A 56,518-nucleotide genomic window follows, 5' to 3' on the forward strand; every position below is an offset into this window, starting at 1 on the left:
TTGAAGATCCCGTAGTCGGCCGCGACGTAGAGGTCGGAGTAGCCCGCGCCGAGCGCGGTGTATCCGATCTTGACCGGGAGCAGGCCGTTGGCGTCCGCCTTGACCTTCTTCGTGCTTCCGGCGCAGGCGGAGAGGGTGAGCAGGAGGGCGGCGGCGGCCGCCATGCCCGGCAGGAGTCGCGTTCTCATCAGTGTGCACCAGCCCAGTGGGTGAAGCGCCGCTCGATCAGGCGGACGGTCCAGTTGAGGATGAGGGCGACGACGGCGAGGATCACGATCCCGGCCATGGCCGCGTCCATGTTGAAGTTGGACGTCTGGTTCTGGACGAAGAACCCGAGGCCCTTGCTCGCCAGGAACAGCTCCGCGACGATCGCGCCGACCAGCGCGCGGCCGACCGCGAGGCGGATGCCGGCGAGGATGTACGGGAGCGTCGCCGGCAGCGCGACGGTGCGGAAGAACGTCAGCCGCGGCGTGCAGAACACCGTCGCGACCCGGTTGTAGTCGTTGTCGAGATTGCGGACGCCGGTGGTCACGTTGATGATCAGCGGCAGGATGCCGGCCCAGACGATGATCAGTACGCGGGACGTGTTGCTGATGCCGAACCAGAAGATGATGATCGGGATGAAGATGACGTACGGGACCGAGTAGAGGATGTTGACCCACGGCTCGGTCATGTCGTGCAGCACCTTGCTGCGGCCGAGCACGAGCCCGAGCGGGATGCCCGCCACGAAGGTGATCAGCAGGCCCCACAGCAGCTCGTAGCCGGTGGCGCCGAGCACGGGGTAGATGTCGCCGGAGCGGAACAGCGTGACCTCGGCCTTGGCCGTACGCCACGGGCTGCTGCTGAAGGTCACGTCCACCAGCCCGGCCGAGGTGCTGATCTGCCAGGCGAGCAGGACGATGACGATGCCGGCGGTGCCGAGCAGGCCGCTACTGTGCCGCGCGGCCCAGCCGGAGCCCCTCTCCGCCGCCGGCGTGTTCTTCGGTGTGGTCGGCCGTGGCCGGGTCGCCGTTGACATGGTCCCTCGCTGGGGTCGTCGGTGCTTGCTGGTGGAGGGCGGCCAGGATCTCGTCGCCGTACGCGATGAACTCGGCGCTGCGGCGCCAGTCGACGCTCCGCGGCCGTGGCGTGTCGATGGTGACCACGTGCGCGACCGTCCCCGGCCCGGGGGAGAAGACGATGACACGGTCGGCGAGGAGCACGGCCTCGTTGACGTCGTGCGTCACGAACAGGGCGGTCTTGCGGCCGCCGACCGTGTCGGCCTGCCAGATCCGCAGCAGCTCCTCCTGGAGGACGTCGCGGGTCTGCGCATCCAGGGCGCCGAACGGCTCGTCGAGCAGGAGCAGCGTCGGGTCGGTGGCGAGGGCGCGGGCGAGGTTGACCCGCTGGCGCATGCCGCCGGAGAGCTCGTGCGGGTACTTGCCCGCGACGTGGCGCAGGCCGACCATGTCGAGCAGCTCCTCGGACCGCTGCCGGGTCTCGGCGTTCAGCCGGCCCTGGACCTGGAGCCCGAACCGTACGTTGGACAGCACGGTCCGCCAGGGGTACAGCGAGGCGTGCTGGAAGACCAGCGAGCGTTCGGGGCCGGGCCCGGTGATGGGCCGGCCGGCCAGCTCCAGGTCGCCGCCGGCCACCGGGACGAGCCCGGCGACCGACTCGAGGAAGGTGGTCTTCCCGCAGCCGCTCGGGCCGACGATCACCACGAACTCGTGCTCCATGACCTGGAGGTTCAGGTCGGAGACGGCGAGGGTGAGCGTCCCCTTGCGGCGGCTGCGGTGCCCGAGCCGCAGGCCCCGTGCCTCGAGCAGTGCGTCGGAGGGCATGGTCACGCGCCGTTCTCGAAGATGTCGATGTTGGACCGCTTGAGGTGCCCGGTGGAGACCAGCCGGTCGATCATGTCCCGGGCGTACGCGCGGGTCTCGGTGGTCGACTTCAGGAGCTTGTCGGACCACTCGTCGTTCGGCCACCGCTTGGCCTGGCGGTACACCTCGGCGAACAGGTCGGTGCGCAGCTCCACGAGCTGGTTCCACTCATGACCGCTGTCGCCCGGCTTGCGCGATCGGATCTCGCGGACGGCGTCGACGTCGATGGTGGCCACGCAGACCGCCTCGCCGGGACCGGCGGCGACGGACTGGACGTTGCCGAGGTGGTCGACGACCTGCGAGTGGCCTCGGTAGCCCGAGCGCGGCCGGTCCGAGCCGAGGAAGCCGCCGGCGCAGACCGACAGGAAGTACGCGAGGTTCTCGTACGCCCGCGAGCGCCGGAAGACGTCCCACTTGGCGTCGACGTCGGACCACGGCTCGGCGGTCGGGTGGATGAGGACCTCGGCGCCCTGCAGGGCGAGGGCGCGGGCCATCTCGGGGAAGATGATGTCGGTGCAGGTGAGAGTGCCGAGGACGCCGATCTCGGTGTCGACGACCGGGAACATGCTGAGGTCGCCGTACTTCTCGGTGTACTCCGTGAAGACGTCGCCCGGCCCGGTGTAGACGGTGTTGAGGTTGTTCGGGCCGTTGTTCTTGCGGTACTTCAGGATGATCTCGCCGTGCGGGTCGATGATGAAGTTGGTGTTCCACAGCCGGCCGGGCCACTCGTCGTCGCGCTCGTAGAGGTTGCCGACGAAGTAACAGCCCAGCTCACGGGTCTTGTCCGCGATCCGGTCCGTCACGGGGCCCGGGATGGTCTCGGCGAGCTCCAGCCACTCGTCCACACTCCGCGGACGGAACTGGCCGATGAGGCTGTACTCCGACACCGCGGCCAGGCGCATCTCACCGACCCGGTTGAACGTCCAGTGCAGCAGCTCGAAGATCCGGTTCAGGTTCTTCTCGATCATCTCGTCCCGGGTCCTGGGGTCGACGATGACGTGGGTCTCCTGCTGGATGAGCGCTGCCTTGTAGGGCTTGATCACTACTGCTCCTCGTACTGGCCGTAGAGGGTCGTCGGTGTTTCCCCGATGTAAAAGTGTCGACAAGTTACGTCCGGGTCTCCGGGGGTGTCAATAGCCTCGTACGGCCGGTTCTCGACCTCCGGTGAGGGTCCAGGTACGCTCTGAGCACAGGTAACAGAGGGTTTTCGTGGTGTTGGCGCGCCCTGTCGCGTCGCCGGTGGCGGGTGGTGTCGCCGTGTGGCCGTGCGGCGATCTGTGGACACTTGCGGCTTACTGTCGACACTTGAGCCGGCGTGCAGGCGCCCTGGTCCGCACCGCGCGCGGGGAACGGGAGGTCCCGGGACAACGTCGAAGTGGGTAAAGGGTGGTTTTCCGTTCGGCCGTCCAGGCCGAAATCACCTCCGGCCGGGTACGCGGTTGCGCCAATGCCGCGAACACGGGCACGATGCCGATTATTCGGTGGAACGAAAACAGCTAGAGGCGATTTCATGCACGATCTGCGCCGGCGGTCGGGGGCGACCGGCACGCCTCGTCGCATGCGCGGGTTCGCCGCGGTCCGGCTGGCCACCCCGCTGGCGGTCGCGGCCCTGACCGTACTGGTCACGGCCCTGACGACCACTCTCGACGCGTTCAAACTGCCCGTGGCCGCGCGCCTGGCGATCGTCGGTGGCGGGTCCGTGCTCGCCGGTCTGATCGCGCTGGTTTCACAGCGCGGCGTACGTCATTTCACGCCGCAGGGCGCGCCGCGGTCCGACGGCGTTGCCGCCCCCGCCCAGTTGCCTCCGGTAATCGCGCATTTCACCGGCCGCGCCGACTATTTGGCCAGGCTTCATCACGTGTTCACGGAGGAGGATAAGAGATCAGAAGAATGGAGCGGATCTCTCGTCGTCTCGGTGCACGGGCCGGGCGGCGTCGGCAAGTCCGCGCTCGTGACGCGCTTCGCGCATGAGGTGGCCGGGCACTACCCGGACGGGCAGCTCTACTGCGACCTCCGCGGCTCGGGCGACGTGCGCGTGCGGATGGAGGACGTGCTCACCGGCTTCCTGCTCGCCCTCGGCGTCCGGCTCACCACCGACCCGGGCGGCCTGCCGGACCTGCAGAAGCTGTGGTGGACCTGGCTCAAGGGCCGCCGCGTCCTGATCTTCCTCGACAACGCGCGGCACGCCGACCAGGTCCAGGCGGTCGTGCCGCCCGAGGCCGGCTGCGCCGTGCTCGTCACCTCCCGACAGCCGCTCTACCTGCGCAACACCCTGGACGTACGGCTGCAGGAGTTCACCGAGCTGCAGGCGGTCGAACTGCTGGCCCGCCTGGCCGGCGACGAGCGCGTCGCCGAGGACGACCGGTCGGCGGTGCGCATCGCGGAGCTGTGTGACCGCCTGCCGCTCGCGGTCAGCATCTGCGGCGGCCGGCTGGCCGCGCGCCGCACCTGGTCGCTGGAGGAGATGGCCGACCGGCTCGGCGACGAACGCCGCCGGCGGCTCGACGAGCTGGAGACCGACGACCAGATCGACAAGAGCGTGCGCGCGACGCTGTGGCTCAGCTACGAGGACTGCACCGATCTCCAGCGGCGCCTGCTGCGGTCGTTCGCGCTGCTGTCGGTGCCCGACCTGCCCGGGTGGGCGGCCGGGTCGCTGCTCGGCACGTCCAAGCCGGACGGGGGCGACCAGCTCGAGGCGCTCGTCGACGCCCAGCTCATGGAGTACTCCGGTAAGGACCCCACCGACACCGGCCGCTACCGCCTGCACGACCTCGTACGGCTCTACGCCCGCGAGCGCGCCGACCGCGAGGACACCGACGAGCAGCGCCGCGCCACGGTGGACCGGATCCTCGCCGGCTACCGCCGCCGGGCCGAGCTGGCCGCCGCCGTGCGCTGGCCGCAGGACTGGCGCCGCCACGCGCGGCGCGGCGAGCAGGACTCCGGTGAGATCGCCCCGGAGCCCTGGTTCTACGCCGAGCACCTCACGCTGCTCGCCTGCGTCGAGCAGGCCGCGAGCCTGGAGATGTGGGAGGAGGCGTGGCGGGTCGGCCGCGCTTTCTGCTCGCTGTCCCACTCGATGCGGCTGTTCTGGCAGGAGTGGCACGCGGTGGCCGAGACCACGCTGCGGGCCGCCTCCCGGCTGGAGGACCCGCGTTCGATCGGCATCGCCCTCATGGAGCGCGCCGCCGCCTCCGGCGGCCTCGGCAAGGGCGACCTGGCCCGTAGGAGCGCGGAGGAGGCGCTCGCGGTCTTCGAGGAGCTGCGCGAGCCCTGGTGGGCCGCGCGGGCCGAACGGACCGTCGGCGTCACCCTCCGCGACGCAGGCAACCTGGACGAGGCCCAGCGGCACCTGCTGGCCGCGATCGGGGGCTTCGCGGCGGTCGGCGATCGCTGGTGGCACGCCCGTACGCAGCGCAACCTCGCCGAACTCCGGCTCGCCCAGGGCCGTCACCAGGAGGCACGCGCGCTGCTCGACGAGGCCCTCGGCGTCTTCGAGAGCGACGGTAACCGCTACTCCGAGGCGCAGACCCTGCGCGTCCTCGGCGAGGTCAGCGCGGCCGAGGCCGCGGACCTGCGGGCGCGCGGCGACATTCTCGCCGGCGACGCCGGTTACAACCGGGCGGCGCAGGTGCTGGAGCGGGCCGCCGAAATGTTCCGGCTGCGGCACGAGCAGTGGGAGGAGGCGCGCTGCCTGCGCGCCGCGGGCGAGGTCGGCGACCCCAAGAACGGCCTGCGCGAGCTGACTTTCGTCCGCCGCGCGATGGGCACCCTCGAAGGCCTCGGCGACTCGTGGGGCGTCGCGCGCACGGAGCTGTCGGAGGGCCGCGCGCTGAACCGCCTCGGCCGGGTCGACGAGGCGGTCACCGCGCTCGGCCACGCCGCCGCGGTCTTCCACGAACTCGGCGACCGATGGCTCCAGGCCCGCTGCCTGCGCACACTCGCCGAGATCCTGGCCGACGCGGGCCGGCCCGCGGAGGCGCGCGGGCCGGCCGAGGAGGGCCTGCGGATCTACCGGAGCCTGGGCAATGAGGTCGGCGAGACACGAGCACGCAACATGCTGGCCCGCGTACTGGGCTCCGAGCAGAGCTGACGCCCACGTCGCGGCGGGACTGTGCCCAACAGAAGGTCGCGCCGTGGGCGAGGGCACGGAGGTCGTCGAGCGGCCCCCGGCGCGCGGGCTGCCTGGCCGGCGCGCCGGGGTCGGCGACATCCCTCCAGCCTGACGGCGGTGTCCGGTACGCGACGGCACCGCCGCAGCCTGAAAGCGATCCCGCCGACCCCGGCCCGTGCGGGGCGGAGCCCCCACACCGGGAGGTTCCGGAGGTCGCCCCCCGGGCCGGCACAGCGTCCGGTAGCTTGATGCCGGCCATGAGCGGGAGAACCACCTCGAACCTGGAGCGGCGGGTCGCCGCCGCGGCGGAGGCGGTGCTGGCCCGTTCCTCCTCGGTCTCCACCGTCGACGTCCTCACCGGCCTCGGCTGGCTGCGCGCCCGGCAGCTCGACGAGTGGCGCCAGGGCCGTCTCGGCCACCTCGAAGAGGCGCTCACCGCGCGCCCCGACCGGCTCGCCGCGGTCCGGACCGCCCTGCGCCGCTGGGCCGAGGACCTGAACCTGCTGGCGAGCGAGATGCCCTACGCGTCGGCGACCCGCGACCGCGCGCCGCTGCGGTTCACCGCCGGCGGCGACGAGGCCGCCGAGCGCGCCTACCGTACGCACTGGATCTCCCCGGATCTGTCCGAGGCACGGCGCGAGCGGCTGATCGAGCGGCAGAGCAAGGCCCCCGACCTGATCGTCTCGGTCCCGCTCAAGGACTGGACCTGCTCCTCCTGTCACGGCACCGGCGACCTGCTCATCCCCGAAGACGGCGTCTCGACCTGCCTGACCTGCGCCGACCTTGACCATCTGGTCTTCCTGGCGGCCGGCGACGCCGCCCTGACCCGCCGGGCCAAGAAGGCCAGCGGCCTGTCGGCCGTGGTGATGCGCCTCAACCGGCGGCGCAAGCGGTACGAGCGGCAGGGCCTGCTCGTCGAGGAGTCAGCGCTGGAGGAGGCCGAGGCCCAGTGCCTGGCCGACGAGGACGTACGCGAGCGGCGCCGGGAGCGCGACCGCGAACGGCGGGCCGATGAGGACCTGGAGCTCCAGGAGCGTACGGCGCGGGAGATCCAGAAGATGTTCCCCGGCTGCCCCGAGGAGCGGGCGGCGGCGATCGCCCGCCACACCGGCACGCGCGGCAGCGGCCGGGTCGGGCGGTCCGCCGCCGGGCGTGCCCTGGACGAGACCGCCGTACGCGCCGCCGTCGTGGCCTCCGTACGGCACGAGGACACCGACTACGACGCCCTGCTGATGTCCGGAGTGCCGCGAGCCGAGGCCCGCGAGCGGATCAGAGAAGACGTCGACCGCGTCCTCGGCCGGTGGCGTGACTCACCAGCGGGTGGCCGTGAAGTCGATCGGCCGGGGCCGTAGCGCCTGCGCACGCTCCGCGAGCGAACGCAGCCGCCGGGACATCTCGTCGGCCGGCAGGCACCGGCGGTCGCCGTGGCCCGGCAGGACCCACGAGAACCTCAGCCGCCCGGCCGTACGAGCCAGCGAGGCGGCCAGTTCCTCGATGGAGTACCAGGTGACGTTCTCCACGACCTCCAGGTCACCGGTCGTACGCGACCAGTAGAAGCTGTCCCCGCTGAAGCAGCACCGGTCGTCGGCGAGGTAGAGCACACTGCCGCGGGTGTGGCCGGGCAGGGGGTGGACGGTGACCCCCTCACCGACCTCCACGGGTTCGAGGCCCCGGATCACCTCGTCCGCGTCCGGCGCCGCGTCGAGGTCGCCCTCGTGGATCCACAGGCGGGCGCCGAAGTGGTCGGCGTACCGGCGGCCGTGCGCCGCGTGGTCCCGGTGCGTGAGCAGCACGTCGGTGACGGGCCCGTACCGCTCGGCGAGCTCGCGGCTCCAGCGCGGGGTGTCGATCATCATCGAGGCGCCGGACGGTCGCGGCAGCAGGTAGGAGTTGGCCCCGGCGGTGTCGCGGGAGTTGTGCCCGCACAGCAGTACGCCGTCGTCCAAGGGCATCGGGAAGGGGTCGAGCGCCCGGTCCAGGTGCCCGGACGCCGGGCGGATCGAGCGCGTGGGGCAGGCGAAGGCGGCAGCCCCGAGCCGCCTGGTCTCCGTCTCGCCGTCCGGCTGCCGCAGCATCCGCGACCGGCCGTCCCCCTCGCCGATCAGGCCGGGCGCGAGCTGCCGGGCGACGTCGCAGTCGAAGCAGCGGTCGTCCACGTACCAGCCGTCCATACCAGGACCCTCCCCGTTCACCTCGGATACGATACCTGCATCACAAAGTATCTTAATGATGAAGGTAAATCATGCTCGTCAAACCGCAGGACGACGCCGGACCGGCCGACCTGATCATCGCTGCCATGACCGACCTCGCCGGCGCCCTGGGGCGCCTGAACGACCTGATCGCCCAGCACCTCGGCATCGCGCAGACCGACCTGCTCTGCCTGCACGTGCTCAACCGCGCCGGAGCCTCCACCGCCGGCACGCTCGGCGCCCGGCTCGGCCGTACCACCGGCGCGGTCACGCACATGATCGACCGCCTGGAGAAGGCGGGATACGTCCGGCGCAAGCCGGACCCGCGCGACCGCCGGCGCGTACTCGTCGAGGCCTCGGCCCCGGCGCTCGAACGGATCGCCGCGTTCTACACGGGAATGGACGCCCGCTGCCGCCGGTCGGTGGCCGCCTTCTCCGACGATCAGCTGGCGGCGATCCACGGTTTTCTCCGGGACGGCTACGAGAGCGCCGCGGAAGAGTGCGACCACCTGATCCGAGAAGGCCAACGGCGGCCGGGACGGGATTAGAGTTCACCCCGACACCGAATGTGGGAGCGCCGATGACGACCGCATACCGGATCTGCCCCTTCTGCGAGGCCACCTGTGGCCTCGAGCTGACGATCACCGACGGCCGGGTCACCGGGGCCCGCGGTGACAAGGACGACGTCTTCAGCCGCGGTTTCATCTGCCCCAAGGGCGCGACCTTCGACGAGCTGGAGAACGACCCCGACCGCCTGCGCCGGCCCATGGTCCGTACGGGCGCCGACTGGCGCGAGGTCACCTGGGACGAGGCGTTCGCCGTCGTGGAGCGCGAGCTGACCGGCGTGGCCGAGCGGCACGGGCCGCAGTCGCGGGCGATCTACCTCGGCAACCCCAACGCGCACACGCTCGCCGGCGGGCTCTACGCGCGCGGGCTCGCCAAGGCGCTCGGCAGCACCAACGTCTACAGCGCGAGCACCGTCGACCAGATGCCCAAGCACGTCTCCAGTGGCCTGCTGTTCGGCGACTCGCTCGCCATTCCCGTCCCCGACCTGGACCGCACGTCCTATCTCCTGATCCTCGGCGCCAACCCGGTCGACTCCGGCGGCAGCCTCTGCACCGCCGCCGACTTCCCCGGCAAGCTGAAGGCCCTTCGCGCCCGCGGGGGCACGCTCGTCGTGGTCGACCCGCGCCGTACGCGCACCGCCCGCCTGGCCGACCGGCACTTCGGCATCAGGCCCGGCACCGACGCCTACCTCCTGTTCGGCATCGTGCACACCCTCTTCGAAGAGGGCCTGGCCGAGCGCCCCGAGGGCGCCGGCGACGTGGAGGGGCTGAGCGGCGGCTTCGCGCCCGAGGCGGTCGAGGACGTGTGCGGCGTGCCGGCGGCCGAGATCCGGCGGCTGGCGCGTGAGCTGGCCGCCGCGCCGAGCGCGGCCGTGTACGCGCGGATCGGCACGTCCACGGCGGAGTTCGGCACGATCACGAGCTGGCTGGTCGACGTCGTCAACATCCTCACCGGCAACCTCGACCGGCCCGGCGGCGCGATGTTCCCGCTCGCGCCGCACCGGCCCGCGGGCACCCGCTCCCGGCGCGGCTTCCGGCTCGGCCGCTGGCACAGCCGGGTCCGCAAGCTGCCCGAGATCCGCGGCGAGCTGCCCGCGGCGACGCTCGTGGACGAGATCGTCACGACCGGCGAGGGCCAGGTGCGCGCCCTGGTCACCGTGGCGGGCAACCCGGTGCTGTCCACGCCGGGCGGCGACCGGCTCGGCGAGGCGCTCGGCGACCTGGAGTTCATGGTCAGCGTCGACCCCTACCTCAACGAGACGACGCGGCACGCGCACGTCATCCTGCCGCCGCCCCCGCCCAGCCGGTCCGGCCACTACGACATCGCCTTCGGCGACCTCGCGGTGCGCAACACCGCGCGCTACTCCCCGCCCGTCCTGCCGCTCGCCGACGGGGAGCCGGACGAGTGCGCCATCCTCGCCCGGCTCACCCGCATCGCCTCCGGCAAGGACGCCGACGTGGACGAGGTGATCATGACGCGTCTCGTCCGCGCGGCCACCGCCGACCCGGCCTCGCCAGTGCACGGCGAGGACCCGGCGGACCTGCTCGGGCGGCTCACCGGCGACACCCCCGCGCTCAGGCGCCTCGACCTCATGCTCCGGCTCGGCGCGTACGGCGACGGGTTCGGCGCGGCGCCCGGCGGCCTGTCGCTGGAGGCGCTGCGGAACGCTCCGCACGGCATCGACCTCGGCCCGCTGCGGCCCCGGCTGGACGACGTGCTGCGGACCCCGTCCGGCCGGATCGAGCTGTGCCCGCCGGAGATCGCCGAGGACGTCACGCGCCTGCGGGAGGGCCTGGCCGGACGCCGCGCCGGGCTCGTCCTGATCGGCCGCCGCCACCTGCGCTCCAACAACAGCTGGATGCACAACCTGCCCGGCCTCGTACGCGGCTCGAACCGCTGCACGCTCCAGATCCACCCCGACGACGCGGAGCGGCTCGGCCTGACCGACGCCCGCCCGGCCGAGGTGACGAGCGGCACGGGCGCGGTGGAGGTCGAGGTGGAGATCACCGAGGAGGTCATGCCGGGCGTGGTCAGCCTCCCCCACGGCTGGGGGCACGGACGGCCGGGCACGCGCGGCACCGTGGCCGCGGCGCACGCCGGGGTGAGCGCCAACACCCTCACCGACCCGCTGGCCCTCGACCCGCTGTCGGGCAATGCCGTCCTCAACGGCATACCCGTACGGGTTCGTCCGGCCTGACTCCGGCGGGACCGTTACGGTTGTGGGCTAATTGACCAGTTTCGGCCGCGGCCGTACGACGGAGGTTCACAGGTGGCGGACGACGACTTCCAGAAGATCCTCGAGAATGCCTATCGGACCGGCGGAAAGCTGGACGATACGGTCCTCGACGACCTGGAGGCCCTGGCGACCGCCGAGCAGACCCTCGGACCGGATCATCCGGAGACCCTCACCTGCCGCATCAACCTCGCCCACGCCTACTACGAGGCCGGCCGCGTCGACGAGGCGATCGCCCTCGGCGAACAGGCCTTCGGCGAGTGCACGCGCCTGCTGGGTCCCGACGCCCACGACACGCTGATCGCCGGGAACAACCTCGCCTCCGCCTACCGCGAGGCGGGCCGCCTGGACGAGTCGATCGCGATCTGCATCCAGGCCCTCATCCAGGCCGAGCGCAGCCTGGGCCGCGACGACCCGATGTCGGTCACCCTCATCAACCACCTCGCCGACGCGTACTCGGCCGCCGAGCGGATCGAGGAGGCCATCGAGCTCCTCCTGGAGGTCCTCGCGACTCGCGAGCGCCTGTTCGGGCCGCAGGACCTGGAGACGCTCGGCGCCCGCAACAACCTGGCGCTGGCCTACCGCGACGCCGGGCGGCTCGACGAGGCGGTCGCGCTGCTCGAGGACACGCTCTCGGCCGCCGAGGGCCTGATGGGCGCCGACCACGAGGGCGTGCTCACCATGCGGTCCAACCTCGCGTCGCTCTATGACGACCTGGGCCGGACGATGGAGGCCGTCGACGCGTACGAGCGGGCGCTGAAGGACCGCACGCGCGTGCTGGGCGCCGACCACCCCGACACCCTGATGTCCGGGGCGACGCTCGCCGCGATGTACCGCGACACCGGGCGCATCGACGAGGCGGTCGAGCTGACCGAGGCGGCCCTGGCCGGGCTGCGGCGGCTGTTCGGCGCCGACCACCGCGACGTCCTGCGGGTCCGCATCCGCCTCGCGCTCGTCTACACCGCCGCGGAGCGCCGCGAGGAGGGCATCGCGCTGCTCGAGGACGCCCTCGCCGGCTGCGAGCGCCTCTTCGACGCCGACCATCCCGACACCGTCCGCTGCCGCCGCGACCTCGCCGACGCCTACCGCGAGGCCGGCCGCCCCGACGACGCCGTCCCGCTGTTCGAGCGCGTGCTGTCGGACTGGGAACGCATCCTCGGGCCGGACGACCGCGAGACGATGGCGGTCCGCAACCTGCTCGCGCTGGCCTACGACGACGCCGGCCGTACGAGCGAGGCCGTCGAGGCCTACGAGCGCACGCTCACCGACCGCGAGCGCGTGCTCGGCCCCGAGCATCCCGCGACGCTCCTCTCCCGCAGCAACGTCGCGCTGACCTACCGCGAGATGGGCCGCCTGGACGAGGCCGTACGCCTGCTGCGCGAGGTCGTGGAGGCCCGGCGGCGGGTGCTCGGCCCCGAGCACGTCGACAGCCTCCGCTCGCGCAACCACCTCGCCCTGGTGTGCGAGGAGTCGGGTGCGATGGACGAGGCCATCGCGCTGTACGAGGAGACGCTGGCCGACTGCGAGCGCGCCCTCGGCGCCGAGCACGAGCTGACCCGCAAGGTCCGCTTCAACCTCGACGACGCGCGCCCGCCGGCCTGGGAGCCGCGATACGCGGTGGAGGAACGCCTCGCCGAGGCCAAGGAGCGCGGCGACGCCGACGCGTACCTCCGGCTGCTCGCCGGCCTCGACCTGTTCGTCCTGGCGCCCAAGGGACGCGCCGACGACGTCGTCGGCGGGCGGCACGACGTCGTCCAGTGGCTGGTCCGCACGGTCGACGGCAGCGACCACGCCCAGGTCTTCACCCGCGGTGCGATCCCGCGCCAGCCCGACTCGGTGTACCTCATGAAGTCGATCGCCGCCCTCGCCGGCGACTGGCCCGACCCGGAGTGGCGGGTGCTGTTCAACCGGGGCGTGCCGGCCCTCGAATGGGCCTTCCCGTACGAGGCGATCACCCGGGCGGCACGCGACCTCGCGGCGGAGCCTCTCGCCGGGATCAGGCTCCTGACCAGGATCGACGGCCCCGACGACGAGGCGCTGGCCTTCGGGCTGGGGTGCGGGGCGATGCTCGCCGTCCAGAGCGGGGCGCCGTGGAACGACATCGGCGCCGTCTACGGCGACTACCTGGAGCGGATGCGATCCCTGCGCGACCGCTGGGGCGTCACGGACGCCGAACAGTGGCTCGTGACGATGAACCACCTGCTCGGCGAGGAGCGCAGCAACCCACGCGCCACGCTGGTCCTGGCGCTGCGGCACGAGGAGTCGCGCCGCACCGGGCGGCGGGTCGGGCAGGACGGCTGGCGGGCGACGGTCGAGGCCTGGTGCCGCGACAACGACGTGCCGGCGGCCCCGCTGCTCGACCTCGCCGGGACGATCTGCCGGTACGAGGAGCGGTTCCGCGCCGACGGCCTGCTGCCCGCCGACGGGGACGTGCACAGCGTGGCCGCCTACGACTTCGGCCGGGCGGTGAACATGGCACGCTGGGGCCGCGAGGCGCACTTCTGCGACCAGGCCACCGCCGAGCGCCTCGTCATCGGCGCCGGCGAGGCCTGCCGCCGCCACTACGACTCGTGGGCCGCGCTGTCGGCCGGGTACGCACTGGGCCGCGTGCTGCGCGCCGGCGGCGGGGCGTACGCCCAGGCGCTCGCCGCGCACCGGCTCCTCGCGGGGGCGGCGGACGGCCCGTGGCAGAGGGTGGAGTGGGACCCGGGCTGGTGAGCCGGCCCCGCACGTCGCGCGCCCGCGTCTCGTCGCCGGGCTCATGAGGCGTGACCACGGTGTGCGTGCCGGAGGCCGCTGCCATGCTGGAGGGATGTCTCCGTCCCCGGCGCGCTGGCGTGTGGCGCCCGCCCCAACGCTCCTGAAGTTCGCCGGAGCCCTTCTGCTCGCGGCGGTCGCAGCCCTTTCCGGCGCCGAGCGTGAGCGGCTCCTGCTCGCCGGCGTCGCGGCCCTGGCGCTCGGCGCGTACGGGCTGCGCGACCTCCTGGCGCCGGTGCGCGTCGCCGCCGACGCCGAGGGCGTGACCGTGGTGAGCGGGTACGCGGGGCATCGCCGCATCCCGTGGCGCGAGGTCGAGCACGTCGGCCTCGGCGAGCATCGCAGCCTCGGCCTGCGCTCGGAGGTGCTGGAGATCGACGCGGGGGAGTCGCTGCACCTGTTCAGCCGGTACGACCTCGGCGTGCCGTGCTCGGAGGTCGCGGAGACTCTGGAGGGCCTGCGGCGGTCAGCCGAAGAGGAGCATGCGGAGGCCGAGGGCGAGCAGGAGGAGCGCGGTGACGAGGGTGAGCACCCGCTGGACGCGCCACCCGCCGAGCAGGGCCGCGACCGAGTGCACGGCGAGCGCGACCACCGGGAACCAGACCAGCGCGCAGCCTACGACGATGAGCGAGAGCTGGAGTGAGCGGGTCACCGGGTCCGCGCCGGGCGGGATGAACTGGGGGAGCAGGCTCAGGAAGAGCACCGGCGCCTTCGGATTCGAGGCGTTGACGACGAACCCCTGCCGGAACGCTCGCAGAGAGCTTCGCGCGGGCGGCCTTTCCGGGTCCTCCGCCGTTTTTTCGCGCTGCAGCAGTGACCGTACGCCCAGGTAGACCAGGTAGCAGCCGCCCGCGAGCTGGAGAGCGGTGAACAGGCCCCGGTGGGCGACCAGGATGGTCGCGACGCCCGCCACCGCGGCCGCCGTGTGCACGAGGGACCCGGCGGCCACGCCCAGGCCCGTGCACACGCCCGCCCGGCGGTCGGCGATCGCGTTCCTCGCGACGGCCGCGAAGTCCACGCCCGGGGCGACGATCAGCCCGGCCGCCACGCCGGTGAACGTCAGGGTCGCGGTCACTCCGTCCGGCCCCGGCGGCGTGCCGGTACGTGCTGGTGCGCCGCCTCCGTCAGGTCGAGGAAGCCGCCGACGATCCGGCTGAGGCGGTCGCCCATTCCTTGGTCGGCCAGGTCGTCGCCCGCGGTGAGGGCGCTGGCGGCGTCGGCGAGGGGGAACATGTCCGGGTACACGTGCGTGCCGAGGCCCTCCAGCGGCACTCTCAGCGCCCACAGGCCGCGTACGCCGCCGACCGCCCCGGTCGAGGCGGACAGCAGGAGGGCGTGCCGCCCGATGAACGGCCAGGGGCGGATCCGCGAGGTCCAGTCGATGAGGTTCTTCAGCACGCCGGAGACCGAGTAGTTGTACTCCGGCGCGGCCAGGATGAACCCGTCCGTCTCGTTCAGCAGGGCCCCGAACCGGCGTGCGCCCTCCGGGACGCCGTCGGTCTCCAGCAGGTCGGTGTCGAGCGGGGGTACGGCGAGGCTCGCGTAGTCCACGGTCGTCACCGACGCGCCGTGCGCTGCGGCCGTACGCGCGGCCAGCCCCGCCAGCCGCACGTTGAACGACTCCTTGCGCAGGGACGCGCCGAGGACGAGGACGCGCACGGGGCGCGGGGTGCCGGTCATGATGTTCGCTCCATCTTGTTGACGTGTCACCTAAGTTAGGGCGCACCTAGATGACATGTCAACAAGTTGATAGGGTGGGCGTCGTGGACGAGAAGCGATGGCTGAACGACGCCGAGTACCGCGCCTGGATCGGCTACCGGCGCATGCGCGGCCGTCTCGACCTGCGCATCGCCCGCGATCTGCAGGAGGACTCCGGCCTGTCCGAGGCGGACTACGACGTACTGTCCAACCTCGGCGACGCCGAACGGCACCGCGCCCGCCTGAGCGACCTGGCCGCCCGCATGCTCTGGTCGAAGAGCCGGCTGTCCCACCACATCACGCGCATGCAGGCCCGGGGTCTGGTGGTCAAGGAGGAGTGCGCCGACGACGGCCGGGGGGCGGTCGTGGCGCTGACCGAGAAGGGCCTGAGAGCGATCGAGGAGGCCGCGCCCGCCCACGTGGAGTCGGTCCGCCGCAACTTCATCGACCTGCTCACCGAAGGCGAGATCGCCACGCTGAGCACCATCACCGAGCGTGTCTTGGCCCGCCTCGGGGGTGCCGGCTCGGAGGGGTGACTCTCCGGGCCCTCACGGGCCGACCCGTGGCAAAGATCCTGCTATGGGACGAGCAACGCGAGACCGGCTGGCAACGTGCTGGGACCAAATCTTGGTACGTGCATTTCCGGGTCGGCCGCGGCGAAGCCTCGTCGGGTAGGAGGAGGAAGTCCTTTTATTCGCCAAGCTCCGACAGAGGTTTCTTATGGTTCTCTCTCTTCCAAGAAAATAGAGGAGAGTCGCCATTCCGGCTTCTCGAGCAGTTTTGGACCTGAGGATCAGTGGTCGCCTATCCGGCGGGCGCTGGCGGTTGTAGCGGTAGTGGCGGGGCTGGTGACGATGCTGGCCTCGCCCGCTCCGGCTCAGCCCGGTTCCCAACCGTCGGCGGCGGGCTATGTCGCCAATGCCGTCTCGCGTACGGCACCCAAGATCGTGACCGCCGCGCGACAGCGGACACCGGCCTACGTCACCGACTTCAACGCGAACACGGTGTCGGTGATCGACACCGCGACCAACACGGTGATCGGTACCATCCCCGTCGGTGCCAATCCGCGTGGTGTGGCGATCAGTCCCGGCGGCACACGCGTCTATGTCGCCAACTTCGGCTCGACCACGGTGTCAGTGATCGACACCGCGACCAACGCCGTGATCGCCACCATCCCGGTCGGCGCCTTCCCGATTCGCGTGGCCGTCGGGCGCGTCGGTGCCACTCCCACGCCACGGCAGAGCCCAAGAGGGCCGGACCGGTCCGTGGCAAACGCGATCACCGGTCAGAACAACTCGATCGGCGTGAACATCGCCCAAAGGTCCCTCCAGACCGGAGATCACGGAGGCGCTGACCCGAGTGGAGCGAGGTGATCCTTCTCTGTCCGAGACGACCAAGTGGGGCCCAAGTGGTAGGGGGCGATTCCCGTCACCCGCTCAGCACGCGGGAGCTACGGCGAAAGGCGGAGTGGCCGCCGTAGGGAGATCGGTCGACCACGACCCGCTCTTGCGGCCTTGGGGCGGATCCGTGCAGGTCCTTTCGCGAATCGGCTCTGGACCTCATGAAACGCCGAGGATCTCTGCTAGATCGTGTTGGCCGTTCGCCCTGGCCATCTCGGCCGGCGTGAGCCCGTCGGATGTCCGGGCGGCCGGATCCGCACCCGTGTCCAGCAGCAACCTTGCGGAGCGGGCATAGCCGTAGGCGGCAGCAACGTGGAGGGCCGTCCAGCCATGCGAGTTCAAGGGCTGCTGCACTTCCGCGCCCAGCTCCAGAAAGACCGGCAACATTGCGGGGAGGTCGCAACCGGCGACAACGTGGTACAGCAACGGCGAACCACCGCTGGCCGCGCCGTCAAGGCGCCCCCCGTACGCGACCAGCACCCGCAGAGCATCGACGCTGCCGCGCGTCACCGCGGTGTCCATGAACGGGATGTCGAACTCGTCGACCCCGTTCGGGTCGGTACCAGCGGCAAGGAGTCTGCGCACAGTGACGACATCGTTGTGGTACACCGCATGGCCAAGCTGCTCAGCGACCTCTTCCACAGAAGGATTATCCGCAAGATCCGGAGAATGCGCGGAATACGTCGTCGGGGGACGAAGAGTGGTCACCGCCGCCGCGAACGTACGCCGTCGATTTCCCGCTTCGCGGGTGGCGTTCGTGAGGCGGTGGCGGGTCAGTTCGTCCGCTGCCAGGGCGGGGACGGTGCCGGCGGTCAGCAGATCGAAGACGGTGTCCTCGATGGCCCGGACGCGGGCCAGGGCGTCCTCGGCGGTGCCGTGGTGGAGTTCGACCGTGAGGGCGTGGATGACCCCGCCCGCGCTCACCACATAGTCCGGCACCCAGGCGATGTCGCGGTCGTGCAGCAGGGCTGCCACGGAAGGAGTGGCGAGCTGGTTGTTGGCGGGCCCGGCGATGGCGGCGCAGCGCAGCAACGGCACGGCCCGTTCGATGAGCACGCCGCCGAGGGCCGAAGGTATGACGATGTCGGCCTCGGCGGTCAGCGCCTCGTCCGGCGGGCTCCAGGTGGCGCCCAACGTGGTGGTCAGCGCCCGTTTCGCCGGGTCGATGTCGCTCAGCGTCAGAACGGTTCCTGAACGAGGCAGCAGACGGGCGATCCGGGCGCCGACGCTGCCCAGACCCACCACGGCCACGCGCCGGTCCCTCAGGTCGGGCGTGCCCCACAAGCGTCGGCCGACGGCGCGAAGAGCGGCAAGCGTCCCGACCGCGGTGTGCGGTGAGGAGTCGCCGCTCCCGCCCTCGGCCTCCGGCCTGCAGAACACGTGGCTCGTACGCGCGCCGATGACCGCCATGTCGGCGGGCGAGGTCCCGACGTCCGGGCCGGCCGCGTACAGGCCGTCCAAAGAGGCGATGACGTCCCCCACGTCGTCGAGGACGGCGCGGCGCAGAGGCGCGGTGAGTTCGAGTCCCTCGGGCAGGGCGACGACCGTCTTGCCGCCGCCGTCGGCGAGGCCGGCCACCGCGCACTTGGCGGTCATCCCGGCCGACAGCCGCAGCGCGTCGGTGAGGCCGTCTCTCTCCAGGAGGCGTAGTGCCAGAGGCGGCATCCGCCGACCGCCTGGCCGAGGGCGGACGAGTGGACCGCGACGATGACCGGCAGGCCGGAGCGCGATCCCCTGCGGATCAGCACCTGTTCGTGGTCGAGGGGGGACATACGGGCAGTCCAACCGCGAGCTCGCCCGCAAGGCGGGTGTCGCGCCCTCCACATGTCTCGAACGCGTGAGGACGCTCACCCGCCGCGGCGTCATCCGCGGCTACCACGCCGAGATCAACCCGGCCGCGCTCAACCGCGGCGTGCAGGCGATGGTGTCAGTGCAGGTACGCCCGCTCAGCCGCACCGTCATCGACGCCTTCCAGCAGTCCGCGAGCGCCATGCCCGAGGTGCTCAGCGTCTTCGTCCTGGGCGGCGGCGATGACTTCCTCCTCCACGTCGCCGTCCAGGACCTCGACCACCTGCACGCCTTCCTGCTCGACCGCCTCAGCAAGCGCCGGGAGATCGCGGGCTTCCGCACGTCAGTGATCTTCCAGCAGGTGCACGACGCGGCGCCCGTCAGGCTCCCGGACGTCCGCGCCTAACCGCGGCGCAGCACGTGCTCGCGCGCCTCGGCGTACCGCTCGCGGATCGCGGGTGCCGGGTCGGCCTCGTACGTCGTGAGCCCCTTCCTCGTCCAGCGCGGCGGTTCCGGCCGCTCCGACAGCGCCCACGCGGCCTGTACGGCCGCGCCCTCCGCGACGTACTCGCCGGAGGGGGGCACCAGCACCGGCCGGCCGAAGACGGTCGGCGCGATCCGGCGTACCGCGTCCGAGCGCGCCGCGCCGCCGATCAGCAGGATCCGCTCGGCCCGTACGCCCTGGGCGAGCAGCGCGTCGAGGCCGTCGGCCAGGCCGCACAGCATGCCCTCGATCGCGGCGCGCGCCAGGTGGGCCGGGGTGGCGGTGTCCAGGCGCAGGCCGTGCACCGAGCCGGTGGCGTCGGGGCGGTTCGGGGTCCGTTCGCCCTCCAGGTACGGCACGAGCACGAGGCCGTCCGCGCCCGGGGGCGCCGACAGGGCCAGCCGGGACAGCTCCTCGTGGTCCACGCCGAGCAGACGCGTCGCGGCGTCGAGGACGCGCGCGGCGTTGAGCGTGCACACCAGCGGCAGGTAGCGGCCCGTCGCATCCGCGAAGCCGGCCACCTCGCCCGCCGCGTCGGCGGACGGCTGCTCCGCGACGGTGAAGACCGTGCCCGACGTGCCGAGGGACACGACCACGTCGCCGGGGCGCAGGCCGAGGCCGAGCGCGGCGGCCATGTTGTCGCCGGTACCCGCCGACACGAGGGTGCCCGACGGCGTACGGCCCGCAGGCTCGGCCGGGCCGAGGACGCGCGGCAGCGCCGGGACGCGATCGGCGGCGAGTTCCAGCAGGTCAGGCCGGTACTCGCCCGAGGCGGGCGACCAGTAACCGGTGCCCGAGGCGTCGCCGCGATCGGTCGTGAACGACCCGGTCAGCCGCCACGTCAGGTAGTCGTGCGGCAGGCACACCGAGGCCGTACGGGCGATCGCGTCCGGCTCGTGCCGGGCCAGCCACCGCAGCTTCGTCACGGTGAACGACGCGACCGGCACGCTGCCGACCGCCGTCGCCCACGCGGCCGGGCCGCCCAGCTCGGCCACCAGGTCCTCGGCCGCGCCGGCCGAGCGCGTGTCGTTCCACAGCAGCGCCGGGCGTACGACCTCGCCGTCCTCGGTCAGGCACACCATGCCGTGCTGCTGCCCGCCCACGCCGAGGGCCGCGACGTCGTCCAGCCCCCCGGCCGCCTCAAGCGCCGTGTTCAGCGCCGTCCACCACGCGGTGGGGTCGACCTCGGTGCCGTCCGGGTGCGGCGCCTGTCCCGTACGGGCGATGGCGCCCGTCTCGGCGTCGGCGACGACCACCTTGCACGACTGGGTGGAGGAGTCGACCCCCGCGACGAGCGTCCGGCTCACTCCCCGCCCCGCGCGCCGATGAGGTGCTCGAGCGCGAGCTGGTCGAGCCGCTCGAAGTGGTATCCGCGGGCCGCCGCCTCATCCAGGTCGAACGTGTCGTCCGCGAGGTTGTCGTAGGTCTCGCCGGGGGCGAGCGTCGGCACGGCCAGCTCCTCGACGCGCGAGGCCGCGAGCGCCTCCTGCACCTCCGGGTCGGCGCGGAACGCCCGCGCCCGCTCCTTCAGGATCAGATAGGTGCGCATGTTCGCCTCGGCGGAGGCCCACACGCCCGAGATGTCCTCGGTACGGGTCGGCTTGTAGTCGAAGTGGCGCGGGCCCTCGTAGCCGCCGTTCTCCAACAGGTCGACGAGGAAGAACGCGCTCTTGAGGTCGCCGTGCCCGAAGACCAGGTCCTGGTCGTACTTGTTGCCGTGCTGGCCGTTGAGGTCGATGTGGAAGAGCTTGCCGTGCCAGAGCGCCTGGGCGATGGCGTGCACGAAGTTGAGCCCGGCCATCTGCTCGTGCCCGACCTCGGGGTTGAGGCCGACCATGTCGGCGTGCTCCAGCGAGCCGATGAAGGCCAGCGCGTGCCCGACCGTGGGCAGCAGGATGTCGCCGCGCGGCTCGTTCGGCTTGGGCTCCAGGGCGAACCGGATGCCGTAGCCGCGGTCGGTGACGTACCCGGCCAGTGTGTCGATCGCCTCGCGGAACCGGTCGAGCGCCGCCCGTACGTCCTTGCCGCCGTCGGTCTCGGCGCCCTCGCGGCCGCCCCAGAACACGTACGTCTCGGCGCCCAGCTCGGCGGCCAGGTCGAGGTTGCGCATCACCTTGCGGAGCGCGTAGCGGCGGATGTCGCGGTCGTTGGAGGTGAACGCGCCGTCCTTGAACACCGGGTGGGTGAACAGGTTGGTGGTGGCCATCGGCACGACCAGGCCGGTCTCGTCGAGCGCCTTGCGGAAGGAGGCGATCGCGCGGTCGCGGTCCGGCTCGACCGCGAGGAGGTCGTCGTCGTGGAAGGTCACGCCGTACGCGCCGAGCTCCGAGAGGCGGTGGACCGCCTCTACCGGGTCGAGCGGCGGGCGGGTGGCGTCGCCGAAGGGATCGCGCGCCTGCCAGCCGACCGTCCAGAGGCCGAAGGTGAACTTGTCCTCGCGTGTGGGCTGGAACATGCCGTCTCCTTAATTCGTACGCAACCTGGACTAATTAAATCGTGCAGGCCCGAGGTGTCAACACGGGGGCCGCTGCAGGTTTAGTCTGTTTCGATGCACCATGAGGTGATCCCCGTACGCCACGGCACCATGCGCGAGCGCAACCTGGCCGTCGTGCTCGGTGAGATCTCCCGCCGCCAGCCGGTGAGCCGCGCCCGCCTGGCCGAGTCGACCGGCTTCACCAAGACCACCGTCTCCAGCCTCGTCGCCTCCCTGTCCGTCGCGGGACTCGTCCGCGAGGACGGGCCCGTACGCGACGGGGAGCGCGGCCGGCCGGCCACGGCGGTCTCGCTCAACGGCGACCGGGTGGCGGGCCTCGGCCTGGAGATCAACGTCGACTACCTGGCCGCCTGCGTGCTCGACCTCGGCCGCCGCATCCGGCACCGGCACATCGTCGCCGCGGACAACCGGGGCCGCCCGCCCGAGCAGGTCATCGCCACGCTGACCGGCCTCGCCTCCCAGGCCATCGCCGCGGCGGGTTCGCAGGGGCTGTCGGTGGCGGGCACGGTCGTGGCGCTGCCGGGCGCCCTCGACCGCTCCGGCCGGCGGCTGCGCACCGCGCCCAACCTGGGTTGGAGCGACGTCGCCGCGGGTGATCTGCTCAGCGCGGGCCTGCCGTCGCTGCCGCTGCCCGCCGACTACGACAACGAGGCCAACCTCGCCGCGCTGGGCGAGCTGTGGTTCGGCGACGGGCCGGCGCTGGGCTCGTACGTCCATGTCTCGGGAGAGATCGGCATCGGCGCGGGCATCGTCGTGGACGGGCGGATCTTCCGGGGCGCGCACGGTTTCGCGGGGGAGCTGGGCCACATAGTCGTGTCGCCGGGCGGCCCTCTGTGCGCCTGCGGCGGCCGCGGTTGCCTGGAGCAGGTCGCGGGGCAGGAGGCGATCCTGCGCGCCGCCGGCATGGCCTCGGCGACGGCGACGTCCTCGGCGAGCCCGGACGGCCCGCTGTCGGCGCTGGTCGCCCGGCTGGAGGAGGGCGACGAGCGGGCACTGGCGGCGGTACGCCGGGCGGGGGAGTCGCTGGGCCAGGCCCTGGCCGCGGCGGTGAACCTCCTCGACCCGGACACGATCGTGCTGGGCGGCATCTTCTCCGGCCTCGCGCCGTGGGCCCGCCCGGCGGCGGAGGCGGCGCTGGCGAGCGGCGCCGGACTCGTACGGGACTCGCCGCCGCGGATCACGGTGTCCCGGCTGGGCGGCGACGCGGCGGCGCTGGGCGCGGCGTCACTCGTGGTCGAACGCGTCCTGGACGACCCGGCGAGCCTGCTCAGCGTGGGTTAGGCGGGTTCGGCCCGTACGGGCCGGGTCCGTAGGGGCCTGGTTGCGGGCCGTAGCCGGGTGGGCTCCACTGACCCGGTGGGCTCCACTGACCGGGTGGGTTCCACTGACCGGGTGGCGGGCCCCACGGTTGCGGCGGGCCGCCGGGCGGATCGCCGGCGCGTACGCGGGCGACGCGGATCGCGGTCAGGCCCGCCGCCACCACGATGACGATGACGACGTTGACCCAGAAGATCGTTCGCGCGCCGGTGAAGTAGCCGGTGAACAGGTGCACGCTGAGCGGCAGGTCCTTGGCCACGAAGTAGACGGCGACGGCGAGCTCGTCGGCGATGATCCCCGAGACGACGCCGGAGACGGCCGCGACGGCGGCGAGGCCGTAGTGGCGCGGCCGGGTGAGGAACATCGCGCCGCCGGCCACCCCGCCGATCAGCAGGGCGAGGACGAGGCTGACGACGTCCGAGGTCGACCGGGAGTGGATCAGCTCGCCGAACGCGAGGACGAGGTCGATCACGAATTCGAGGAGGCCGCTCAGGAAGAACCCGAGTACGACGATCAGCGCGACGTTCGCGGGGCGCCGCGGGGGAGTCTGGATCACGCGGGGTTCCTTCCGTCGCCCGCGATTATGCCGTCATATCAGGCCGTACGGCCGTTCTCGTGCAACCTGATACGGCGGTCGAGGCATTCATGGCGTGAACCGTTGTCTCGACCGGAGAGGACTCTCGCCCATGACCCAGATCGACGCCGTCCCCGCTCCCTCGACGCAGCGGCCACGCCGGCGGCGGGTCGTATCCGTCACCGCGGCGGCGGCGGTGGCCTGCGCTGCCGGCATCGCCTATTTCGTCCACGCCGGCCGGTCGATCACTGTCAGAGGGACCGTGACCATCACCGAGAACGTCGTCGGCGGACGGACGTGCCTGGGGGCACAGGGCGACGAGGACCTGATCGAGGGCGCGGCGGTGGTCGTCCGCGCGCCGTCCGACGAGATCGTCGCGAGCGGATGGCTGGAGGAGGGCGTCGGCGGCGACCTGATCGACGGGAACGCGCAGACCTGCCGGTTCGCGTTCGCGGTGGCGGGCGTGCCACGCGAGGACTTCTACCGCGTCGTGGTGGGCCGCCGGGCTCCCGTGGTGTTCACCTATGAACAGGTCGCCGGGCGTACGGTCACCGTGCCGACGCGCTGAGGCCTGGACATCGACCTACCTCGGTCAGAGCCCACAGCGCCCGATGCTCACCCGCGTACGCCGGTGAGCTCGACCGGCTCGGCGATGACGTCGACCATCGCGCCGTTGCGCAGGACGGTGAGCTGCAGCGGCCGGCCGATCGCGGAGGCGAACAGCAGCCGCTGCAGGCTCCGCGCGTCGGTCGTCGCGCTACCGCCGGCGCTGAGCAGCAGGTCACCGGCGCGCAGCCCCGCGCGGGCGGCCGGGCTGCCGTGCGCGACCTCGACGACCCGCAGCGCCCGGCGTACGCCCGTGCGGGCACGGAGAGGGCTGGGTACGGGCGCGGGCGTGGTGACCAGCCCGAGGTAGGCCCGCCGAACCCGCCCGTCCCGCATGAGCGCGCCGATGATCCGCTGGGTGGTGTCGTTGATCGGCACCGCCAGCCCGAGCCCGATCCCGGCCACCGCCGTGTTGATCCCGACGACGCGTCCGCCGGCGTCGGCGAGGGCGCCGCCGGAGTTGCCGGGGTTGAGCGCGGCGTCGGTCTGGATCACGTCCTCGATGAGCCGCGTGGCCGCCCCGTCGTGGGCCGGAAGCGACCGCCCGAGCGCGCTGATGACCCCGGCCGTGACGGACCCGGCGAGCCCGAGGGGATTCCCGACGGCGACGACGAGCTGCCCGACGACGAGCCCGGCACTGTCCCCGAGAGCGGCGGGCTCCGGGGTGTCCCCATTGGCCCTGATGACCGCGAGATCGGAGAGCGGGTCGACCCCGACGACGGTGAACGAGGTGTCGTCCCCATCGGCGAACGCGGCCGAGCCTTCACGAGCACCCCCGACGACGTGCGCGTTGGTGAGCAGGAACCCGTCGTCGGTGAACACGACGCCCGAGCCGGTGCCCTCACGCCCACCATGCCGAACACGAAGACTCGCCACCCGCGGAGTCAGGTCCCGGGCGACGGAGGAGACGACCTGGGAGTAGGCGTCAAGAGGTTCGCTGGACATCACACCTCCAGATGATTACATCATTACACCTCAACTCTCGGAGGTGGAGATGTCTTCCCTCTGGAGGAACGATCGCGGGTGCGGCCGCCGCCCGTGGGTCGCCGGCCCGGCCGGCGTAAATCCTTCCCTGTGGCAGATGGCAGGGGCTCTCGCCATCTGCCGGGTGGGCTCAGGCCGACGTATTGCGTACGGTCCGCTGCCGGCGATGTCGGCGGGCGGCGGATGTCGTGGACGTCACTGAAAAGCCGCGCTGAGAAGATTGGCCAGCGTGCTGCCTATGATCTCTCGAACAACCTCAGGTGCGCCTGTCCTCATCATGTGTTCGAGCCGTCCAAGATGTCCTCGCTGGCTCTTGATCTCCTCGTCGGCTCCCCGTGCGTCGAGTATGGCACCGCTTTCCGACATGAAGCCCTTGGCCTGCAACTGTCGGATGAGGAAGTCCCGCTCACGGGCCACGTCGGCCGAGAGGCCCTGGTTGACGATCTTGCCGGTGTTGTGGGTGCCGTGCACGTTGATCTGGTCGCCGCCGAAGTGGTCGCCCACTTTAGAGCACCCGCTTTCCCGTGTTGTTGGATCCATGCACGTTTATCTGGTCGCCTTCGACCTGGCTCAGGTGGCTGATGCTATAGACGACCGGCCGATCGGGCGGGTTGTCGATCGCGGCGACGAGGCTGTTGTAGAGGTTGAAGATCGGATCCCAGTATTCACTCGACACCGCGAAGACCGGCTCCCCGGTGCTCTCCAGGAGAAGAATGAACTTCCGCTTCCGGCTCAGGATCTGGATCAGCTGTACGACATAATAGAAGGTCAACGCGAACAGCATGAAAGAGACGAAGATCAGAGGAGGGAATGCGAAGGTGAATGTGAACGTCGATATGGCCGAGAACAAAGAGAGGGCCAATTTCCGTAACACGCTGAACGCGGATCGGAAATTCGGGTTCCAGGTGAACACGCTGATCCGTGCGATGTTGTGCAGCTGGTAGGCCTCGGGGGGCTCGCTGATCGTCAGTGTACGACTATTCACTTGAATGAATCGGTTTCTGACCTGTCCGGCTGGAGAGCCCATGTCGCCACCGTAGCACTCAAGTCCGACATGAATAGGGATTTTGATAACCAGGGTCAACCGAAAACAATATCGGAAATGACCTTATCCAAAATGACTGTAATGCCCAATTAGTCAGAGGTTGTAGACCCGGGTCGCGTTGCCGCCCAGGACCAGGCCGGCCGTCTCCTCGTCCGGGCACAGCTTGGCGACCGCGCGGGCGTTGGCCGCGATGCCCGGGACGCCCGGCCAGTCGGTACCGAAGATGAAGCGCCTCGCCAGCCGCCCGAACGGATGCCGCGCGTAGTACTCCGGCAGTCTCCGCGGCGGCAGGCCCGACAGCTCGATCCACACCGTCTCCCTCGACAGCGCCAGGAACGCCGCCGCGTCGTACCACCAGCCCCGCCCGCCGTGGGCCAGCACCACGTTCAGCGTCGGGAAGTCGCGCAGCACCTCGTCCAGCAGCACCGGGTCCGCGTAGCCGTTCGTCGAGCCCGGGAAGCTGCTCGTCCCGCAGTGCACCACCACCGGCACACCCCGCGCGCGGCATACCTCGTACGCCGGGTACAGCGCCCGGTCGTTGGCCGCGAAGCCACCATGCACCGGATGGAGCTTCAGCGCCACCGCCCCCAGAGAGAGCTGGCGTTCGACCTCGTCACCGACCGGATAGTGCAGGTGCGGGTTGAGGTTCGCGACCAGCCGCATGCGGCCCGGGTCGTGCGCGGCCAAGGGCAGCAGGTCCTCGATCGGCTGGATGCCCGTGGCCTTCGGGCTGTACTCGCACAGCATCAGCGCGATGTCGACGCCCTCGTCGTCCAGCAAGGCGCCGAAACCGGACGGTACGGGCGTGCCGTCCGCGTCGTACACCCGCTCGATCGCCGTACGGTCGCCGAAGTCGGCCGCCCACTCATGCCAGGCCGGCTTCAGCGTCGGCAGGCGGGCCGGGTGTGTGTGGGCGTCCACGAGCAGATGACCGTCGAGCACGACCACCATTGTTCTACTCGTGGGCCATGGTGCACCAGGGATATGTAGAGTGAAACACGTGACCGCCGTACGCCCCACGCTGACCAGACGGCACGCCGTGGGGGAGACGAGCGCACGTTCCCTTCTCCTGACCGTTCTCGGCGAGTTCGTGCTGCCCGAGGACGAGCCGGTCTGGACCTCGACGATCGTCGAGGTGCTCGACAACCTGGGCGTGGAGGAGAAGTCCGCCCGCCAGGCCCTCGCCCGTACGGCCGCGGACGGGTGGCTCGCCTCCGAGCGGGTCGGGCGCAGCGTCCGCTGGTCGCTGACCCCCTCCGGGCGCCGGCTGCTCACCGAGGGCGCGGAGCGCATCTACGCCTTCGGCACGCCCCGGCCGGCCTGGGACGGCCTCTGGCTGATCCTGTACGTCTCGGTGCCCGAGTCCAAGCGGCGGCTGCGGCACAAGCTCCGTACCAAGCTGACCTGGGCCGGGTTCGGCTCGCCCGGCCCCGGCATGTGGATCTCGCCGCTGCCCGAGCGGGAGGCCGAGGCGCTCGCCGTGGTCGAGGGGCTCGGCCTGGGCGGCGGGGCCATGTCGTTCACCGCCAGGTTCGCCGCGGTCGGCAGTCAGCCGGAGATGGTCGGCCGGGCCTGGGACCTCGACGCCGTCGCCGCGCAGTACGCCGGTTTCGTCGGCACGTTCGGCGACCTGCGCCCGGCGACGGCGCACGACACGATGCTCGCCCAGAGCCGCCTCGTACACGAGTGGCGCCGGTTTCCCTTCCTGGACCCGCGGCTGCCCGCCGAGCTCCTGCCCGACGCCTGGATCGGCGACCGGGCGCGCGAGCTGTTCGCCGAGCTGCACGCCGAATGGGCGCCCGGCGCGCTGCGCCGCTGGCGCGAGCTCAGACGCGAGTGACGGCCGTCCCGGTCGCATCGGCTTCGGTCAGCCCAGGGACTGCCGATGCGGACCAGGACGGCCGCCACGTCAACGGCTCTACACGCGGCGCCAGCGCGCCTCACAGAACGAATAGAGACCGAAGACCATGAGGCCGACGGCGACCAGGACCAGCAGCAGCGGCCCGGCGCCGGTGTGGGCGAACTCCCGCAGGGTGCCGTCCACTCCCTTGGCCTTGTCGGGGTCGTAGGTGAACCCGGCGTAGGCGAGGAAGACACCGGCCGCGGCGTAGACCACCGCGCGTGCCGTCAGGCCGATGACGCCGACCGTCTTGACCGCCTTCTGGACGGCCGGGCTCATCTGGTGCGTGTTCAGCTTCTTCTCGAACTTGGTCCGCATGGCCCGTACGGCGATGCTGACGCCACCGGCGATCAGGCCGAGCCCGACGAGCAGGACCAGCCAGCGGCCCAGCGGGATGTCGTGCATCGCCTTGCCGCTCCAGTCCTTGGACTTCTTGTCACTGGAGCCGGGGCCGCCCGCGCCGATGATGAACGCCACCGTGCTGGCGCAGACGACGGAGTAGAAGATCCCGCGGACCAGGGACATGAGGCGCTTGGTGGCCTTGTCCCCGTCCTCCGTGGCCTGGCCCCAGATGACCTCGCTGAACCTCCACAGCGCCATCCCGGCGAGCCCGGCGGCCAGCAGCCAGAGCAGGATCGTGCCCCCCGGTGTCTGGGCGACGGTCTGCAGCGCCCCCTGGCGGTCGGCCTCCTTGCCGCCTTCCTTGCCGAAGGCGATCTGGACGGCCAGCGCCCCGACGAGGATGTAGATCACACCACGCGCGGCCAGCCCGGCCCGGCCGAGCATCCGGATCGCCGACCGGTGCGACACCCCGTTGCCGGCGGCCCTCGCACGCGCACCTTGAGCGGTCATGGGTAGTACCTCCTGAAGTCTGCACCCAGATCCCCCACAGGGAGGGCCTCAAACGTCGGGCACGGTCAGGAGGGCTCTTTTCAGGAGGTCACGCCGCTCTCCCGCAACGCGTCACGCAGGATGTAGCGCTGGATCTTTCCGGTCGCCGTCGTCGGCAGGGTGTCCAGGAAGAACACCGCGCGCGGGCGCTTGAACGAGGCCAGTCCCTCGCGGCAGAACGCGATGACCTCATCCTCGGTCAGCGAGGAACCCCCGGCCCGTACGATCCCGGCGACCGGTTTGTCCAGTCCGTCGCCGTCGGGCACCGCGACCACGACCGCCTGGGCGACGCCCGGATGCTCCAGCAGCCGCGCCTCGACCTCGCTCGGCGAGACCCAGATCCCGCCCGCCTTGATCATGTCGTCGGAGCGGCCGAGGAAGCGCAGGCTGCCGCCCTCGTCGACGTACGTGTCGCCCGTACGGAGCCACTCGCCCTGGAACACCCGCCGCGTCACCTCCGTACGGCACCAGTAGCCGGTGGCGATCGAGTCGCCACGCACCATGAGGTGACCGGGCGTCCCCGGCGCCACCTCGGCGCCGGCGTCGTCGACGATCCGCACGTCATAGCCGGGGACCGGAGTGCCGGTGGTGCCGGGACGCACCGCGCCGGGGCGGTTGGAGACGAAGATGTGCAGCGCCTCGGTGGCGCCGATGCCGTCCAGGATCTCCACGCCGAACCGCTCGCCGAACCGCCGGAAGATGGGCGCGGGCAGCGGCTCGCCGGCCGAGACCGCCTGCCGTACGGAGGAGAACGTCTCGGGCGGCAGGTCGGCGGCGAGCAGCGCGGCGTAGAAGGTCGGGACACCGAAGAACAGCGTCGGCCGCTCGGCGGGGTCATCGGGGCACAGACGCTCGGCGATGAGCGCGGGCGTCGGACGGGACGGCTCGAGTACGGCCGATGCGCCCGCCGCCAGCGGGAAGAAGCAGGAGTTGCCGATGCCGTACGCGAAGAACAGCTTCGGCACCGACAGGCAGCGGTCGCCGGGCCGGATCCCGAGCACCTGCGCGCCGTAGGTCTCATAGACCGACCGGATCGAGGCGTGCCGGTGGACGGCGGCCTTCGGCAGGCCGGTCGTGCCGGAGGTGTAGAGCCACAGGGCGCTGGAGTCGGGGCTCGTGGGGTACGGGTCGCCGATGCCGTCGTTGTCCGCGACCTTGGCGAGCAGATGGCTCTGCGCCCATTCCGGCGCCTGCGGCGGCGTGTCGCCGGTGAGCAGGAACGCGGCCAGGTCGGGTGCCAGCCGCGCGGCCTCCTCGGCCGCCGCGGCGAACTCCGCGCCGGCCGCCAGCACGCGGGCGCGCGAGTCGCGCAGCACCTCGGCGAGGTCCTTGGCCGTCATCATGGTCGACACGGGCACCGGCACCGCGCCGGCGCGCATCGCACCGAGGATGAGCGCGAGCATGTCGGGGGAGTCGGGCATGTAGATCAGGACGCGCTCTTCGGGCCGTACGCCCAGGCCGCGCAGGCCCGAGGCCATGCGGCGCACGCGTTCGAGCAGCTCGGCGTACGTGAGGGTCCCGCCGGGCCCGGTCACCGCCGTGCGGTCGCCGCCCCCGGACTCCACGTGCCGGTCGACGAGGTAGGTGCAGGCGTTGAACACCGCATCACGCCCTTTAGAGGAAGTGGACGTACTCGTAGTCGAACGGCTTGCCGTTGATGCCGTTTCGCGGGGGTTCGAGCCAGCTCGCGATCTTACCGGGCTCGTACACGGGGCGCATGAGAGAAGCGACGAACGCCTTGTCCGTGCCGGTCGGCAGCCAGGCGCTCTTGCGCGCGTTCCACTCGCCGTCCGTCAGCATCTCGCCGGAGGGCGAGGCGTTGACCGCGGAGAAGGCGCCGACGTAGCGGTTGAAGGCGCGGTGCGGCAGTGCGAGCCGGTGGGGGAGCCCGGCCTCCTCGAGGATGCGGTTCCAGCGCTTGACGCCGCTCTCGCAGTCGGTGACGTACTCCTCGCGCAGGTCGGTGTTGAGCGCGGTCAGCGCCTCCACCTCGACCCTGGCCGGCCGCCCGTCCTCGACCGTGTCGACGTACGCGCCGGCGTCGGTGAGCCGGTGGTCGTCCTTGCGGCGCTCCTCCTGCCAGCGGCCCTTCAGCCCGGCGGTGAAGTAGTTGGCGACGTTCGTCGAGGTCTCGCCGCCGAACAGGTCCAGGCTCACGCTGTAGTGGAAGTTGAGGTACTTCTGGATGACGTGCAGCGGGATCGCGCCGTGCGGCCCGGCGTCGTCGGTGTCGTGCTCGACCATCAGCCGTGCGGTGCGCGCCACCACGCGGTCGACGCCCGTGGTGCCCACGAACATGTGGTGGGCCTCTTCCTTGAGCATGAACTCACACGTGCGCGACAGCGGGTCGAAGCCGCTCTCCTTCAGCGTGCCGAGCTGGTACTTGCCGTCCCGGTCGGTGAAGTAGGTGAACATGAAGAACGACAGCCAGTCCGGCGTCTCCTCGTTGAACGCGCCCAGGATGCGCGGGGAGTCCTCGCTGCCGGAGTTGCGGCGCAGCAGCTCGCCCGCCTCCTCCCGGCCCTCGCGGCCGAAGAACGCGTGCAGGAGGTAGACCATCGCCCACAGGTGACGGCCCTCCTCGACGTTGACCTGGAAGAGGTTGCGCAGGTCGTACAGGCTCGGCGCGGTGTGGCCGAGCCGGCGCTGCTGCTCGACGCTCGCCGGCTCGGTGTCGCCCTGGATCACGATGAGCCGCTGCAGCGCCGAGCGGTACTCCCCGGGCACCTTCTGCCACGCCGGCTCGCCCTTGTGCTCGCCGAACGCGATGCGCCGGTCGGGGCGCGGGTCGGCGAGGAAGACGCCCCAGCGGTACTCGCTCACCGGCACGTGGCCGAAGTGCGCCCAGCCCTCACGGCCGACGTTCACCGCCGTACGCAGGTAGACGTCCTCGGTCGGGAGCTCGGGGCCCATCTCGGCCCACCAGTCGCGAAACCCCGGCTGCCAGGACTCCAGCGCCCGCTGCAGCCGCCGGTCGTCGGCCAGCCCGACGTTGTTCGGGATCTTCTCCTGGTAGTCCGCTGTGCTCATCGGTCAGACCCTCTTACGGTCGAAAGTCGCTCTTTTGCCGGTGCCGTACTTGCTGAGGGCGCCGTCCGGACCGGCCGCGCCGGGCCGGGTGAAGATCCAGTTCTGCCAGGCGGAGAGACGGCCGAAGATCTTGGACTCCAGCGTCTCCGGGCCGGCGAACCGGTGGTTGGCCTCCATGCCGGTGAGGGCGTCCGGGCTGAGGGAGGCACGCTCCTCCAGCGCGATCCGGATCTCGTCCTCCCAGTCGATGTCGTCCAGGGCGAGCGTGACCAGGCCGTACTCGTCGGCCTCCGCCGAATCGAGGCGTCGTCCCCGTACGTCGCGCGGCGGCTCGTCCTCGCCGCAGAAGCGCGACGCCAGCCGGGTCAGGCCGTTGGCCATGGGGTACGCGCCGAAGTTGGCGTCGGTGACCACGATCGCCGCGCCTTCGAGCATGTACTGCCGGTCGCACGCGAGCGCGATCTCCAGCAGCGGGCCGGCGAAGCAGCTTCCGGGCTCGATGAGCGCGACCAGGCTGCGGCTCGTGACGTCGAGCCGCTTCAGGGTGCGCTTGTAGTAGTGCCGGATCTCGTTGGTGAGCCAGTCCTTGCCGCCGGTCATCGACTCCTCGTACGCGAGGACCGCGTCGGCGTCGCCCTGGGTGCGGAACACCCACGTGCCGCGCTCCGGCTCGTTGGTGCGCAGCCAGAGGATGAGGTCGTCGAGCTCACGGGTCATCGCGAGCGGCCAGAAGCCCGCGTCGATCGCGGCGGGCGGCTCGTCGCGCGGGCCGCGGATCGTGATGTCGACACGGTCCTCGCCCAGCTCGGCGGTCACGTGCGTGTACGCGACGCGGTCCGGGGTGATCTCCGGTTCGAGCAGGGGCAGCGCGACGCCGTTCTCGCCCGTACGGGCCGACGCGGCGGCCGCCTCACGGGCCCGCTCGCGTACGGTCTCCTCGAACCGGCTGCGCGGGATCGCCTCGTCCACCAGGCGCCACTCGACCGCGGCGCGGCCCTTGACGCCTTCGGGCCGGGTCGCGAAGACGTCGGCGCGGTCGCGGCGGACCCGGCGCTTGTCCACGACGCGGGTCAGGCCGCCCGTGCCCGGCAGCACGCCGAGCAGCGGCACCTCCGGCAGCGAGACCGCCGCGGACCGGTCGTCGATCAGGAGGATGCGGTCGCAGGCCAGCGCGATCTCATAGCCGCCGCCCGAGGCGGTGCCGTTGACCGCCGCGAGGTAGGTCTGGCCGGAGTGCTCGGTCGCGTCCTCGATGCCGCAGCGCGTCTCGTTGGTGAACTTGCAGAAGTTCACCTTCCAGGGGTGGCTCGACGCGGCCAGCATGCGGATGTTGGCGCCGGCGCAGAAGACCTTGTCGTCACCGCTCGTGATGACGACCGCGCGTACCTCGGGGTGTTCGAACCGCAGCCGCTGCACGGCGTCGTACAGCTCGATGTCGACGCCGAGGTCGTAGGAGTTGAGCTTCAGCTCATAGCCCGGGCGCAGGCCGCCCCGCTCGTCGACGGCCATCACCAGCGTCGCGACGTCACCGTCGAACTCCAGGCGCCAGTGGTGGTACAGGTCGGGCCGGGTCTGGAACGAGACCGGTGGCTGTGAGCCGGGCATGGCATCCTCCTCGCTGGGAATCATTCTAAGCTTCCATCGAGCTGCGTCCAGGATTTGTAGAAAATCTCGGCTGCTTCAGAGGGGCCTTGTCCGGCATCGTTATGCTCATCCGCGTTGACGCTCATGGGCGGAGAGGACGGCAGGATGAAAGCTGGAGACCTGGTTCCGGACTTCGAACTTCTCGACGACGAGGGGACGCCGCAGACGCTGAGCGGCTACCTCGCGAAGGGACCGGTGGTCCTCTTCTTCTATCCGGCGGCGCTGAGCAGCGGGTGCACCGCCGAGACCTGCCACTTCCGCGACCTGGCCAAGGAGTTCGGCGACCTCGGCGCGCAGCGCGTGGGGATCAGCCCGGACGAGGTCGACAAGCAGCATGAGTTCTCCTCCAAGCACTCGTTCGACTATCCGCTGCTGTCCGACCCCGATGGCACGGTGTCCCGGCAGTTCGGCGTACGGCGGAAGTTCGGCCCGCTGCTGACCCGGCGCAGGACCTTCGTCATCGACACCGACCGGCGTCTGCTGGAGGAGATCTCGAGCGAGTTCCGCATGAGCGTGCACGCCGACCGGGCCCTGGAGATCCTGCGCGAACGTAGCTGAGAAGTGGCCGTCGCGGCACGTCAAAGTGTCAGTGGTCGAACGTATTATCGAAGTATGGCCGAGAACGCGTTGTTCCCGATCCGCACCCTCCCGAGCCTGACCGCCGCCGAGATCGCCGCCCTCGGGCTGTCGCTCGCCCACCTGGGCGCCGGCCCCCAGTCCGCCACCGCACGCCGCGCACTGCGGCACCTGTTCGATGACATGGAGGCGCCGACCGACGTCATCGCGACCACGCTCGCCACGCTGACGAGCCCTCTCGACCCGGCGACCGCACGCCGGGCCCGCACCGCGGCCGGCGCCATCACCGCACGGCTGGTCGTCCGCCTTCACTACGCCGACGCGCGGGGAGACGTGACGATCCGCGAGGTGGAGCCGGTGACCTGCCTGGTGCACGGCGACCACTGGTACCTCGTGGCCTGGTGCCGCCTCCGGAAGGGCGTACGGGCCTTCCGCTTCGACCGCATGCTGGCGGTCGAGGCCACGGAGATCCCCGCCCGCCCTCACCGCGCCGAGCGCTTCCTCCCGTTCCAGCCGCGGCCGAAGGCGCTCGCGACGAACTGATCCGCCGAGCATCCGGGCGCGGAGCCGTCCCGCGCCCGGATCGGTCAATCGCGCGGTGGAGTTCTCTGACGCGAGCCTGTCGTCTGCCCGAATCCCCCGAGGAACGGGGATGAGGACGACGCGCATTTGCCCCGTTCGGGGAGCAGGCCGTACGGTGCCGACGGGTGTCCCGTCGACGGGACGAACCGCGCGACTTCCGAATTGTGTTCCTCGCGCTCTCTTGCGACTCTTGGCCGGCCCCAACGGCCCCAGGAAAGCGAGAAGATGTTCTCCCGAATTGTCGTCGCGACCGTCGTCGTGACCGCGTTCACCGCCGGATGCGGCAAGGACGGCGGAACGCCCGCGCAGGGCCCGTCGGTGAAGGTCACGCCCGCGGTGAAGACGCTCACCCTCGCCCAGGCTCAGGCCGTGCTCGGCAACTACGAGAAGGTCAACAACCAGGCGAACGCCAAGGTCTCCGACGCGCTCCTGCGTTCCAACGAGACCGGGCCGATGCTCGAGGCCGACCTGGCGGCCAACAAGCGCATCCGGGCCAAGAAGGAAAAGAAGATCAAGCCGTTCGTCTACCACAAGCCGCAGTTCTTCATCCCGCGCGGCGTCAGCCCGGCCTGGTTCGTGACGACCGCCGTCGCGACCAGCGGCGGTACGGAGTTCCTCGTCTTCGTCGACGCCGGCGGCGGCGCGTACAAGGCGGCCGAAGGCCCGTGGCTCGCCAAGGGACAGAAGGCACCGACCATCGCCCGCGGCGCGGACGGCTCCGCCACGGCCGTCACGGCCGGGCCGGCCCTGAAGATCGGCACCCGCTACGCCACCTACCTCACGGCCGTCGCGGCCGGCCGGCGCGCCCCGGGCGGGCTCGCCTCCGGGCCGCTGACGACACCGCTGGCCAAGGGCTGGGCCGCCTCGGTGAGGAGGACCAACGGCGGGCACCGGTGGAGCGGCGGCGTGAAGTGGACGCCGCGGGCCGAGCCCGTCTACGCGCTGAAGACGGCCGACGGCGGCACACTCGTCATCGACGCCGCGAACCAGTCCGAGACCTATGCCGCGACCGGGCCGAACGTCTGGTTCCGTCCCGACAGCAGCTTCTTCGGGCTCGGCCCCGAGCGCTACTACCAGCGATTCTCCGGCGAACGGGGTTGGGAGGTCGCCACGTACGTCCCGGCGCGAGGCCGCGCCTCCGTCCTGGCCGACGCCGTTCACCCCCTCTCCGCCACGGGAAGCTGATCCCCTCAGCCGAGGATCTCTGTACGGAGGCGCGTCTTGAGGATCTTGCCGCCGGGGTTGCGCGGGAGTTCGCCGTCGCGGAACCACACGTGCGCCGGGACCTTGAACGCCGCTATCCGTGAGCGGAGGAAGGCGCGCAGCTCATCGGCCTCCAGCGACGTCCCCGGCCGCAGGCACACCACCGCGCCGACCTCCTCGCCCAGCTCGTCGTGGGGGACGCCGATGACCGCCGCGTCGGCGACCGCGGGGTGCTCGTACAGCGCGGCCTCGACCTCGGCGCAGTAGACGTTCTCCCCGCCGCGGATCAGCATGTCCTTGGCCCGGTCGACGATGTACACGAACCCCTCGTCGTCCACGCGTGCCAGGTCGCCGCTGTGGAACCAGCCGCCGGCGAAGGCCTCGGCGGTGGCGTCGGGGCGGTTCCAGTAGCCGCGGATGATGTTCGGTCCCTTGATGAGCAGCTCGCCCACCTCGCCGACCGGCAGCTCGTCGCCCGCCGGACCGACCACCTTCACGTCGCACACCGCCACCGGCGGGCCGACGCTGTCGGGGTGGGACAGGTAGTTCACCCCGGAGTTGTACGTCGTCACCGACGAGGTCTCGGTCAGCCCGTACCCGTTGCCCGGGACGCGCTCCGGCAGCAGCTCCTTGATCTTCTCCACGAGCTTCGGCGGCGCCGGCGCACCACCGTAGGTGACCCCGGTGAGGCTGGAGGTGTCGTACTTGTCGAAGGCGGGGGACGTGAGCACCTGCCAGGCCATGGTCGGCACGCCGCCGAACATCGTGACGCGTTCGCGCTCGATGAGCTCCAGCGCCCGCTCCGGGTTCCACTTGCGCATCAAGACGATCGTGCTGCCCGCGAGGGCGCTGGCCACGAGGACCGAGTGGCAGCCGGTCGCGTGGAAGAACGGCACGCTCAGCAGCGACACCCGGCGTGTGGTCGCCATGACCTCCTCCAAGTCGGCGCCGGCACGCAGACCGGCCGCCGCCATCGCGTACGCGAGGCTGATCGGGTTGGTCGTGATGTTGCGCTGCGTGCCGAGCGCGCCCTTGGACCGGCCGGTCGTGCCGGAGGTGTAGAAGATCGTGGCGTCGTCGTCCGGTTCGATGGCGACGTCGGGCAGGATGTCGCCGACCTCGCCGAGCACCGACTCGTACGCCTCCACGCCCTCGGGCGGCGTGCCCGAGCCGCGTACGACGATCGTGGGGACGCCGAGGCCGGGCAGCACGCCGGCGAGCCGCTCGACCCGCTCCTGGTCGGCGACCAGAAGCGTCGCGCCGCTGTCCTTCAGGCCGTACTCCAGCTCCGGCGCGGTCCACCACGCGTTGAGCGGCACGACGACGGCGCCGGCCGCGGCGGCGCCGAAGAAGGCCACCGACCACTCGGGGAAGTTGCGCATCGCGATCGCGACCCGGTCGCCCTTGCGCACGCCGTACCGCTCGACCAGGCGGCGGGCGAAGGTCGAGGCGCGCCGGAAGTGCTCCTCGAACGTCAGCCGGTCGTCCTCGTACACCAGGAACGTCGCGTCGCCGTGAAACCGGGTGATCTCCAGGAGCGAGCGCAGCGTGGGCAGGGCGTTCTTCCAGACGCGCGTACGGACGCCGTGGATCTCCACCTCGTCCATCTCGAACAACCGGCCCGGCGCGGTCACCGCCGCGCGTGCCTCTTCCAGACTCAGCATCATTCGACTCCGTACTTCTCGCGAGCGGCGGCGATCTTGTCCGGCAGGTACTCGGTGGGCCATGGCCCGGGAGAGGGTTCGTACCCCCGCAGCACCCGGCGCGCGATCGAGGACTGGTGGACCTCGGTGGGGCCGTCCATGATCCCCATCAGCGGCGCGGCCTGCCAGAGCCGCGCCAGGGGAGTGTCGCCGGAGACGCCGAGCGCGCCGTGGATGTGCATCGCCCGGTAGACCACGTCGTGGAAGACGCGCGCGGCGGCGACCTTGCAGGCGGCGATCTGGGTCCGCGCCTCCCGGGTGGAGGACTGGTCGATCAGCCAGGCCGTGTGCAGGATCAGCAGCCGGAACTGCTGGATCTCGATGTAGGAGTCGGCGATCGCGGCCTGGACGAGCTGCTTGCCGGCGAGGTTGCCCTCGTGGGTCTCGCGTGACAGCGCCCGCTCGCACATCATGTCGAAGGCCTTCTTGACCGCCGCGACCGTACGCATCGCGTGGTGGATCCGGCCGCCGCCGAGGCGTGCCTGGGAGATGGCGAACGCCCCGCCGACCTCGCCGAGCAGCGCCTCGGAGCCGACCGCCGCGTCGTTGTAGCGGATGTGCGCGTGACCGCCGTCGCCGCGGTGGCCCATCGTCGCGATGTTGCGCACGATCTCCACGCCCGGGGTGTCGGTCGGCACCAGGAACATCGACATCCGCTGGTACGGGTGGGCGTCCGGGTCGGTGACCGCCATGACGATGAGGAACGCGGCGTTCGCGGCGTTGGAGGTGAAGTACTTCTCGCCGGTGATGACCCAGCCGTCGCCGTCGCGTACCGCGCGCGTCCGGAACAGGCGTGGGTCCGAGCCGGCGTGCGGCTCGGTCATCGAGAAGCCGGAGAAGCACTCGCCGTCCAGCAGCGGCTTGAGGTAGCGCGTCTTCTGCTCCTCGGTGCCGTACATCGCGATGATCTCGGCGTTCCCGGTGTCGGGCGCCTGGCAGCCGAAGATCACCGAAGCCCAGGGCGAGCGGCCGATCAGCTCGTTCATCAGCGCGAGCCTGAGCTGGCCGTACCCCTGACCGCCCAGGTCGGGGCCCAGATGGCAGGCCCACAGGCCCTGCTCGCGCACCTGGGCCTTCAGGGGCTCGACGATCGCCCGCAGCTCCTCGCCGAGCGGCTCGTAGGCCTTACCGCCGTAGACCAGGTCGAGCGGCTCGACCTCGTCCCGGATGAACGTGTCCATCCAGTCGAGCTTGGCCTGGAACTCAGGCTCGGTCGAGAAGTCCCACATTCACGCCTCCATGAAAACGCGGGCACGGGCGAACAGCCCGAGCGTCGTCGCGTGCAGCAGGTCGCCGACGTCCTTGGCCGCCTTGCCGGCGTACGCGCGGGCGTGCGACCCCTCCAGCACGATGCCGAGCTTGAAACAGGCGAGTACGGCGTACCAGTTCAGCGCGGACAGGTCGCGGTCCGTACGCGCGGCGTACACCTCGACCAGCTCGTCCGTGCCCGGCAGGCCGCCCACCGCGCCGATCGCGCCGGCGAGCTTGTCGGTCTCCCCGCCCGGCCAGGTCGCGACCAGCCAGCCGAGGTCGAGCAGCGGATCGCCGATCGTGCACATCTCCCAGTCGACGATCGCCGCGACCCGCGGGCCGCCGAAGTCGTACAGCAGGTTGCCCAGGTGGTAGTCGCCGTGCATGATCCCGGGCCGCCACTCGCGCGGGCGGCGCTCCTCCAGCCAGGCCGCGACCTCCGCGACGCCCGGGATGTCCGGCCCCGGATAGCCGGCGAGCGCGCTGTAGGAGTCGAGCTCGGCCAGCCACCGGCCGACCTGGCGTTCGAGGAAGCCCTCCGGGCGGCCCATGCCGCCCAGCCCGACGGCCGTGTGGTCCACCGCGCCGAGCTCGGCGAGCGCGGCGGCGGCCTCCAGGCCCATCCGGTGACGGATGGCGGGGTCGGCGGCGTGCGGGCGGGGCAGCATCGTCGTGGGGTTGAAGCCGCTGATCGACTCCATGAGGTAGAAGACCGCGCCGCCCATGACCTTCTCGTCGTCGCAGGCCGCGACCAGGCGCGGAGCGCGTACGCCGGTGCCGTCGAGCGCGGCGAGCACGCGGGCCTCACGGCGCAGCGCGTCGTTACTCTTGGGCCGCAGGTGCGCCGGCGGGCGGCGCAGGACGTACTCACGGTCGCCGCGCCAGAAGCGAACCAGGATGTTCTGCGTGCCGCCGCCGAGGCGCTCGACCCTCTCGAACGGGCCACCGGGCAGCGACCGTCCGTCCATCCAGTCCGCCAGAACGCCGAAGTCGACCAGTGCCGCGTCGATGTGATCAGGCTGCATCCAGGGGGAACCTCCGCGCCGTGAGCTTATGATTCAGCTGCATTAAAGGTCAATGTGGTTCAATTTCCCGCGTGGGCGCGGCCGGGCGTGAGACGCGAGAACGTCTGATCGAGACGGCGGAACGCCTCTTCGCCACGGAAGGCGTCAACGGCGTCAGCCTGCGCGAGATCGTCCGCGCCTCGGGCGCCCGCAACGTGACCGCCCTGCAGTACCACTTCGGCGACCGCCGGGGCCTGCTGCGCGCCGTGCTCGAACGGCATCACCGCGACGTGGAGACGGCACGCCACACGCTGCTCGACGCGTACGAGGCGGGCGGCGAGGCCGATGTGCACGCCCTGTCCGGGGCCCTGGTGCGCCCACTGGCGGCCAAGCTCGCCCATCCGGGCGGCCGCGCGTACCTCCAGATCCTGGGCGAGCTGGTGAACCGCCCGGAGCCGGTCATCGGCCGGGCGAGCGTGAGCGACCCGGCGGACAGCACGTACCGCTGGCGCGAGCTGACCGGCCCGCTGCTGGAGGAGGACGCCACCCGCCTGCACCGCAGGTTCGTGGCGGTGCGCTTCACGATGGTGGAGCTGGCCCGCCGCGCGCAGTCCGGCCCGCACACGGACGACCGCCTGTTCGCCAGCCACCTGGTCGACCTGGTCACCGCCGTACTGCTCGCCCCGCTGTCTCCCCAGACCCGCCGCCTGGCCGCCGAACGCGACCGCGGCGCCTGACCCGGCTACGCCGAGAGGGGGCAGGCGGGAGGCCTTCCGTGACGGACGACGGCGGCCGTGACCGCCTCCGAGGATGGTGCGACGTCACCGCCTCGGAAGGAACCATGAACAGCCTCTCCATCGCTGGAACCGTCTCGTGACGCCGCCCGACGGTCGCCGGATCCGCCGTGACGTGGCGGGGTGGCGGGCCGGCGCGGACCGCGATCGGCCGCGCTCACGGCCGGCACCGGGTGTTCCTAAGCGCCACGTGCGCGGCGCTGGTCCTGACCGCCGCCGGCGACGAGGCTCCCGGCCACGACAAGCCCGGCCCCTTCATCGACCTCGCGTTCGCCGTGGCGGTGGCGCTGGTCCGGCGGCCGTCCAGTGGGCCGCCGACCCGTCCACGTTCGACGACGCGCCCTTCGGCGCCGCGTTCCCGCCGGGCATCGCGTTCACCGTCGTGTTCGGGCTGCTGATAGTGCTCACGGCCCGCTGGTGGTGGCACGCCGTCTTCGGGGCGCTCATCGCGTTCCGGATCGCCGGCATCGGCACTCGTCGCCGGGGTCCTCAGCATGATCAAAGCCCCGTCCCTCGCGGATCGCCCCGGCCTGACCGGGTACGGCTGTCGGAACGGTGGTCGAACGTGCGCGAGCGCCTGGTGAAGCGGGATGCCGGACATGCCGTCGGGCCTCAGGAGGCGGCCCGTACGTGGTCGCGGATGTGCTCCGCCCACGTCTCGGGGGAGTCCACGGGGCTGAAATGTCCCGTGTTCTCCATGATGTGCAGGTCGTAATCGCTGTAGTGGTCGTCCAGCGTGTCGCTCCATTCCGTGGGGAAGAGCGCGTCGCCGTCCGGCCACAGGATGGTGACGTTCTTGGAGAACCTGTCACCCGGCGCCGGTCTGGTCTCGTTGGCGTAATAGGTGATGGGGTTGCCCTCGGGGTGGCGGAACCACATCACGCCGGCCAGGAAGGCGCCGGGCGCCGAGTGGTTCTCGGTGAGGTGGTCGAGGAGCTCGACCAGGGAGTGCGCCAGGTCAGGGCGCCTCACGGCGATGGTCTGGACGGTGAAGCTGCCCACGTCGTACCCGCACAGCACGGCGTCGCCGATGCCCAGCTCGTCGATGAGCGCGATGACGCCGTCGACCTGGCCGCTGAGCGAGTTGGAAGTCCCGTGCTCTATTCGACCGGGTCGGCGTCCGCCGTCTGCGGCGTGACGCCGACGAGCTTGGTGAGGAAGCGGTCGACCTGCTCCTCCAGGGGCGGCCAGGGCAGGTCGGGCTGGTTGACGCGCATCGAGACGCTGCCGTGGACGGCCGCGCGCAGGTCCAGGGCGACCGTCGCGGCGTCGCCGGGCGGGGCCAGGCCCGCGTCCATGCAGCGCTGGACCGCCGCCGTGGTGCGTTCGGCCTGGTCCTCCTTGAAGGCCATCGACGTGCGCCGGTTGAGGGTGCTCTCGTGCATGACCTTGTACAGGCCGGGATGGACGTGGGCCCACGAGCCCGGCAGGAGCACACGGGCGCGGAGTGCGGCGGTCGGGTCGGTGCCGCTCGCCTCCGCCTGCTCGATGCCGCCGGTCAGCTCACGGTGGCAGCGCTCCAGCGCGGCGAGCACCAGGGCGTCCCGGTCCTCGAAGTGGATGTAGACGGACGTCGCGGCGATGCCGACCTCGCGGGCCACCGCGCGCAGGGACAGGGCCTGGTCGTCGGCCAGGTCGTCGAGCATCTGAAGGGCGGCGGACACGATGTCGTCTCGCAGGCGTTCGCCCTGGCCGCGGGGGTTGCGGCCGCGGGACGGCGAAGGCGCGTTCATGGCCGGCCATTGTAGTCGCGCGCTCGGTTACACTACAGTTGTAGCACAACGGGTGTCCGGTTACGAGGGCCGGAGAGCCGGCGGACGCTCGGGCCGCCGTTCGAGCTGCACGTGACCACGGCGCGTGGACGCCGGCGACCTGCGGGAGATGCTCCGGTTCATCTCCTACGACAACGGCTATCCGGCGGCGCTCGCGGCGCTGGACCGGCGGACCGAGATCGAGCGAGAGGACGGCCTGCCGGGGCCCACCGGCCAGCGCCACGACGTGGACGCGGACGGAGCCCAGTACGGCATGACCAAGGCCTGGCGTGGCCTGCGGGCGGTCGACGAGCTCCTGGCCGGTTCCTACGCCGGACGCGTCTGCAACTAGCGGGACACGCTCGTCACAGGAGTGGAGGTGATGGCTACGCTACGTGTACGGTTTTGCCACGTGGAGAACCTGCGGATAGGCGTGGTCGAGGTCGAACACGACGAGCGGACCACCCACGACCACCTGAGTTGTTCGGTCTGCTCATGGCAGCTGGGGGTGTCGCCGAGGGAGTACGCCGTGCGCATCGCGCACCGGCACGACGACTCCCACCAGCCCGACACCGTACGCCGCGACGTGCCCTAAGCCGTGGCGCGTACGGCGAGGTCGACCAGGTCGTCGGCGGTCAGGCCCGGCCAGCCGTGTACGGCCGCGCGCCACTCGGGTGGTACCGCCGAGGCGCCGTGCCGGGCGCCGAGCAGCGCGCCCGCGATGGCCGCGACCGTGTCGGTGTCATCGCCCGCGCGCACCGCCGCGACCAGTCCGTCCGGCAGTGTCGAGGTGCGGCGGATCGCCGACCAGGCGGCCTGCAGCGCCGGCACGACGAAGCCGTTCGGGCTGAAGCGGTCCGGGGGAGCGGCCTCGGCCTCGTCCAGCCACGCCGCCCACCGGTCGCGCCGGTCCGGCGGCAGAAGGGCGAGCCCCTCTCGTACGCCGTCGAAGCGAGCCGACAGCACCGCCCGCCGTACGCCGGAACACCACAGCACGCACGCGTCCCCGGCCAGGTCGTCGAAGTGCGTCAGGCCGCTGACCAGCCGCGCCGCCTCGGCCATCGCCGCGACGTCGTCCAGATAGGGGAGCGCGACGACGCCGGTGCGCATCAGCGAGCCGTTGCCCGCGCTGCGGCCCGTACGGCGGTGCACCGCGGCGGCGGCCCGGCGCATCTCCGACGACGTCCCGGCATCGACGGCCTCCAGCACCTGCCGGGTCTGGGCTCCGATGTCGCTCGCGCCCTCGCGGTACCACCGCATGAACCGTACGGCGATGCCGTCCAGCGCGAGCTCCGACAGCAGGCCGTGACCGCGCGCCGCCACCTCCGCCACGCACGCCTGCATCTGGGTGTCGTCGCTGTACTCGCCCGGCTCGTACGGCCCGAGCCCGCCGCCGACCATCTCCGGAGCACCGGAAGGCTGCGCGGCGAACTCGTACGGCACGCCGAGCGCGTCGCCGCAGGCCGCCCCGAGGAGTACGCCGGCCGCCCGGTCGCGCTGTTCAGAAGTGAGGATCACCCCTGTGCGACGACCGGGCGGCCGATGAGGTTCCGTCAGGAGGCGGCGGTCAGCCGCGCGACCTCACGCTCGTGCTCGTCGGCGTCGGCCTTGGCCGCCTTCGGGCTCCAGCGGCCGACCAGCGGCAGCATCAGCCCGAGGAACAGGATCTCGGCCACGATGCACACCCACCACCAGGTCTGCCACTGGTGCGGCCCGTCGGCCGCCGCGGCCTTGATCTTGCCGACCTCCGCGAGCAGCGCCGGGGGCGGGTTGGCGCCCGCGGCCTTGACCTGGGCGAGCACCGCCGGCGCCTCGACCAGCTTGTTCATCGCGGTGACGACGTAGGGCAGGACGAAGAAGGCCACGCAGACCACGATGCGCAGGATCCAACCCCAGATCGCCAGGCCGGTCGCGGTCAGCGCCGGGTTGCGCTTCTCGATGGTCTCGGTGAACGCCGCCATCCAGGGCGCGTACGCCGTGGCCAGCCCGAGCGAGATCAGCGCGATGATCACGATCAGTGTGGTGGCGCTCGTGTGCGGATGGGTGGTCTTGGTCATGAAGACGAACGTCATCACGACCGCCAGCACCGTGCCGGCCACCATGAAGGGCTTGCGCACCCGCAGGCGGTCCGACAGGACGCCCACGACGACCAGGCTGACCGCGTTGATCCCCCAGTACCAGGTGTTGATGCCGTTCGCCTTCGAGGTCGTGAACCCGAAGTTGGAGGTCAGGTAGACGGTGAAGAACCCGACCGCGGTGTAGTAGATCAGCAGCAGGATGCTGACCCCGAGCGCGGGCGCGAGGATGTCCATGTGGAGCATCTGCCGCCACGGGTTCTCCAGGTCGACCTGCCGCTCGGCCTGGCCGGCGCGCGACTCGACGAGCTCGCGGTCCGCGGGGCTGACCATCACCTGGTCGCGCAGGCCCGGCTTGAGCTCCCGCAGGCCGAACAGCGCGATGACGAACGCGATGAGCCCGACCACGGCGACGATGTAGAACTGGCTGGTCCAGGAGTTGTCGAAGTGCGGCAGCGTCCGGTTGGCCACGAAGCTGACGACCAGGCTGCCCACGACCGGCCCGAGCGTCCAGAAGCCCATCGCGGAGGCGCGGCCGATCTGCGGTGAGAAGTCCCGTACGAGGGCCGGGGTCGCGACCAGGCACATGCCCTCGACGATGCCGCCGAGCACGAGGAACAGCCCGAAGACGAACTTGTTCGGCGCGAGCGGGGTGATCAGCACGAGCACCCCGGTGACGAGCAGGCCGTACGTCACCAGGTTGGCGCGGCCCCAGCGGTCGGCGAGACCGGCGGCGAGTGAGCCGAACGCGCCGACGAGGTTGGAGATGACGAGGATGTTCACGTAGTAGATGAACGACATCTTGAAGTGCTCGAGGACGAGCGGCGCGACGCCGCCCGTCACGTACAGCTCGTAATACAGGATGATCGTGACGAACACGGCCACCGCGAGGTACCAGTAGCGGGCTCCGGAGCTCGGATAGCGGTCCAGACCGCGGCGCCAGAGCCGGTCCATCGTGAAGCCGTCCGCAGGGGCGGCCGTCGGATTCGAAGGGGCCATCGATTCCTCGTTTTCGGATCTGGGCGGACTGCTCCGAAGCGCCGGTCGACGCCCCGCCCCCGAGGCTGATGTGCCGGATGACCTGTGACATCATGGGTGAATAAGCGTTCATTCACATGATGGAAACATTAGTACGCTCGACTTAAGCGACGTGTCAAGAGAGAGGATCGAGCGGTGACCGAGTCAGGCCTGCCCGCCGGTGGTTCGCCGCTCCAGCAGCGCCTCGCCGCCGCGGCCGTCGAGCTGTTCTACCGGCAGGGCGCGCTCGCGACCTCGGTACGGCAGATCACCGAGGCGTGCGGTCTCACGCCCGGCGCGCTCTACAACCACTTCGACTCCAAGGACCAGCTTCTGTACGTCGTGGTGCGCGACATCCACCTGAGGCTGGAGAGCGTGCTGAACGCGGCGCTGGCCGAGGCGGCGGGTGACCCGGTCGCCGAGCTCAGCGCGATCGTCAAGGTCTACGTCGCACGGCATTCGGACCACCGCGAGACCGCGCGGGTGGCCAACCGGGAGTTCCCCCTGCTCTCGGGCGAGCGCTATGACGAGGTCGTCGCCATCCGCCGGCGGCTGCGCGACAGCGTGGTCGACGTGCTACTGGCGGGCCAGCGGAAACAGGTGTTCGATCTGGTCGGGGGCGAGGACCGCGCGGCGGCGGTGCTGACCGCGATTCCGATCCTCGACATGTGCGTGCACATCAGCGAATGGTTCCATGAGCATCGGCCCCTCAGCCATACGGACCTGGAGGCGCGTTACATCGGCCTCGCACTGCGCATGGCGGGGGCACGGACCGAATGACACGACCTGGAGGTCGCCATGGCCCACCTGCTCCGCCCGTACGTCGAGGCACGGCCGGACGAAGCCGCCGTCACCGACGAGCGCGGCAGTACGACCTGGCGTGAGTTCGGCGCCCGCGTCGACCGGCTGGCGGGCGCGCTGCGCGGAGCGGGGCTGGTGAGCGGCGACGCGATCGCCATCCACTCGGGCAACCGCCGGGAGTACTTCGAGCTGATGAGCGCCGCCACGCACGTCGGGCTGCGCTACGTCCTGGTCAACTGGCACTGGACCGCGGACGAGCTGGCCTACGTCCTCACCGACTCCGGGGCCAAGGCGCTGTTCTCCGAGGACCGGCTCGCCGACATCGCCGTCGAGGCGTCCGGGGAGCTGCCGCTGCGCGTCGGCATCGGCGAGGTGCCGGGCTTCACGCCGTACGAGGAGTTCCTGGCCGGGGGGCCGGACGGCGAGCCCGAGGACCAGGTCATGGGCTGGCCGATGATCTACACCTCGGGTACGACCGGGCGGCCCAAGGGCGTACGGCGCAAGCTCGTGACCACCGGCGCCTCGATCGAGACCATGGAGCTCATCACCACGACGTTCGCGCAGGTGCTGAGAATTCCGGAGGGCGGGCGGTCGCTGCTGGTCGGGCCCGTCTACCACTCCGCGCAGTGGCTGTGGTCGCACGGCCTGCTCTGCGCCGGCCGCTCGGTCGTGATGCGGGCCACGTTCGACCCCGAGGAGACGCTGCGTCTCATCGAGGAGCACCGGATCACGAACGTCCACCTGGTGCCCACGCAGTTCGTCCGCCTCCTGCGGCTGGACGAGGCGACGCGCGACGCCTACGACCTGTCCGGCCTGGCCGCCGTGTGGCACGGCGCGGCGCCGTGCTCGCCCGAGGTCAAGCGCCGGATGATCGACTGGTTCGGCCCGGTCATCCATGAGTACTACGGCTCCACCGAGGCGTCGGTGATCACCGTGGTCTCCTCCGAGGAGTGGCTGAAGCGGCCGGGCACGGTCGGGCAGGCTCTGCCGACGGCCGAGCTCCACGTGCTGCGCGAGGACGGCTCGCCGGCCGATACGGGCGAGCGCGGGCAACTGTGGTTCCGCTACACCAACGGCGACGACGTGGAGTACTGGGGCGACCCGGACAAGACCGCCGGCATCCACCGCGGCGACGGCCTGTTCACGACGGGGGACATCGGCTACCTCGACGCCGACGGCTACCTCTTCCTCGCCGACCGGGTCATCGACATGATCATCAGCGGCGGGGTGAACATCTACCCGGCCGAGATCGAGGGCGTGCTCATCACCCATCCGGCCGTACGCGACGTCGCGATCTTCGGCGTGCCGGACGCGGAGTTCGGCGAGCAGGTGAAGGCCGCGGTCGAGCTGGAGGAGGGCAACGAGGCCTCGGACGCGCTCGCCGAGGAACTCATCGCCTTCACCCGCCGTGCGCTGGCGGGGTACAAGGCGCCCAAGTCGGTCGACTTCCTCGACGCCCTGCCCCGTACGCCGACGGGCAAGCTCTACAAGCGCCTGATCCGCGACCCCTACTGGTCGGGCGAGGACAAGGCGATCTGACCGGCCGGGCATCGGTCAGGAATCGAGAAGCCCGGACGGCCCGGCGGTCCGTAGCGTGATGGGCATGGAGCGGAGAGCTCCGGTCACCACCAGGGAGAACGCCATGAGCGAAGGCATCAAGACGATCATCTATCCGGTCCGCGACGTCGCGGCGGCGAAGGCCGTGTACACCGCGCTGCTCGGCGCGGAGCCGTACGCGGACACGCCTTACTACGTCGGCTTCAAGGCGGGCGGCCAGGACATCGGCCTCGACCCGAACGGGCACGGGCAGGGCATGACCGGACCGGTCGGCTACCACCAGGTCGGCGACATCAAGGCCACACTGCAGGCGCTGCTCGACGCGGGGGCGCAGGCGGACCAGGACGTACGCGACGTCGGGGGCGGCCGGCTGATCGCCACCGTGAAGGACGCGGACGGCAACGTCATCGGTCTGCTGCAGGACGCCTGAGAATGGCCCCGCCCGCCCGCACTCCCGGACAGCGCAGAGACGACACCCTGCGCCGGTTCGAGCGCGACGAGGACGCCTGGGTGGCCACGGCCGGCGACGGGGGCCCGCACCTCGTGCCGCTGTCCTTCCTCTGGGACGGAGTCACGTTCGTGCTGGCCACGCCGTCGTCCTCGCCGACCGGCCGGAACCTCCGGGAGTCGGGGCGGGCGCGTCTCGGCATCGGCCCGACCCGCGACGTCGTGATGGTCGAGGGCGCCGCCGAAGTGATCGCCGAGGTCACGGGCGACCTCGGCGACGCCTTCGCGGCCAGGACCGGTTTCGAGCCGCGCGGGCTGGACGGCTACGCCTACTACCGCGTACGGCCGGAGCGGATCCAGGCCTGGCGCGAGGCGAACGAGATCGCCGGCCGCGATCTCATGCGCGACGGGCGCTGGCTGGTCTGAGCCGCGGCTTCCGTCGCCGCAGCAAACCGAGTAGCGTTCGGTTTCGTGCATCTGGGACAGGTCGCCGCGCTGACGCCCGACAAACCGGCCGTGATCATGGCCGGGTCCGGCGAGGTCATCACCTTCCGCGAGCTGGACGAGGAGTCCAACCGGCTCGCCCATCTGCTGCGCGCCGAAGGGCTGCGCCCGGGCGACCACGTCGCCTTCATGCTGGAGAACCACCGCTCGTTCCTGGCCGTCGCCTGGGCGGCCCAGCGGTCCGGGCTGTACTACACCGCGATCAGCTCACGCCTGGGCGCCGACGAGCTCGCCTACGTCGTCGACAACTGCGGGGCACGCGTCTTCATCTCCTCGGCCAAGCTGGCGGAGGTCGCCGTCGCGGTCTCCGAGCGGACGCCCGGCGTACGGCTGCGGCTCATGCTCGACGGCGCCGCGCCGGGGTTCGCCTCGTACGAGGAGCGCATCGCCGGGCAGCCCGCCACGCCGCTGGAGGAGGAGTGCGAGGGCGCGGACATGCTCTACTCCTCCGGCACGACCGGGCGGCCGAAGGGCGTCAAGCCGGCGCTGCCGCTGGCCCCGATGGGCACGCCGAACATGCTCTACCAGCTCGTGTCCTTCCTGTTCCAGCCGGACGAGGACTCGGTGTACCTCTCGCCGGCGCCGCTCTATCACGCGGCTCCGCTGCGCTACTGCCTCACCTTCCACCGCTTCGGCTCGACCGTCGTCGTCATGGAGCGGTTCGAGGCCGAGGAGGCGCTCCGGGCGATCGAGCGGTACCACGTCACGCACAGCCAGTGGGTGCCGACCATGTTCATCCGGATGCTCAAGCTGCCGTCGCGTACGGCCTATGACCTGTCGAGCCTGCGGTACGCCGTGCACGCCGCCGCGCCCTGCCCCACCGAGGTCAAGGCGGAGATGATCCGCTGGTGGGGGCCGGTGCTGCACGAGTACTACGCGGGCACGGAGGGCAACTGCTTCGTCTACGCCGACTCCAAGGTCTGGCTGGAGCATCCGGGCACCGTCGGCCGCCCGCTCGTCGGCGAGATCCACGTGTGCGACGAGTCCGGCGCCGAACTGCCGCCGGGCCGTACGGGCACGCTCTACTTCTCCGGCGGGCCGGAGTTCGAGTACCACGACGACCCGGGCAAGACGAAGTCCTCGCGCGACCCGCTCGGCCGCGGCTGGACCACTCTGGGCGACGTCGGGTACGTGGACGAGGAGGGCTTCCTCTTCCTCACCGACCGGCTGTCGTACATGATCATCAGCGGCGGCGTGAACATCTATCCGCAGGAGGTCGAGAACCTCCTCGCCATCCACCCCAAGGTCGCCGACGTGGCCGTGATCGGCGTCCCGGACGCCGAGATGGGCGAGGCGGTCAAGGCGGTCGTGCAGCCGATGGACCCCGCTGCGGCGGGCCCGGAGCTGGAACGCGAGCTCATCGACCACTGCCGCGAACGCCTGGCGCACTACAAGTGCCCGCGCTCGGTCGACTTCCGCGCCGAACTGCCCCGGCATCCGACGGGCAAGCTGTACAAACGGCTGCTGAAGGACGAGTACTGGAAATAAGGGGTCCTCGGCGAAGGCCCGCGGGGATTTCCGGTTGCTAATCGAGTGGACGCGGATACGTCCATGACCTGATCATTGACCTCATGTCCGATTTCCTGCTCGACGGCGCCGAGCCGGAGCCACCCGTGACGTTCCAGCTCGACACGACCGACACGGTCGGCGACGTGATCGACGTGCTGGCCATGGAGGCGTTCGCCACCGGGCGGCAGCCGTTCGCGCGGTCCAAGCGGATGGAGCGCGTACGTCCCGACGCGCCGCTGCGGCCGACCGGGTCGCGGGTTCTGCGCACCTCCCGTGAGGAGAACCGCGAGGCGGTCCTGGCCTGCGGAGACGGCTGGACCCTGCGGTCCGTACGCTGGCGCGGCGCCTCCGGCATGGTCGAGGTGACCGCCGTGACCGACGAGCTGTGCGCCTCGGTGCTGGAAGAGGCCGTACGCGACGCCATCGAGCCGCCGCCCCCGGAGGAGAACCGGGTGGACATGGGTTTCTGGCACATGGGCGCCCACGGCGCGTCCCGCAGCCAGCGGTCCATCACGGCGGCGACGTGGCCGGAGATCCGCGACAACTACACCGCGAGCGCGGCCACCGCGGTCGACCGGCTCACCGCGGTGACCCCGGACGACATCGGCGGCCGGCTGGTCCTCCTGCACGGCCCACCGGGCACGGGCAAGACCACCGCCCTGCGGGCGCTGGCCCGCGAGTGGGGCAAGTGGTGCCAGTTCGACTGTGTGCTCGACCCGGAGCAGCTGTTCGCCAACCCGGCGTACCTCATGGAGGTGGCGGTGGGCGAGGACGACGACGACCGCCGCTGGCGGCTGCTCGTGGTGGAGGACTGCGACGAGCTGATCAGCGGTGAGGCGAAGTCGGCGACGGGCCAGGCGCTGTCGCGGCTCCTCAACCTGACGGACGGCCTGCTGGGCCAGGGCCGTGACGTCCTGGTGGCCATCACGACGAACGAGCCCCTGGCGGCCTTGCACCCGGCGGTCGTACGGCCGGGCCGCTGCCTGGCCGAGATCGAGATGGGACGCCTGTCGGCCGCGGAGGCGGCGGCGTGGCTGGGCCGCCCGGAGGCGGTCGAGGGCGGAGCGACACTGGCCGAGCTGTACGCCCTACGCGACGGCCGCGCCGCCGTCATCCCAGCCCCGTCCTCGGACGCGGGCTTCTACCTGTGACGGCGGTTCCTTCCCGCTGAAAGCGGCTCTCACCTGTGAAGACGTCGCGTTGATCCGGCGTTGATCCGATGTTGATCGCCGGGGCGCAGAATCCTTCTTGTGGACGGGCCCAGGGGGTAAGGGCCCGGACATTCGCCCGGAGAGCAGTGCCGCTGCGTTGCCGGGTGAGGACGGGGGAGGTGTCCCGGCCGGACCGGCCGGGTGCCAAGGGCCCTGCACCGGAGGTGACGGACCGGTGCAGGGCTCTATTTTCGCTACGTTCGTCCGGAGGAGCCCTCATGCCGTACCGGCTGCCGCCGGACACCGGCGACTTCACCGGGCGGAGCGGCGCCGTCGCCGAGCTGACGGGCGCGCTCACGTCCGGCCGGTGTGTGCCGGTGGCCGCCGTCGGGGGCATGGGCGGTGTCGGGAAGACCACGCTCGCGGTGCACGTCGCGCATCTCCTGCGGCAGCGGTTCCGCGGCGGGCGCCTGTACGTGAACCTGCGCGGGATGGCCGACCGGCCCGCCGAGCCGTACGCCGTGCTCGGCGGACTGCTGCGCGCGCTCGGGCGGAGCGACGTGCCGGACGCGCCCGAGGAACGCGCCGCGCTCTACCGTTCCGAGCTCGCCGGCCGCCGCATGCTCGTGCTGCTCGACGACGCCCGGTGTCCCGCCCAGGTCGGCCCGCTGCTCCCCGGCGCGCCGGGCAGTGCGGTCCTGGTGACGAGCCGGACGACCATGGCGGGCCTGCCCGGAGCGCGCCACCTCGACCTCGACGTCCTCGAACCGGACGAGGCCATGGCCCTGCTCACCAGCGTCGCCGGGGCCGGGCGGGTCGCGGCCGAACGCGGTGCGGCGCTCGACCTGGTCGCGGCGTGCGGCTTCCTGCCGCTGGCGATCCGGGGCGCCGGCGCGTGGCTGGCCGCCCGGCCGGCGCTGGGGATCGGCGTCCTGGCGCGGCACCTCATGTGCGGCCGCGTGGAGGAACTGCCCTCCGCCGTCGCGTGCTTCCGCCTCGGGTACGACCTGCTCGGCCGGGAGGAGGCGCGGGCGTTCCGGCTGCTGGCGCTGGCCGACGGGCCGGGCTTTTCCACCGGGGCGGCCGGCGCCGCGCTCGGGCTGCGCCGCCAGCACGCCGACGATCTCCTGCAGACCCTGGCCGACCTGAGCCTGGTCGAGTGCCTGGCCCCGGACCGGTACCGCTTCCACGACCTGCTGCGGCTGTTCGCCCTCGGCCGGGCGGCCCGCTCGGGCGAACGGCTCCCCGCGCTGCGCGGCCTGCTCGAGCACTACCTCGCCGCCGCACACGCCGCGGCGGCGGTCCTCGGGGGGACCGGCCCGTCGGCGTTCGGCACCCCGGACGCCGCCCGTACCTGGCTCTTCGTGGAGCAGGACGCGATCCTCACCGCGGTCGAACGGGCCGCGGAGGAGCCGGGCGGACCGCTCGTCCAGGCCGCCGACCTGCTGCTGGCCCTCACGCGGCTCCTCGACCGCGAGTGGCGTTCCGGGCGGCTGCGGAACGCCGCGTTCGCGGTCCGCGCCGCCGCCTGCCGCCGGGACGACGCCCTCGCCCGGGTGAAGGCGGACCGGGCGCTCGGGTGCGTCGACCCGGCGGTGCCCGAGCCGCGGCGTACGGACCCGTACGCCTGACCCGACGCCTGCCGTACGCCCGGCGACACCGCGTTACCCAACGGTGACCGTACGCCGGTAAGCGAGTCTCACTTCCCCCGCGTCTATCGCTATGTCACACAATTTCGGGGTGTAGTAGGCGGGGAGACGAATATGGGGATGGTCAGGATTGTCGCGGCCGGGTCGCTCGGCGTCGCGGCGCTCGCCGTCGTGGCGGCGGAGCCGGCGGGCGCGGCGACCTCGACGGTACGGCTCTACAAGGTCGTCTACGACCCCTCCGGTTCGGACACGCACGCGAACTCCCAGCTCAACCGGGAGTACGTCGTGCTGAAGAACGGCGGCAAGAAGACGGTGAAGCTGACCGGCTGGACCGTACGCGACACCAAGAAGCACGTGTACACGTTCGGGACGTTCTCCCTGAAGCCGGGGAAGTACGTCTACATCCACACCGGCCACGGCACCAACACGAGCGCGAACGTTTACCAGAACAAGGGCTGGTACGTCTGGAACAACACCGCAGACAAGGTCTCCCTGCGCACCGCCGCCGGGACCTCGGCCGGCACCTGTTCCTGGAAGCACACCAAGTCCGGCTACAAGGTCTGCTGACCCGTCGGCCAGACTGGGGCGGTGCCTTCCCTCGATCTGCCGGTGTCCTCGGCGCTGCCCGCGCTGCACGCCGCCCTCGACTCGTCGGGGGCGGCCGTGCTGGCCGCGCCGCCGGGCACCGGCAAGACGACGCTCGTGCCGCTGGCCCTCGCCGAGACCGGGCGCCGCGTCATCGTGGCCGAGCCCCGGCGGCTGGCCGCCCGCGCCGCCGCGCGCCGGATGGCGTGGCTGCTCGGCGAGCCGGTCGGCCGGCGCGTCGGGTACGCCATCCGCGGTGAGCGGCGGCCGGGCAGCGCGGTCGAGGTGGTCACCACGGGCCTGCTCCTGCAACGGCTCCAGCACGATCCCGACCTGCGCGCCGACGTCGTCATCCTCGACGAGTGCCACGAGCGCCACCTCGACGCCGACACCGCGCTCGCCTTCCTCCTCGACGTACGCGCCACGCTGCGCCCCGACCTGCGCCTGGTCGCCGCGTCGGCCACCGCCGACACCGGCCCGTGGTCGCGGCTCCTGGACGACGCCCCGGTCGTGACGGCCTCGGCCGCGGCGCATCCGGTGGAGATGATCTGGGCTCCGCCCTCCCGCCCCGTACGGCCGCCGCACGGCACGTTCGTCGACCCCGCCCTGCTCGACCACGTCGCCCGGACCGTACGGCTCGCGCTCACCGAAGGCGACGGCGACGGCGACGTACTGTGCTTCCTGCCCGGCGCGCGCGAGCTGGGACGGGTGGCCGGAGCGCTCGGCGGCGTAGAGGTGCTGCAACTGCACGGCCGCGCCCCCGCCGACGTACAGGAGACGGCGCTGCGGCCGCGGGAGACCGGGCCGCCGAGGGTCGTGCTCGCCACTTCAGTGGCGGAGTCCAGTCTGACGGTCCCGGGGGTACGCGCCGTGGTGGACGCGGGCCTGTCCCGCGAGCCGCGCATGGACCACGCCCGCGGCCTCGGCGCGCTGACGACCGTACGCGCCTCGCGGGCGACGGCGGACCAGCGGGCCGGACGGGCCGGACGCGAGGCGCCCGGACGGGTCTATCGCTGCTGGTCAGAGGCAGAGAACGCGCGGCTTCCCGAACGGCCGCGGCCCGAGATCGAGCTGGCCGACCTGACCGGGTTCGCGCTCCAGACGGCGTGCTGGGGCGATCCGGACGCGGCCGGGCTCGCACTGCTGGACGCCCCGCCCCAGGCGGCGATGCGCGCGGCCCGCGACACGCTGCGGGCGGTCGGCGCCGTGGACGACCAGGGCCGCGCGACCGCACGCGGGCGGCGGATGGCGGGTGCCGGCGTCCACCCCCGGCTGGCCCGCGCCCTCCTGGACGGCGGCGAACTGGTCGGCGACCGCGCGGCGGAGGTCGTCGCGCTACTGTCGGACGACCGGCGTACGGGCGACGACCTGATGGCGGAGTGGCACTCACGCCGCCGGGACGGCCGGTGGCGCGAGGAGGTACGACGCCTGCGCCGCGCCCTCCCGGACACGGGAGGCGGTTCGGGGAAGGCCGCGGCGCACCTCGGCGGCCCCGGAGCGCCGGGGGGCTCAGGACCATCCGGCAGGAGTGGGGCTTCGGGTGCGGTAGGCGGTTCGGCGCGGTCCGGCGGTTCGAGCGTGCCGGGCGGTTCGGGATCGTCTGGTACGGGCGCGGGCGGTGAGTCGGGGAGGGGGCGAGGTTCGGTGTCTTCCGGCGATCCGGGCTTTGCCGGTGCGGGCGGGGTCTCGGGTGCGGTCGGCGGTGGGCCGGGCGTGGACGACGAGACGGCGGCCGGGATCGTGGTCGCGCTCGCGTTCCCCGAGCGGGTCGCGCGGGCGCGGGACGGCGGCTATCTCATGGCCTCCGGGACCGCGGCCGAACCGGCGAAGGGGTCCCGCCTGACCGGCGCGGAGTGGCTGGCCATCGCGGTCGCCGACCGGCCCGCGGGCGCGGCGTCCGCGCGGATCCGGCAGGCCGTGCCGATCGACGAGGAGACCGCCCGGCTCGCCGTCACCCCGATCGTGACCGAGGAGGTCGCCTGGCGGGACGGCGACGTCGTGGCGCGCCGGGTCGAACGGCTCGGTGCCATCGAACTGACCGCCGCCCCGCTCACCGACCCCGACCCGGACCTGGTCCGCGCCGCCCTGCGCGAGGGTCTGCGGAAGGAGGGCCTGGGCCTGCTGCGGTGGACCCGTGAGGCCGAGGCGCTGCGGGCGCGGCTCGCGTTCTGCCACCGAGCCCTCGGCCCGCCCTGGCCCGCGATGGACGACGCGTCGTTGCTGGAGTCGCTGGATCTGTCCGGTACCGCGCGGCGACGCGCCGACCTGGAACGCCTCGACGTACGCGCCGCGCTGCACGGCCTGCTCCCGTGGGAGTGCGCGGCCCGCCTCGACGAGGTCGCACCGGAGCGGATCACCGTCCCGAGCGGCTCGAAGATCCGGATCGACTACGCCGGCGAGCAGCCGGTACTCGCCGCCAAGCTGCAGGAACTCTTCGGCTGGCAGCGCGCCCCGCTGATCGCCGGCGTACCCCTGGTCATCCATTTGCTCTCACCCGCCGGCCGCCCGGCCGCGGTCACCGCAGACCTGGCCTCGTTCTGGCGCGAGGGCTACCGGAGCGTACGCGCCGAACTCCGCGGCCGCTATCCACGCCACCCCTGGCCGGAGAACCCCGCCGACGCCGAACCGACCCGCCGCACCAACACCCGCCGCCGCTGAGAGCCGCCGCGCGCCGATCGCGGCCGGCGGAAGGTACGGGCGGAGCCCGTCCGCCTCATCTGTTGTCTCTGTCCGGCCGAGAGAACCGGGTGGCGTCAGGTCAGCGGCCGAGCAGCTGGGCGGCCGT

53 protein-coding genes and 1 pseudogene (2 of these 54 only partly in view) are annotated in these 56,518 nt (G+C 71.7%); 27 read left to right on the top strand and 27 right to left on the bottom strand.

Features of this window, described 5'->3' with window-relative positions; translation table 11 throughout:
• The 4 genes in view from QWU11_RS01305 to QWU11_RS01320 are tightly spaced (at most 2 nt apart) and all read right to left on the bottom strand, a layout consistent with a single transcriptional unit that may run on beyond the window.
• Positions 1 to 188, bottom strand: partial view of an ABC transporter substrate-binding protein gene (locus QWU11_RS01305; RefSeq protein WP_290103079.1) — the 5' portion only. Its footprint begins 787 nt before the window's first position; 188 of the gene's 975 nt are visible here — the first part of the coding sequence; it begins with the start codon at positions 186 to 188; the stop codon falls past the left edge of the window.
• Complete coding sequence (locus QWU11_RS01310) at positions 188 to 1,018, bottom strand: ABC transporter permease (RefSeq protein ID WP_290103080.1); 831 nt, start codon at positions 1,016 to 1,018, stop codon at positions 188 to 190. Before QWU11_RS01310 ends, QWU11_RS01305 begins: the two co-directional genes overlap by 1 nt.
• On the bottom strand, positions 930 to 1,823 hold the full coding sequence (locus QWU11_RS01315) for an ABC transporter ATP-binding protein (protein ID WP_290103327.1): 894 nt from the start codon (positions 1,821 to 1,823) through the stop codon (positions 930 to 932). The genes QWU11_RS01310 and QWU11_RS01315 overlap by 89 nt, the downstream gene beginning before the upstream one ends.
• A 2-nt stretch (positions 1,824 to 1,825) precedes the next feature.
• On the bottom strand, positions 1,826 to 2,905 hold the full coding sequence (locus QWU11_RS01320; protein WP_290103081.1) for a nitrilase-related carbon-nitrogen hydrolase: 1,080 nt from the start codon (positions 2,903 to 2,905) through the stop codon (positions 1,826 to 1,828).
• 467 nt (positions 2,906 to 3,372) lie between these two features.
• Between QWU11_RS01320 and QWU11_RS01325 the strand changes: the two genes are divergently transcribed.
• Positions 3,373 to 5,952 (top strand): tetratricopeptide repeat protein, encoded by a 2,580-nt coding sequence (locus tag QWU11_RS01325; protein ID WP_290103082.1) that lies wholly within the window; start codon positions 3,373 to 3,375, stop codon positions 5,950 to 5,952.
• Between the two features lie 278 nt (positions 5,953 to 6,230).
• Entirely contained in the window at positions 6,231 to 7,325 is a 1,095-nt protein-coding gene (locus QWU11_RS01330; RefSeq protein WP_290103083.1) for a DUF2293 domain-containing protein, read from the top strand.
• On the opposite strand, the gene QWU11_RS01335 is transcribed toward QWU11_RS01330, so the two are convergent.
• Positions 7,284 to 8,165, bottom strand: a complete 882-nt coding sequence (locus tag QWU11_RS01335) for a ferredoxin (RefSeq protein ID WP_290103084.1) — start codon at positions 8,163 to 8,165, stop codon at positions 7,284 to 7,286. The genes QWU11_RS01330 and QWU11_RS01335 overlap by 42 nt on opposite strands.
• Before the next feature lie 50 nt (positions 8,166 to 8,215).
• Between QWU11_RS01335 and QWU11_RS01340 the strand changes: the two genes are divergently transcribed.
• The 4 genes and pseudogenes from QWU11_RS01340 to QWU11_RS01355 all read left to right on the top strand — a co-directional run.
• On the top strand, positions 8,216 to 8,710 hold the full coding sequence (locus QWU11_RS01340; protein ID WP_290103085.1) for a MarR family transcriptional regulator: 495 nt from the start codon (positions 8,216 to 8,218) through the stop codon (positions 8,708 to 8,710).
• 32 nt (positions 8,711 to 8,742) lie between these two features.
• Positions 8,743 to 10,926, top strand: a complete 2,184-nt coding sequence (locus tag QWU11_RS01345; protein ID WP_290103086.1) for a molybdopterin-dependent oxidoreductase — start codon at positions 8,743 to 8,745, stop codon at positions 10,924 to 10,926.
• A gap of 72 nt (positions 10,927 to 10,998) precedes the next feature.
• The gene (locus tag QWU11_RS01350; protein ID WP_290103087.1) at positions 10,999 to 13,680 is read left to right on the top strand and encodes a tetratricopeptide repeat protein; all 2,682 of its coding nucleotides are present in this window, start codon (positions 10,999 to 11,001) and stop codon (positions 13,678 to 13,680) included.
• Between the two features lie 94 nt (positions 13,681 to 13,774).
• A pseudogene (locus QWU11_RS01355) lies at positions 13,775 to 14,170 on the top strand (PH domain-containing protein); the annotation flags it as partial.
• Positions 14,171 to 14,185: 15 nt separating this feature from the next.
• Here QWU11_RS01355 and QWU11_RS01360 read toward each other — a convergent pair.
• Together QWU11_RS01360 and QWU11_RS01365 are read right to left on the bottom strand one after the other, a co-directional pair.
• A complete protein-coding gene (locus QWU11_RS01360) occupies positions 14,186 to 14,794 on the bottom strand; it encodes a LysE family translocator (protein WP_290103088.1) in 609 nt (202 codons plus the stop codon).
• On the bottom strand, positions 14,791 to 15,399 hold the full coding sequence (locus QWU11_RS01365; protein WP_290103089.1) for an NAD(P)H-dependent oxidoreductase: 609 nt from the start codon (positions 15,397 to 15,399) through the stop codon (positions 14,791 to 14,793). The genes QWU11_RS01360 and QWU11_RS01365 overlap by 4 nt, the downstream gene beginning before the upstream one ends.
• 83 nt (positions 15,400 to 15,482) lie before the next feature.
• Between QWU11_RS01365 and QWU11_RS01370 the strand changes: the two genes are divergently transcribed.
• Both QWU11_RS01370 and QWU11_RS01375 read left to right on the top strand, forming a co-directional pair.
• Positions 15,483 to 15,953 (top strand): MarR family winged helix-turn-helix transcriptional regulator, encoded by a 471-nt coding sequence (locus QWU11_RS01370; protein WP_290103090.1) that lies wholly within the window; start codon positions 15,483 to 15,485, stop codon positions 15,951 to 15,953.
• A 318-nt stretch (positions 15,954 to 16,271) separates the two neighbouring features.
• The gene (locus QWU11_RS01375) at positions 16,272 to 16,790 is read left to right on the top strand and encodes a hypothetical protein (RefSeq protein WP_290103328.1); all 519 of its coding nucleotides are present in this window, start codon (positions 16,272 to 16,274) and stop codon (positions 16,788 to 16,790) included.
• A gap of 186 nt (positions 16,791 to 16,976) precedes the next feature.
• Here the strand turns inward: QWU11_RS01375 and QWU11_RS01380 are convergent, their stop codons facing one another.
• Positions 16,977 to 18,482, bottom strand: coding sequence for an ankyrin repeat domain-containing protein (locus QWU11_RS01380; protein WP_290103091.1), 1,506 nt, complete (start codon positions 18,480 to 18,482; stop codon positions 16,977 to 16,979).
• A gap of 64 nt (positions 18,483 to 18,546) precedes the next feature.
• On the opposite strand from QWU11_RS01380, the gene QWU11_RS01385 reads away from it, so the two are divergent.
• The gene (locus QWU11_RS01385) at positions 18,547 to 19,011 is read left to right on the top strand and encodes an Lrp/AsnC family transcriptional regulator (RefSeq protein WP_290103329.1); all 465 of its coding nucleotides are present in this window, start codon (positions 18,547 to 18,549) and stop codon (positions 19,009 to 19,011) included.
• On the opposite strand, the gene xylB is transcribed toward QWU11_RS01385, so the two are convergent.
• Together xylB and xylA are read right to left on the bottom strand one after the other, a co-directional pair.
• Entirely contained in the window at positions 19,008 to 20,396 is a 1,389-nt protein-coding gene (gene xylB, locus QWU11_RS01390) for a xylulokinase (protein ID WP_290103092.1), read from the bottom strand. The two genes, QWU11_RS01385 and xylB, sit on opposite strands and share 4 nt — an antisense overlap.
• The gene (gene xylA, locus QWU11_RS01395) at positions 20,393 to 21,544 is read right to left on the bottom strand and encodes a xylose isomerase (protein WP_290103093.1); all 1,152 of its coding nucleotides are present in this window, start codon (positions 21,542 to 21,544) and stop codon (positions 20,393 to 20,395) included. The genes xylB and xylA overlap by 4 nt, the downstream gene beginning before the upstream one ends.
• Positions 21,545 to 21,637: 93 nt before the next feature.
• Between xylA and QWU11_RS01400 the strand changes: the two genes are divergently transcribed.
• Complete coding sequence (locus tag QWU11_RS01400; protein WP_290103094.1) at positions 21,638 to 22,864, top strand: ROK family transcriptional regulator; 1,227 nt, start codon at positions 21,638 to 21,640, stop codon at positions 22,862 to 22,864.
• Here QWU11_RS01400 and QWU11_RS01405 read toward each other — a convergent pair.
• Positions 22,851 to 23,456, bottom strand: coding sequence for a hypothetical protein (locus tag QWU11_RS01405; RefSeq protein ID WP_290103095.1), 606 nt, complete (start codon positions 23,454 to 23,456; stop codon positions 22,851 to 22,853). The genes QWU11_RS01400 and QWU11_RS01405 overlap by 14 nt on opposite strands.
• Before the next feature lie 130 nt (positions 23,457 to 23,586).
• On the opposite strand from QWU11_RS01405, the gene QWU11_RS01410 reads away from it, so the two are divergent.
• Positions 23,587 to 24,042, top strand: a complete 456-nt coding sequence (locus tag QWU11_RS01410) for a hypothetical protein (RefSeq protein ID WP_290103096.1) — start codon at positions 23,587 to 23,589, stop codon at positions 24,040 to 24,042.
• 47 nt (positions 24,043 to 24,089) lie between these two features.
• On the opposite strand, the gene QWU11_RS01415 is transcribed toward QWU11_RS01410, so the two are convergent.
• The 4 genes from QWU11_RS01415 to QWU11_RS01430 form a co-directional block, all read right to left on the bottom strand.
• Positions 24,090 to 25,025, bottom strand: coding sequence for a trypsin-like peptidase domain-containing protein (locus QWU11_RS01415; RefSeq protein WP_290103097.1), 936 nt, complete (start codon positions 25,023 to 25,025; stop codon positions 24,090 to 24,092).
• Positions 25,026 to 25,259: 234 nt separating this feature from the next.
• Positions 25,260 to 25,568, bottom strand: a complete 309-nt coding sequence (locus QWU11_RS01420; protein WP_290103098.1) for a hypothetical protein — start codon at positions 25,566 to 25,568, stop codon at positions 25,260 to 25,262.
• 1 nt (position 25,569) lies between these two features.
• Positions 25,570 to 26,148, bottom strand: coding sequence for a DUF6232 family protein (locus QWU11_RS01425; protein ID WP_290103099.1), 579 nt, complete (start codon positions 26,146 to 26,148; stop codon positions 25,570 to 25,572).
• Positions 26,149 to 26,202: 54 nt separating this feature from the next.
• A complete protein-coding gene (locus QWU11_RS01430; protein ID WP_290103100.1) occupies positions 26,203 to 27,051 on the bottom strand; it encodes an amidohydrolase family protein in 849 nt (282 codons plus the stop codon).
• A 49-nt stretch (positions 27,052 to 27,100) separates the two neighbouring features.
• Between QWU11_RS01430 and QWU11_RS01435 the strand changes: the two genes are divergently transcribed.
• Entirely contained in the window at positions 27,101 to 27,949 is an 849-nt protein-coding gene (locus QWU11_RS01435) for a PaaX family transcriptional regulator C-terminal domain-containing protein (RefSeq protein ID WP_290103101.1), read from the top strand.
• 78 nt (positions 27,950 to 28,027) lie between these two features.
• Here QWU11_RS01435 and QWU11_RS01440 read toward each other — a convergent pair whose 3' ends face one another.
• The 4 genes from QWU11_RS01440 to boxC form a co-directional block, all read right to left on the bottom strand.
• The gene (locus QWU11_RS01440; protein ID WP_290103102.1) at positions 28,028 to 28,861 is read right to left on the bottom strand and encodes a DUF1206 domain-containing protein; all 834 of its coding nucleotides are present in this window, start codon (positions 28,859 to 28,861) and stop codon (positions 28,028 to 28,030) included.
• An 80-nt stretch (positions 28,862 to 28,941) separates the two neighbouring features.
• Entirely contained in the window at positions 28,942 to 30,501 is a 1,560-nt protein-coding gene (locus tag QWU11_RS01445; protein WP_290103103.1) for a benzoate-CoA ligase family protein, read from the bottom strand.
• A 13-nt stretch (positions 30,502 to 30,514) separates the two neighbouring features.
• Positions 30,515 to 31,930, bottom strand: a complete 1,416-nt coding sequence (gene boxB / locus QWU11_RS01450; protein ID WP_290103104.1) for a benzoyl-CoA 2,3-epoxidase subunit BoxB — start codon at positions 31,928 to 31,930, stop codon at positions 30,515 to 30,517.
• A gap of 3 nt (positions 31,931 to 31,933) precedes the next feature.
• On the bottom strand, positions 31,934 to 33,535 hold the full coding sequence (gene boxC / locus QWU11_RS01455) for a 2,3-epoxybenzoyl-CoA dihydrolase (protein WP_290103105.1): 1,602 nt from the start codon (positions 33,533 to 33,535) through the stop codon (positions 31,934 to 31,936).
• A gap of 144 nt (positions 33,536 to 33,679) precedes the next feature.
• On the opposite strand from boxC, the gene QWU11_RS01460 reads away from it, so the two are divergent.
• The 3 genes from QWU11_RS01460 (at position 33,680) to QWU11_RS01470 (ending at position 35,917) form a co-directional block, all read left to right on the top strand.
• Entirely contained in the window at positions 33,680 to 34,132 is a 453-nt protein-coding gene (locus tag QWU11_RS01460) for a peroxiredoxin (protein ID WP_290103106.1), read from the top strand.
• Positions 34,133 to 34,186: 54 nt separating this feature from the next.
• Positions 34,187 to 34,693 (top strand): WYL domain-containing protein, encoded by a 507-nt coding sequence (locus QWU11_RS01465; protein ID WP_290103107.1) that lies wholly within the window; start codon positions 34,187 to 34,189, stop codon positions 34,691 to 34,693.
• Positions 34,694 to 34,957: 264 nt separating this feature from the next.
• Positions 34,958 to 35,917 (top strand): hypothetical protein, encoded by a 960-nt coding sequence (locus QWU11_RS01470; protein WP_290103108.1) that lies wholly within the window; start codon positions 34,958 to 34,960, stop codon positions 35,915 to 35,917.
• Between the two features lie 5 nt (positions 35,918 to 35,922).
• On the opposite strand, the gene QWU11_RS01475 is transcribed toward QWU11_RS01470, so the two are convergent.
• Genes QWU11_RS01475 through QWU11_RS01485 form a run of 3 tightly spaced genes read right to left on the bottom strand, consistent with a single transcriptional unit; the run spans position 35,923 to position 39,914 of the window.
• Positions 35,923 to 37,602, bottom strand: a complete 1,680-nt coding sequence (locus QWU11_RS01475) for an AMP-binding protein (protein WP_290103109.1) — start codon at positions 37,600 to 37,602, stop codon at positions 35,923 to 35,925.
• Positions 37,599 to 38,867 carry an acyl-CoA dehydrogenase family protein gene (locus QWU11_RS01480; RefSeq protein WP_290103110.1) on the bottom strand — a complete coding sequence of 423 codons (1,269 nt, stop codon included), beginning with the start codon at positions 38,865 to 38,867 and terminating at the stop codon, positions 37,599 to 37,601. The genes QWU11_RS01475 and QWU11_RS01480 overlap by 4 nt, the downstream gene beginning before the upstream one ends.
• The gene (locus tag QWU11_RS01485) at positions 38,868 to 39,914 is read right to left on the bottom strand and encodes a phosphotransferase family protein (RefSeq protein WP_290103111.1); all 1,047 of its coding nucleotides are present in this window, start codon (positions 39,912 to 39,914) and stop codon (positions 38,868 to 38,870) included.
• 71 nt (positions 39,915 to 39,985) lie between these two features.
• Between QWU11_RS01485 and QWU11_RS01490 the strand changes: the two genes are divergently transcribed.
• Positions 39,986 to 40,630, top strand: coding sequence for a helix-turn-helix domain-containing protein (locus QWU11_RS01490; RefSeq protein WP_290103112.1), 645 nt, complete (start codon positions 39,986 to 39,988; stop codon positions 40,628 to 40,630).
• Between the two features lie 669 nt (positions 40,631 to 41,299).
• On the opposite strand, the gene QWU11_RS01495 is transcribed toward QWU11_RS01490, so the two are convergent.
• Both QWU11_RS01495 and QWU11_RS01500 read right to left on the bottom strand, forming a co-directional pair.
• A complete protein-coding gene (locus QWU11_RS01495; RefSeq protein ID WP_290103113.1) occupies positions 41,300 to 41,707 on the bottom strand; it encodes a hypothetical protein in 408 nt (135 codons plus the stop codon).
• 80 nt (positions 41,708 to 41,787) lie between these two features.
• Positions 41,788 to 42,420: a TetR/AcrR family transcriptional regulator gene (locus QWU11_RS01500; RefSeq protein WP_290103114.1), complete on the bottom strand. Its 633-nt coding sequence runs from the start codon at positions 42,418 to 42,420 to the stop codon at positions 41,788 to 41,790.
• A 124-nt stretch (positions 42,421 to 42,544) separates the two neighbouring features.
• On the opposite strand from QWU11_RS01500, the gene QWU11_RS01505 reads away from it, so the two are divergent.
• Both QWU11_RS01505 and QWU11_RS01510 read left to right on the top strand, forming a co-directional pair.
• Complete coding sequence (locus tag QWU11_RS01505; protein ID WP_290103115.1) at positions 42,545 to 42,790, top strand: hypothetical protein; 246 nt, start codon at positions 42,545 to 42,547, stop codon at positions 42,788 to 42,790.
• Positions 42,791 to 42,850: 60 nt separating this feature from the next.
• The gene (locus tag QWU11_RS01510) at positions 42,851 to 43,033 is read left to right on the top strand and encodes a hypothetical protein (protein WP_290103116.1); all 183 of its coding nucleotides are present in this window, start codon (positions 42,851 to 42,853) and stop codon (positions 43,031 to 43,033) included.
• Here QWU11_RS01510 and QWU11_RS01515 read toward each other — a convergent pair.
• Both QWU11_RS01515 and QWU11_RS01520 read right to left on the bottom strand, forming a co-directional pair.
• Positions 43,030 to 43,956, bottom strand: a complete 927-nt coding sequence (locus tag QWU11_RS01515) for an ADP-ribosylglycohydrolase family protein (protein WP_290103117.1) — start codon at positions 43,954 to 43,956, stop codon at positions 43,030 to 43,032. The genes QWU11_RS01510 and QWU11_RS01515 overlap by 4 nt on opposite strands.
• A gap of 35 nt (positions 43,957 to 43,991) precedes the next feature.
• The gene (locus QWU11_RS01520) at positions 43,992 to 45,512 is read right to left on the bottom strand and encodes an MFS transporter (protein WP_290103118.1); all 1,521 of its coding nucleotides are present in this window, start codon (positions 45,510 to 45,512) and stop codon (positions 43,992 to 43,994) included.
• A gap of 174 nt (positions 45,513 to 45,686) precedes the next feature.
• Here QWU11_RS01520 and QWU11_RS01525 point away from each other — a divergent pair, with 174 nt between their 5' ends.
• From QWU11_RS01525 to QWU11_RS01565, 9 genes are all read left to right on the top strand, one after another.
• Positions 45,687 to 46,310, top strand: a complete 624-nt coding sequence (locus QWU11_RS01525) for a TetR/AcrR family transcriptional regulator (protein ID WP_290103119.1) — start codon at positions 45,687 to 45,689, stop codon at positions 46,308 to 46,310.
• Between the two features lie 18 nt (positions 46,311 to 46,328).
• The gene (locus QWU11_RS01530; RefSeq protein ID WP_290103120.1) at positions 46,329 to 47,870 is read left to right on the top strand and encodes an AMP-binding protein; all 1,542 of its coding nucleotides are present in this window, start codon (positions 46,329 to 46,331) and stop codon (positions 47,868 to 47,870) included.
• A gap of 103 nt (positions 47,871 to 47,973) precedes the next feature.
• Complete coding sequence (locus tag QWU11_RS01535; RefSeq protein WP_290103121.1) at positions 47,974 to 48,318, top strand: VOC family protein; 345 nt, start codon at positions 47,974 to 47,976, stop codon at positions 48,316 to 48,318.
• Between the two features lie 2 nt (positions 48,319 to 48,320).
• The gene (locus QWU11_RS01540) at positions 48,321 to 48,761 is read left to right on the top strand and encodes a pyridoxamine 5'-phosphate oxidase family protein (RefSeq protein WP_290103122.1); all 441 of its coding nucleotides are present in this window, start codon (positions 48,321 to 48,323) and stop codon (positions 48,759 to 48,761) included.
• A gap of 45 nt (positions 48,762 to 48,806) precedes the next feature.
• Positions 48,807 to 50,327, top strand: coding sequence for an AMP-binding protein (locus tag QWU11_RS01545; RefSeq protein WP_290103123.1), 1,521 nt, complete (start codon positions 48,807 to 48,809; stop codon positions 50,325 to 50,327).
• 83 nt (positions 50,328 to 50,410) lie between these two features.
• Positions 50,411 to 51,499, top strand: a complete 1,089-nt coding sequence (locus QWU11_RS01550; protein ID WP_290103124.1) for a DUF5925 domain-containing protein — start codon at positions 50,411 to 50,413, stop codon at positions 51,497 to 51,499.
• Positions 51,500 to 51,777: 278 nt separating this feature from the next.
• Entirely contained in the window at positions 51,778 to 53,130 is a 1,353-nt protein-coding gene (locus tag QWU11_RS01555) for an NB-ARC domain-containing protein (protein ID WP_290103125.1), read from the top strand.
• Between the two features lie 138 nt (positions 53,131 to 53,268).
• Positions 53,269 to 53,715, top strand: coding sequence for a lamin tail domain-containing protein (locus tag QWU11_RS01560; protein ID WP_290103126.1), 447 nt, complete (start codon positions 53,269 to 53,271; stop codon positions 53,713 to 53,715).
• 21 nt (positions 53,716 to 53,736) lie between these two features.
• Positions 53,737 to 56,391, top strand: coding sequence for an ATP-dependent helicase C-terminal domain-containing protein (locus tag QWU11_RS01565; RefSeq protein ID WP_290103127.1), 2,655 nt, complete (start codon positions 53,737 to 53,739; stop codon positions 56,389 to 56,391).
• A gap of 100 nt (positions 56,392 to 56,491) precedes the next feature.
• On the opposite strand, the gene QWU11_RS01570 is transcribed toward QWU11_RS01565, so the two are convergent.
• Positions 56,492 to 56,518, bottom strand: the 3' end of a protein-coding gene (locus QWU11_RS01570) for a Gfo/Idh/MocA family oxidoreductase (protein WP_290103128.1). It continues 849 nt past the right edge of the window; 27 of the gene's 876 nt are visible here — the last part of the coding sequence; the start codon falls outside the window, past its right edge — the gene reads right to left on this strand; its stop codon occupies positions 56,492 to 56,494.

It is taken from the genome of Actinomadura sp. DC4, from assembly GCF_030406325.1.
Taxonomy (GTDB): Bacteria; Actinomycetota; Actinomycetes; order Streptosporangiales; family Streptosporangiaceae; genus Actinoallomurus.

What these genes read in the sequence shown, in the direction of transcription:
- QWU11_RS01440 (WP_290103102.1), bottom strand. Translation starts at nt 28,861, where the DNA reads ATGACCGCTCAAGGTGCGCGTGCGAGGGCCGCCGGCAACGGGGTGTCG.
- QWU11_RS01315 (WP_290103327.1), bottom strand. Translation starts at nt 1,823, where the DNA reads ATGCCCTCCGACGCACTGCTCGAGGCACGGGGCCTGCGGCTCGGGCAC.
- QWU11_RS01410 (WP_290103096.1), top strand. Translation starts at nt 23,587, where the DNA reads ATGACCCAGATCGACGCCGTCCCCGCTCCCTCGACGCAGCGGCCACGC.
- QWU11_RS01325 (WP_290103082.1), top strand. Translation starts at nt 3,373, where the DNA reads ATGCACGATCTGCGCCGGCGGTCGGGGGCGACCGGCACGCCTCGTCGC.
- QWU11_RS01480 (WP_290103110.1), bottom strand. Translation starts at nt 38,867, where the DNA reads ATGTGGGACTTCTCGACCGAGCCTGAGTTCCAGGCCAAGCTCGACTGG.
- QWU11_RS01380 (WP_290103091.1), bottom strand. Translation starts at nt 18,482, where the DNA reads ATGCCGCCTCTGGCACTACGCCTCCTGGAGAGAGACGGCCTCACCGAC.
- QWU11_RS01400 (WP_290103094.1), top strand. Translation starts at nt 21,638, where the DNA reads ATGCACCATGAGGTGATCCCCGTACGCCACGGCACCATGCGCGAGCGC.
- QWU11_RS01550 (WP_290103124.1), top strand. Translation starts at nt 50,411, where the DNA reads ATGTCCGATTTCCTGCTCGACGGCGCCGAGCCGGAGCCACCCGTGACG.
- QWU11_RS01310 (WP_290103080.1), bottom strand. Translation starts at nt 1,018, where the DNA reads ATGTCAACGGCGACCCGGCCACGGCCGACCACACCGAAGAACACGCCG.
- QWU11_RS01340 (WP_290103085.1), top strand. Translation starts at nt 8,216, where the DNA reads ATGCTCGTCAAACCGCAGGACGACGCCGGACCGGCCGACCTGATCATC.
- QWU11_RS01415 (WP_290103097.1), bottom strand. Translation starts at nt 25,025, where the DNA reads ATGTCCAGCGAACCTCTTGACGCCTACTCCCAGGTCGTCTCCTCCGTC.
- QWU11_RS01520 (WP_290103118.1), bottom strand. Translation starts at nt 45,512, where the DNA reads ATGGCCCCTTCGAATCCGACGGCCGCCCCTGCGGACGGCTTCACGATG.
- QWU11_RS01345 (WP_290103086.1), top strand. Translation starts at nt 8,743, where the DNA reads ATGACGACCGCATACCGGATCTGCCCCTTCTGCGAGGCCACCTGTGGC.
- QWU11_RS01375 (WP_290103328.1), top strand. Translation starts at nt 16,272, where the DNA reads ATGCTGGCCTCGCCCGCTCCGGCTCAGCCCGGTTCCCAACCGTCGGCG.
- QWU11_RS01500 (WP_290103114.1), bottom strand. Translation starts at nt 42,420, where the DNA reads ATGAACGCGCCTTCGCCGTCCCGCGGCCGCAACCCCCGCGGCCAGGGC.
- QWU11_RS01475 (WP_290103109.1), bottom strand. Translation starts at nt 37,602, where the DNA reads ATGATGCTGAGTCTGGAAGAGGCACGCGCGGCGGTGACCGCGCCGGGC.
- QWU11_RS01540 (WP_290103122.1), top strand. Translation starts at nt 48,321, where the DNA reads ATGGCCCCGCCCGCCCGCACTCCCGGACAGCGCAGAGACGACACCCTG.
- QWU11_RS01485 (WP_290103111.1), bottom strand. Translation starts at nt 39,914, where the DNA reads ATGCAGCCTGATCACATCGACGCGGCACTGGTCGACTTCGGCGTTCTG.
- boxB (WP_290103104.1), bottom strand. Translation starts at nt 31,930, where the DNA reads ATGAGCACAGCGGACTACCAGGAGAAGATCCCGAACAACGTCGGGCTG.
- boxC (WP_290103105.1), bottom strand. Translation starts at nt 33,535, where the DNA reads ATGCCCGGCTCACAGCCACCGGTCTCGTTCCAGACCCGGCCCGACCTG.
- QWU11_RS01330 (WP_290103083.1), top strand. Translation starts at nt 6,231, where the DNA reads ATGAGCGGGAGAACCACCTCGAACCTGGAGCGGCGGGTCGCCGCCGCG.
- QWU11_RS01560 (WP_290103126.1), top strand. Translation starts at nt 53,269, where the DNA reads ATGGTCAGGATTGTCGCGGCCGGGTCGCTCGGCGTCGCGGCGCTCGCC.
- QWU11_RS01530 (WP_290103120.1), top strand. Translation starts at nt 46,329, where the DNA reads ATGGCCCACCTGCTCCGCCCGTACGTCGAGGCACGGCCGGACGAAGCC.
- xylA (WP_290103093.1), bottom strand. Translation starts at nt 21,544, where the DNA reads ATGTTCCAGCCCACACGCGAGGACAAGTTCACCTTCGGCCTCTGGACG.
- QWU11_RS01460 (WP_290103106.1), top strand. Translation starts at nt 33,680, where the DNA reads ATGAAAGCTGGAGACCTGGTTCCGGACTTCGAACTTCTCGACGACGAG.
- QWU11_RS01470 (WP_290103108.1), top strand. Translation starts at nt 34,958, where the DNA reads ATGTTCTCCCGAATTGTCGTCGCGACCGTCGTCGTGACCGCGTTCACC.
- QWU11_RS01555 (WP_290103125.1), top strand. Translation starts at nt 51,778, where the DNA reads ATGCCGTACCGGCTGCCGCCGGACACCGGCGACTTCACCGGGCGGAGC.
- QWU11_RS01535 (WP_290103121.1), top strand. Translation starts at nt 47,974, where the DNA reads ATGAGCGAAGGCATCAAGACGATCATCTATCCGGTCCGCGACGTCGCG.
- QWU11_RS01365 (WP_290103089.1), bottom strand. Translation starts at nt 15,399, where the DNA reads ATGACCGGCACCCCGCGCCCCGTGCGCGTCCTCGTCCTCGGCGCGTCC.
- QWU11_RS01465 (WP_290103107.1), top strand. Translation starts at nt 34,187, where the DNA reads ATGGCCGAGAACGCGTTGTTCCCGATCCGCACCCTCCCGAGCCTGACC.